Below are 57087 nucleotides of genomic sequence, written 5' to 3'. Positions count from 1 at the left end.
CGTGTCACCGCGGACCAGCATAGCGCAGAGCCGGGGCCTACTCGCTGATCAGCCTGGAAAAGCGAGCAATGGACACCGAGACCTGTTCAGCGCCGGCATCTTCAGAGAGAGCAAGGCCTGTCTCGAATACGGCGTTCGCCCGGCACGCTGTTAGACGCAAACTGCCTTACCCGGCCGCTTGGAGTGCCGTGTCCATGCACCGGCGCACCAGCGGCGTCAGGGCCAGCATGGCCATTGCCCCGAAGACCGAGACGCCGGCCATTAGGTAGAACGGCATGTCCGGATCCACATCGTAAAGCGCCCCGCAAACGCTGAGGCCCACCGCCATCTGAATGCCGATGGAGGTTCCCAGCAGCCCCTGCCCGGTTCCGGCCCATTTGCTTGGGATAACCCTGGCAAGAATGGCGACCGCCCCCAGATGCGCCGCACCGAAAGTGAAGGCATGCAGCAATTGCAGCGCGGCCATGGCGGCCAGCGTATCCGCGAACGGGAACAGCGACCAGCGGAAGACGGCTGCAATGCCCGCCACCAGCAGGAAGACCGGCGGATCGAACCGGTGCGCCAGTTTTCCGGCAATGGTGAACAGCGCGATTTCGGCAACCACGCCGACCGCCCACAGGGAGCCGATGGCGAAGTCCGGCACGCCTTTCGCCTGCCAGTACAGCGTGCCGAAGCCGTAAAAGGCGGCATGGCTGGCCTGAAACAGGCCGAGAACGGCCAGCACGGGCCAGAACCAGACGCTCTTGAACGGCGCCGTCGGGGTTTCCCCGCCTTGCTCGTCCCCGGGCTCTTCACGCCGCTGCGGCGGCATCGACATGGCAACAAACCCCGTTGCCAGGGAGGCCAGCGCGATGAGGGCTAGAATGATCCAGGAGGTCGCCTGGGCCGCCAGCGCGCCTCCGGCCAGGTTGGCGGCCACGAATCCGGCCGATCCCCACAGCCGCATGCGGGCATAATCGGTGCCGGTGTTGCGTGCGACGTCCAGCGCATAGGCATCGCTGAGCGGCAGGACGGGCGCCTTGAACACCATGTAGCTGATGACCGCAGCGCCGGCCACCAACAGGCCGCCGGGAAGGGCAAACAGCGCGACGGAGGCCGCACCGATCAGGGAATAGATCAGGATCGACAACCGCCTCTGCCCGGTTCTGTCGGACAGGTTCGCAAGGAGAGGGCTGGCGGCGATCCGCAAAATCGTCCCCACTCCGAGGACAAAGCCGATTTCGGCGGGACTTATGCCCTGAAATTCCAAGACCACGGGAATGAACGGCAGGAACAGGCCGAATCCGAAGAAGTGGCACGCAAACAGACCGGCCACTCTCTGGCTGAGACTTGGGGAAGGTCTTGGCATGAAAAATCCAACCGGACGCTGTTCTGGAGCGGGACGAACACCGGGTCCGCCACGAAATGGACAAACCCGAGACTCGCTCTAAAGGGATGTTAACGAATTTCGCCTTACCTTGGCAGGGAAGTTGTCCGTGTTACGGCAACAAACGTCACCTAGGCAAGTTGAGATTCGCGTCCATATGAAAGCGGAAACAATACAGGAAGAACCGGAGCTGATCGGCGAAGCCGAATACCAGACTCTTGAACAGACCCTGATGGAATCCGATCGCGGACGTCGGTTTCTGACTGAGTTTCTCAGGCGCAGAAAGACGCCGGAAACGACCGAGATCCTGACCGCGATTCAGCGGCTCGAGAAGGTCGTCACCCGCCAGCGGAAAGTGCCGGATCTCGACAAGATCCGCCTCGACATCGCCGACATGCACGAAGCGATCGAGCGCACCAAGGCGGAAATCGCCAATATGAAGGCGGAAGAGGAAGCGAACAACCGCTTCGCCGACGCCTCTCTGGAACTCGATGCCATCGTCACGCAAACCGAAGGGGCAACCCAGACGATTCTGGAAGCGGCCGAGCAGATTCAGGAACAGGCCTGGATCCTGCGCGAAAACGGTGCCGATTCGGCGTGCTGCGACGACATCGATGCGAAGGCGACCGAGATCTTCATGGCCTGTTCGTTCCAGGATCTGACCGGACAGCGCACCAACAAGGTCGTCCAGGTTCTGCGTTATCTGGAGAGCCGCATCAACCTGATGATCAACATCTGGGGCATCGAGGAAGTGGATGTCGACGCGACCGCCGGACCGGTCGACACGCGTCCGGATGCCCATTTGCTGAACGGCCCTCAGCTTGCGGGCGGCGTTTGCCAGAACAGCGTCGACGAACTGATGGCTGCCAGTCACGACGTCTTTAACGCTGCCTTGAAGGAAACCAATGGCGATGCGGCAATCGAGCCGCCTGCGCTGACCAAGTCAGGTTCTCACGCCAGCGAAGCGGATGTGGACGCCATCATGGCCGGCGGCGGCGAGACGATGGATGCCGCCTCGATCGACGACATGTTTGCCTCCGCTCCTGCCGCGGAAGCAGGCGAAGCGGCCCTGGCCGACGACGACGCGTTCTCCGACCCCGAAGCCATGCTTGATGAAGCGGCGATCGAAAAGCTGTTCGACAGCGCAGTCGGCGCGGCAGAGGATGAAGCCGAGGCCGACGCCGAATGGGAAATGGCCGAGGAAACCGCGGGAGACGACGATCCGCTCAAGCAGCTCTCCGAGGCCGAACGCCAGGCTCTCTTCAACTGATTTCCGGCCCGGTTTCTGCAGTCCAACCCGCCCGAAACCCGGGCGGGTTTTTCATTTGTCCCGGGCAGGATCCCCGTCAGATCGCCATGACGATCCGCCCATCGATCGCGCCGGCTTTCATGCGGTCGAAGATGCTGTTCACGTCGTCCAGCGTCTCTTCCGTGTAATGCGCCTTCACCTTGCCCTCGGCGGCAAAGGCCAAGCCTGAGGAGCGAGATTGCTCGCGTCTCGAAGGATACCCGGCACGGATGAGGTCTTGTACCTCGCTTGTCGGCTGGAAAGGCTTCGAACGGATGCCGGCAGGCCCCGCCAATCAGCGCGAAAGGGCGCGGATCAGCATCTGCGGGTCGATATTGCCGCCGGTCAGAACGATGCCCACGGTCTTGCCTTTCAACGGCAGTTTGCCCGCGAGCAGAGCGGCAAGGGCAACGGCCCCGCCCGGCTCGACCACGAGCTTCAGTTCCGTGAAGGCGAAGGCGACGGCGTCCAGGGCTTCCTCGTCCGAGACGGTCACGGCTTCGCCGGCCAGCTCGCGCAGGATGGAAAAGCCGATCTCTCCCGGAGATTCTGACAGAAGCGCATCGCAGACCGACCCGGACCTGGCGGCATTGGACTGGGGAGTGCCTGCCTGGAGGGATCTCTTGTAATCGTCAAAGAGCTCCGGCTCGACCGTGTGAAAACGGGCCGCCGGTGATTGGTGTGCCAGCGCCAGGGCGATGCCGCTGGAAAGCCCGCCGCCACCGGTCGGGGCCAGCACGTCATCGAGCTGAACGCCGAGCGCCGCAGCCTGGTCGGCCAATTCCAGTCCGACGGTGCCCTGCCCTGCGATCACCGCAGGATCGTTGAAGGGATGGACGAGGCGCGCGCCTGTTTGCGCGCAGAGCCGGGTCGCAATCGCGTCCCGGTCTTCCTTGTCCCTGTCATAGGTCACGACAGTCGCCCCATAGCCGCGCGTGCGCTCCAGCTTGATCGCCGGCGCGTCGGCAGGCATCACGATGGTTGCCGGCATGCCGAGCAGCCGGGCGCTGGCGGCAACGCCCTGCGCATGGTTCCCGGAGGAGCAGGCAACCACGCCGCGCGCGCGTTCCGATACCGGGATCTGACTGAGGCAGTTGAACGCGCCGCGAAACTTGAAAGACCCGCTACGCTGCAGGTTTTCCGGCTTGATGAAGACCCTGGCCCCGGTCCGCTCGTCCAGCAGGGGGTGACGCAGGAGCGGTGTCAGCAGCGCTTCGCCGCGAAGGCGCCCGGCTGCCGCCTCGATATCCTCAAACGATACGGCTTTGCCGGAAAGCGCCGGGCCAGCAGATGTTACGGGCTGAGACTGTGTGTCCGTCATCGGGGTTCACTTTGCAGAAAATGTTTGTCACGGGGGCATCCGGGACAGAATGCGGCCGGTGAAGCCGCACTTCATTGCGGATGCTCTCTTGCCCTGAAGTGATTTCACAGGAAGACGGGCGGTTCCAGCCGGAAATTGTCCGGGTGGCAATTTAGGGAATGCGTTATTCCGCCGCCCTGGCCTCTGCGATCATGCTGTTATGCAGATCCCGGGCCGCGATGCAATTGTCCAGGAACTGGCGGGCACTGGCGGCCCAGGTGTAGTTCATGGCGATCTTCCGGCAGTGCTCGCGCGGAATGTCCAGCGCGGCTTCGGCCGCCTCCCGCAGGTCCTGCGACAGGACCCCGGCGCCGGTATCCCCGATGACATCCAGCGGCCCCATCACCGGATAGGCCGCGACGGGAACGCCGCAGGCCAGCGCTTCCAGAATGACATTGCCGAATGTGTCGGTCAGCGAGGGAAATACGAAGACGTCGGCGTCGGAATAGTACCGGGCAAGCTCTTCCCCCACCTTCGGCCCGGTGAAATGGACATCCCGGTACTCGCGGCGCAGCGCCTCCAGCTGGGGACCGCCGCCGACGACCACCTTGGACCCGCCGAGCTTGAGATCCAGAAACGCCTCAATGTTCTTTTCAACCGCCACGCGGCCGACATACATGAACACCGGACGCGGCAGGTCCTCGGGCAGAACCGATCCCTCATAGGGCCGGAACAGCTCCTCGTCGACACCCCGCGACCAGCGCATCAGGTTCAGGAAGCCCCGCTCGCGCAGGTCCTGTTCCAGCGACCGCGTGGCCACCATGCAGCCGCTGCCGGAATTGTGAAACTTGCGCAGCCAACTGTAGGACCAGGAGAGCGGAACCGGCAGCCGGGCCGAGACATATTCGGGAAAGCGCGTGTGATAGCTCGTGGTAAACGGCCGGCCGTCCTTGCGCGCGGCGCTGGCCGCCAGCAGTCCCAGAGGGCCTTCCGTGGCAATGTGCAGGTGCTCGCAGTCGAAGGCCTCGATTTTCCGGCGCACGATGCCGCGATGGGTCAGCGAAAGACGGATTTCCGGATAGGTCGGGCACGGAAGGGTCTTGAAGGCCTGCGGGGTCAGAAATTCAACGCGTATTCCGATGGCTTCGAGCTCTTCCGCCGTGCGCTCAATTGAGCGGACGACGCCGTTTATCTGAGGATGCCAGGCATCCGTCACGATCAGAATGGAACTCATGCGGCGACCGCGGTTTCCCTGGACTTCGCCGGCACGGCTCCAGTCTGGGTTTGCTCCACCCATCGGATTACCTCAAACGTACCATCATGATGCTCGGCAACCGCCGTGCAGCTTTCCACCCAATCCCCGGTATTTATGTAGTGAATGCCGTTTATATCATGGTCGGCGGCGTGGTGTATGTGGCCGCAGATCACCCCGTCGACACCGCGGCGGCGCGCCTCGTCGGACAGGGCCTCCTCGAACCGGCCGATGAAGCTGACGGCGTTCTTGACCTTGAGCTTCGCCCAGGCCGACAAGGACCAGTAGGTCAGGCCGAGACGCCGGCGCAGCACGTTCAGCCACGTGTTGACATGGAGCGCGGTCACATAGGCCTTGTCCCCGAAGAAGGCCAGCCACTTGGCATGGCGGATGACGACATCGAACTGGTCGCCATGGATAACCAGGTAGCGTTTCCCGCTGGCGGCTTCGTGGACGATGCTGTCGGTCACTTCCACGCCGCCGAAATGCGTGCCGAGGAAATCGCGCAGAAACTCGTCGTGATTGCCGGGAATATAGATGATCCGGGCACCCTTGCGGCCCTTGCGCAGGATCTTCTGCACCACGTCGTTGTGAAGCTGTGGCCAGTGCCAGGAACGCTTCAGGCGCCATCCGTCGGCGATGTCGCCGACGAGATAGATCGTTTCCGCATCATTGTCCTTCAGGAAGTCGAGCAGCATGTCCGCCTGGCAGCCGCGCGTGCCAAGATGGACATCGGAAATGAACAATGCCCGGTAATGCCGCGATGTCTGTGCTTTAGACATAGCACTTCTCCAGTTTCCCGTTGGGGTGCTTTAGACGCGATTCAGGTATCATTATTATGACAGGGCCCGCGCCCTCCCGAATCGCGGCCGCAGACCGGAGCAGGGATCAGGCTCCGGGGCACGGTCATCGCTCCTGCCGTTTGACACTTCCCTGCTCCCCGGCCACAAAGTGCCCGGACCGGTTCGCAATTCAAAGGAGACCACCGATGCATCTGGGCATTGAAGGCAAGAAGGCGATCGTCTGCGCATCCAGCCGCGGCCTCGGACGAGGCTGTGCGGAAGCGCTTGCGGAGGCAGGCTGCGAGATCGTCCTGAACGGACGCGATGAAGCCGTGCTGGCGGAAACGAAATCCGCCATCGAGACGGCGTACGGCGTCAGGGTTTCAACCGTTGCGGCCGATGTTTCGACCCGCGACGGCCAGGAGGCTCTGCTGGAGGCCTGCCCTGCTCCCGATATCCTGATCAACAACAACGGCGGCCCGCCCCGCCGGGATTACAGCGAACTGGACCGGGAGGCGATGCTCCAGGGTGTCATCCAGAATTTCGTGACGCCGATCGAACTGATCCAGGCCGTCACCCCGGGCATGAAGGAGCGCGGTTTCGGCCGGATCGTCAACATCACCTCGCTCTCGGTCAAAATGCCGATCGAGGGGCTTGACCTGTCCAGCGGCGCAAGGGCGGGCCTGACGGCGTTTCTCGCCGGCGTCAGCCGCCAGCTCGCCCCGCACGGCATAACCGTCAACAATCTCCTGCCCGGCAAGATGGACACGGACCGGCTGAAGGGCGGTTTCGAACGCACCGCAAAGCTGGCCGGAAAGTCCGTCGACGCGATCCGCGCCGAACAGGCCGCCGAAATCCCGGTCCGCCGCTTCGGCAATGCTGCCGAATTCGGCCAGACCTGCGCCTTCCTGTGCTCGACGCACGCCGGTTACATCACCGGCCAGAACATCCTCATGGACGGCGGCCTCTATCCGGCGGCCTTTTGAGAACGGGCAAGCGAGGCTCCTGTCGCGGCCTGGCTTGCTGACAGGTTTTCCAAACACATGCCGGACCGCTCCGCCGCGGACGAACGGTTGGCTCATCAGCATGGGCGGGAGCATGTCTCCCGGCCGTTAGATCGCCGACAGTACCTCGAACGTCATCCCGGCCAAGCGCAGCGCGAGCCGGGATCGGAGAGGCTCAGGCCGTCGCCTTCTGTCCGATAGACCTCGGCTCGCCGATCCCGGATCTTCGCTTCGCTGCGTCCGGGAGGACGAAAGAGAGGAAGTGCTTTTTCATGAACTTAGGGCCGGAGCGTGTGTCCCGGCCGTTAGGTCGCCGACGGAACCTCGTTCGTCATCCCGGCCAAGCGCAGCGCGAGCCGGGATCGGGGAGCCCCAGGCCGTCGCCTTCTGTCCGATAGACCTCGGCTCGCCGCCGGGTCTCCGCATCGCTGCGTCCAGGAGGACGAAGGAGAGGAAGTGCTTTTTCAATAAAACTTAGGGCCGGAAAGATCTCCCAGCCCTTTGATGTCTAACCTCTGAGTGGGGATTAGAACTTGTAACGCAGCGAGGCGGCAATGATGTTCACGTGGCTGTCGACCTCTCCCGAGTAAGTCCCGAAAGTCGCGTTGAAGTCCTGATGGTTGGAATCGATGTTGATATCCGTCGATTCCGGGATGATGTGCGTATAGCCCAAATCGAATGCCAGGTGCTCATTGAGGTTGTAGCTTGCACCGGCGGACAGCCACCAGCGGTTGTTATCCGGCAGGCGGGTGGAACGGATTTCCTCGTCGATCGGAGAAATCTCATATCCCAAACCGGCGCGAAGGGTCAGCTTCTCGTTGAAATCATACTCGCCACCAAGCGAGAAGAACCAACCGTCATCGTAGTTGAACTCCAGCGTCGTCAGGGTTGCGCCGGTGGCATCCGAAATCGCCCGCGGGGCCTTCAACCGGCTCCAGTTGGTCCATTCAACAGTTCCGAGCAGACGGAACTTATCGGTGACCTGCTGGCTGGCCGAGAAATTGACCATGTCCGGCGTAATGACACCCAGGCTGACCGCGCTCCGCGTCCCGCTCAAAAAGAGATCGCCTTCAAGAGTATGAGAAACGCCTGAACGATAACCGAGACCGAATTCGGTCCCTTCAAACGGCCTGACGGTCACGCCGGCTGTCACGCCAAAGCCGACATCGTCGCCCGATACTTCGTTCGACCTAGCAAATCCTGCGGACGTCGCGTCGGCAGATTTCAGGCTCACATCGAGATATTGCACCTGAACGCCCGCTGCGACCGAGATCATATCGTTGAACTGGTAGACGATATTCGGATTGACGTTGAGCGAGAAGACCTTGGACGAGCGCGAATAGAACTGTGCCGCCCAGTTCTGTTCCGGCTTGGTGGTCAGACCGAAGGGTGCATTGACGCCAACACCGAAGACCCACTGGTCGTTCAGCCGGTACGCTGCGTAGCTCGCCGGGACCCAGGCGTCGGCTGCGATGTCACCGCTGCCAACCGAAGACGTACCCAATCCGCCGCCCGACAGGGTTCCATTGATTTCAGAATAGGGAATGATAAACGAATTGTGCGCTTCAACTGTCAGTCCCTGCTGAGCGCCGATGATGGAAGCCGGGTTCCAGAACATCGAGGATATCGAGTCTCCTGACGTACCATATCCCGCAAAGGACATGCCCTGATAATAGGCGCTCTGCTCACGCAGTGCGAAACCGCCTGCAAATGCAACATTTGCAACCAGAGATAGTGCTATCGTTGTAGAGGTAAGTAGTACCGACTTGTTGACTGCCCACGACATATAGTTTCCTCCCATCCCGAGCCACCGGATGTTTCAAGTGATCTGGGAACAGGTTTTTCAGAAAACCGGCCCATTTCAAGGCCATAATGGGCTGTGGACGTTGGCGTGAAACCATGCTGCATTGCAATATATCGAGTATTCCGAGAGTCCGGTCCTAGGCCGGCTCAGCAAAACAGAGAAAAAGCGCCCCTGCGGCGCCTGTTTGTCACGGCACTGACACATGCTGGCTCTTTTGCCTAAAAAACAGGCAAAATTGCCCACACCTTCCGATAACGTAAATATGCTCCCGAACGTTGCGGCGATGCCACACGTCTCGTTGGGGAACATGCATGGACTGCGGGATGGATTCGCGGCGCCGGGCCGCTGACGCGAGACGCTCAGGCGGCCCTCCATGGGGTTCAACCACCCTGCGGAGCCCGACTGCAGTACATGTGCCGCAGCCGTGAAGAGTGCCGATTGCAAGGGGCCCGGGTTGTAGAGATCAGCCCCTGCCGTCCCGAGCCTCCATGAAGCGGCGCATGGCGATCTCGCTCCAGGGAGCCAGCCGCTCTCGTGCCGCAGTGTTGCTCTCGTAGATGCGCATGCTGATCGAATTCTTCTCCGCAAGTTCCCCCAGCACGATCGCCGCGTTTTCCCGCAAGGCGTTCAGAACGTCGTCCGGATAGTTCTTGATGGTGACGCCGTCCTCTTCCCGGAGCAGCTTCAGGCTGCCGGCGTTCTCCCAGTTGCTTTCCGCCAGCGACCGGGCGTTTTCGGCCCGGCAGGCCTCCAGAACGATGATACGCAGCTCTTCCGGCAGGCCGTCCAGGGCGACTCGGTTGAAGATCGCCTCGCCGGTGCCGTTCGGTTCGTGGAACCCCGGCGTGTAGTAGGACTTGGCGACCTTGTGAAAGCCCATGGCGCGGTCGGACCACGGACCGAGGAATTCGGTCGCATCGAGGACGCCCGATTGCAGCGCCTGGAACAACTCGCCCGGCGGAAGGCCGACCGGCGTCGCGCCGAGCCGGCGCATCACCTCGCCGCCAAGCCCCGGCATGCGGATTTTCAAGCCCTTCAGGTCCGCCAGGCTGTTGACCTCTTTCCGGAACCAGCCGCCCATCTGAACGCCCGTATTGCCGGCCATGACGGGTTTCAGGCCGAACGGGGCATAGAGCTCGTCCCAGAGCGACTGTCCGCCGCCCTGCTCGATCCAGGCGATGTGCTCATGGGGCAGAAGCCCGAACGGGATTGCAGTGAAAAAGACCGAAGCAGGTATCTTGCCCTGCCAGAAGAACGAGGCCGTATGGGCCATCTGGGCGGTGTTGCCGGAGACGGCTTCGAAAACGCCGAGCGCCGGCACCAGCTCGCCCGCGGCAAAAAGGCGGATGCGGAACAGCCCGCCGGACATCATCTCGACCTGGTTGGCAATCCGCTGCGCGGTCACGCCGGGCCCCGGCAGGTTCTTTGGCCAGGACGTCACCATCTTCCACTCGATGGTCGCCTTGTCCTCCTGCGCGACGGCCGGTGCGGCCAGAGCCGCGCCACCGGCCGCGACCGACGCACCGAGGAGCTTTCTCCGGCTCATCAGCCTGGTCTTTTGTGAAGTCCCGTCAGGCATGTCACTTACTCCAGAAGCGATGGAAATGGTGAACCGGCCCGTGACCGGCGCCGATATCAAGCTGATCGGCGGCGACAATCGCGGCATGAATATAGGCCTTCGCCTCCCCGATCGCACCCTGCAGATCCAGTCCCTTGGCGAGGCCGGCGGCAATTGCGGACGACAGGGTGCAGCCGGTGCCATGGGTATTGCGGGTGTCGATGCGTTTTTCGCGCAGCCATACGGCATTGCCGCCGCCATCCAGGAACAGGTCCGCGCACTCCGCACCCGAGCCGTGCCCCCCTTCAGCAGGACCGACCTTGCACCCAGACGTAAAAGCCGCTCCGCCTGCGCCTGCATTTCCGTCTCGCTGGCGGCAACCTCGCACTCCAGGATCCTTGCAGCTTCGTGCAGGTTCGGCGTAATGACATCGGCAAGCGGTATCAGGATGGCAATCAGTCCCTCCACGGCGCTGTCGGCAAGCAGGGGGTCTCCAGAGGCGGCAACCATCACGGGGTCCAGCACCACTGGCCCGGTCGCATGGGCCTCCAGGCCCTCGGCGACCGTTTCGATGATGTCGATGCGCGACAGCATGCCGATCTTGGTCGCATTCACCTTCAGATCGGAGAAGACCGCATCCATCTGCGCCCGGACGAAGTCCGGCGGCAGGTCATGAATGGCGGTGACCCCGAGCGTGTTCTGTGCGGTCAGGGCGGTCAGAACGCTGGCGCCGTAGACGCCGTTTGCTGAAAAGGTCTTGAGGTCGGCCTGTATCCCGGCACCGCCGCCGGAATCCGACCCTGCAATGGTCACCGCGATCGCGGTCATGGGTATCTCCTTTTATGAAAACCGAACAGCCTCACGCCCTGAGCCGGGCTTTTATGTCGTCCAGGCTCATCACGTAGAGAGCGTCGAGCAGTTCCGGCACCAGGGTTCCGGGCCCCCTGGCGCGCCCGGCCGCGATCTCGCCGGCAATGTTGAACACCGACAGGCCGCAGGCGGCGGCCAGCGCCGTATCGGTCTCGACACTTGCAAAGGCCGAAAGAACCGCGCCGCCGGCACATCCTGTCGCGGTCACTCGTGCCATCAGCGGGTGCCCGTTCATCAGCCTGAAATCCTCTGCCCTGCCCTCGATCCTGTCTTCCGGCCCCGTCACGGCAAGAACCGTTCCGGCGGCAATCAGCTCTTCAGCGTTGGCTCTTTCGGGAAACAGCGCTTCCAATTCCTGTTCGTTCAGCCGCACCAGATCCGGCCCGCGGGCAATGAGGTCACGGGCATAGGTGCAGCGGACAGGCGACCGGTTGACGAAAACCGGATCGATGCTCACCGGGCGGCCCGCCGTCCTTGCAGCATCGAAGGCAAGCGGAATGGCCTCGCGCCGCGCCTCGTCCAGAGTGCCGAGATTGATCAGCAAGGCATCCGCGCCCGCCACGAAGGCCGCGACTTCTTCCCGGGCAAACGTCATGGACGGAACAGCGCCCAGCGCCAGCAGGACGTTGGCGGTAAAGCTCTGCGCAACGGCATTTGTGATCGCGTGAACGCGGGGTGTCTTGTGGCGGACGCGCTCCAGCAGATCGAAAACCGTCTCTGCCGTAAGGGTGCGGGTGGACGCGGCAACGCTGATGGTCATCCGGCACCTCCTGAACGGGCCGGAGCGCGGGAGGTCCGCCGAGACGATCGCGAGGCACCGGGCGTCTTTTTGAACGTCATCTCAAATCCCTCCGCCGGTACAAGCCGGATCAGGTTCAAGGAGTTGGCCACCCGCCTCTCAGCCCGGTCGACGATCGCCGGGCACCCCCATGAGACGGCTGCACTGCTAGCAAGGCTGGCTGCTGAATGCAAGTCCCGCGGATCGACGCGGAGCCTCGGCAATTGACTGCGGCAATCAGATGGGCGATGTCGTTGAAACCAGATTTGCAACGTCCAACCGTCCGGAGCGCCGCATGACACCGTTTTTCGTGATGATCAAATGCCAGCTGGGCAAGACCTACCAGGTCGCCAATGCGATCGCCGACGCGGAGATTGCGTCCGAAGTCTATTCCACCAGCGGCGACTATGATCTCCTGGTGAAATTTTACGTCGAGGAAGGCGCCGATATCGGCCATTTCGTCAATGAGAAGGTGCACCCGATCGACGGCATCCAGGACACCAAGACCATCATTACCTTCAAGGCATTCTAACCCGCGTTTTTTCATTTATCCGGAGGCATTCCATGCGCTTTCTGAAGTCCGCCGTTTTCTCCCTCGCCCTCATGCTCCTGCCGGCGAGCGGGCCTGCATCCGCGCAAGGCATGCCGCCCGAACAGATCAAGCAGATCCTGGACCTCACAAAGGCCAACTGGGTAGCGTTCCGCGACTGGGAGGGTCAGGAACTGGTCTATTTCACCCATCTGGAATCCTGGAAATGCGGCATCGACTACGTCTTCTACGGCGTCAACGGCGGCCCGCTCGACCAGGAATGGGAACTGGACGAGTGCGATCCGGCCAACCCCAACGCGGTTCTGAAGGACAAGCCCTATATCGAGCGCCCGGCCGGCTCCACCCAGTCCGTCAGCGTACAGCTGGTCTTCCCCGACGGCTCGAAAAGCGCCCTCGAGACATTTGAGTACAAGCCGCAGTGAGGTCCACCGCCGGCGGGACCGTGGCCTGAAAAGCCAAATCGGCTTTTTCGTTCAGGACCTCGATGGCGATGAGGCGCGGCGCGCCTTGGTGCGGTCGAGGCCGAGCTTGTGTTCACGGTAGATGACGAAGACACCGGCCGCGATCACGATGGCGGCCCCGACGACCACTTCCGGAACGGGCGTTTCGGAAAAGATCAACCAGCCGACGATGATCGCCCACAGCATGTTGACGTAGTCGAACGGTGCGATGGTCGAGGCATCGGCGAAGCGATAGCTTTGCGTCAGCAGGATCTGGCCGACGCCGCCGGCAAGACCGATCAGGATCAGCAGGCCCGCCATCTCCAAATCCGGGATGATCCATGCCTGCCCCGGCAGCACAAACCCCAAAGGCACGGTCAACAGGGACATCACTGTCGATGCTCCGGCAAACCAGGTGACGATCGTCGAGGTCCGCTCCGTCTCGCACAATTTGCGCACGGCTATCATGGCCAGCGCCCCGAAGACGGCAGCGGCAAGACCCAGCAGCGCTCCCAGCGTCGCCGTGCTGTCCAGGTCTCCTTCGCCCAGATGCGGCGACAGGACCACCAGAATGCCCACGAACCCCACGACAACGGCGCTCCAGCGATAGATGCGCACCGGTTCGCCCAGGAGAAAGAAGGCCAGCACGACCACCACCAGCGGCGTCGCAAAGCCGATGGTCGTGGCATCCGGCAGGGGCAGCAGATAGAGCGCGGTGAAAGAGCAGACCATGGCCGAGAGCCCGATGGCCGACCGCGTCAGGTGCCCTTTCGGGTTCTTCGTCCGGAAGGCCAGTCCAAGTTCCCCGCGCAGGCCGACCATGAGCAGCACCGGAAACAGTCCGAAGAAATTGCGGGCGAACACCAGTTGTCCGATCGGCACGGTTTCGGCGGCAATCTTCAGCGAGGCTGCCATGACGAAAAAGATCAGCGTCGAGGCAAGTTTCAGTGAAATGCCGAGCAACGGGGCATGCCGGGTCATCCCGGCCGGTGCGGGCTGGGCGTTTGCTTCGGATCTGATGCCGGTCGTCATGATGCACTCGTCTGCTGGACCGGCATTTGAACCTTGTCCCGTGACCGCCGGACCGGAAAATCACGGGGAGCCGCAAAGTGCGCTCACGGCCGACATGGGCAGCCGTTTCGTGCGCGTGAAAATACAGATGAGAAGGAGATTTTTACACCAGAAGATTGAGTGAAGGCACGCCTACACCAATAACTAACCACTGCCTACTCGATGTTGTTGCCGTCCTCGTCCGTATATCTGCACGGGTTTCGAGATTAACCCGTCAAAATCTCTTCACAACTGTCTCAAAACCTGGCCGGGCCTCTCCCATTGAACCTGCGTCTACCTATAATCCCGGGAACTCCGATTCGAGAGGCAGTGCGCCATGTTCCGTTCGTTTTTCAAATCCCGCAAGTGGTTCCTGTGGGCCTGGGCGGGATCCGTCCTGATCCTGTGGGTGACCTGGTACAAGGTTCAATTGGACGTCGATATCAACGAATGGTTCGGTTCGTTTTACGACCTCATCCAGAGAGCCCTGGCGGAACCGGGAAGCATCACCTTCGACGAGTACATGGCGGAGCTGATGACGTTCTTCTGGATCGCCGCGCTCTATGTTGCCATTGCCGTGGTGCTGGATTTCTTCATCAAGCATTTCATCTTCCGCTGGCGAACCGCCATGAACGACTACTACATGGCTCACTGGCACGTCGTGCGCCATATCGAAGGGGCCTCTCAGCGCGTTCAGGAAGATACGATGCGGTTCGCCCGTATCATGGAGAGCCTTGGCGTATCGTTCATGCGATCGATCATGACTCTCATCGCGTTCCTCCCGCTTCTGTGGGACCTTTCGAGACATGTCACCGTACTGCCCTGGATCGGCCCGATAGACCATTCCCTGGTCTACGTCGCCCTGCTTTCCGCCGCCTCCGGAACGGTCCTGCTCGCGGCCGTCGGGGTCAAGCTGCCGGGCCTTGAATTCAACAACCAGAAGGTGGAGGCCGCCTACCGCAAGGAGCTGGTCTATGGCGAAGACAACGAAGAGCGCGCGTCGCCCCCGTCCGTGGTCGAACTCTACAGCCATGTGCGCCGCAACTATTTCCGTCTGTTCTTTCACTACCTCTACTTCGATGTAGCCAAATGGTCCTACCTGCAGGCGACCGTTCTGGTTCCCTATGTCGCCCTGGCCCCGACCATCGTTTCCGGCGCCATTACCCTCGGCGTGATGCAACAGATCGTCCGGGCTTTCGGGCGTGTGGAAAGTTCCTTCCAATATCTCGTCAACGCCTGGACGACGATCGTCGAACTGATTTCCGTCTACAAACGCCTGCGCGCCTTTGAGGAAAACATCTGGGACTACGAGCGCAGCGGCGGCGAGCCGGCGCCCCTGCCGGCGGAATGATATCCGTATTGAAATCGGCAAGGCCGGCGAAGTCGCCGGCCTCGGTTGTTGACCAAGTACATCGCCTCCGTCGTCATCCCGGCCAAGCGCAGCGCGAGCCGGGATCGGAGAGCCAGAAGCCACCTTCCTTCAATCCGACAGATCTCGGCTCACCGATCCCGGATCTGCGCTTCGCTCCGTCCGGGACGACGTCCGAAGGGTTGTCATCACTCTCAGGCCGGCCATATCGCCGTCTTCAGCGCGCCGCCTGGATGGCTTCCCAGACCCTCAGCGGCGTTGCCGGCATGTCGATGATTTCAGTGACGCCGGCGCCGTCTTTCAGGGCCCGTTGCACCGCGTTCATCACAGCGGCGCAGCCGCCGATGGTACCGGCTTCCCCCGCCCCCTTGATGCCCATTGCATTGGTCGTGGACGGGATGTTGCGGGTCTCGAAATGGATGTCCGGCAGATCCGACGCGCGTATCAGCCGGTAGTCCAGTAGGGAGGCGGTCAAAAGCTGCCCGTCGTCGTCATAGACCGTGTGTTCGCACAAGGCCTGGCTGATTGCAGTCGCCGCGCCGCCCTGAACCTGCCCGGCCAGCAGCAACGGGTTCACCGTGACCCCGAAATCGTCGACGATGACATAGTTTACCAAGGCAACGTCGCCGGTATCCGGATCGACCTCCACCTCGCAGATATGAGTGCCGTTCGGATAGGTCGCCTCGTTCTGCTTGACCTCTTCCGTGGCCGCCAGAGTTTCGCCGGCCGCCGCCGAGATTTCGGCCAGCGTGATCTGCCGGTCGGTTCCCACCACGCGGACGACGCCGCTTTCAAGCTCCAGATCCTCGACCCCGGCTTCCAGCCGGTCTGCGGCCAGTTCCTTGACCTTCTTCACCAGCGCCATGCTGGCATCGCGCACCGAGGGCAGGCCGAGCGGGATCGAGCGTGACCCGCCGGTGCCGCCGCCCTGGCGCACCCTGTCGGTATCGCCCTGGATGACCTGGATGTCGTCGATCGTCACGCCGAACAGTTCCGCTACCACCTGGCTATAGGCGGTCGCGTGGCCCTGTCCATTGGTTTGCGTGCCGATCAGAAGCGTGAGATTGCCTTCGTCGCCGAGTTCAAGCGTGGCTTCTTCGCTGCCCGGAAAGGCGCAGGCCTCGATATAGGAACAGATGCCGATGCCGCGGAGCTTGCCCTGCCTGTCGCTTTCCTCCTGGCGCTCCTTGAAACCCTCCCAGTCGGCCACTTCCAAAGCCTTGTCCAGGTGCCCGGCAAAGTCGCCGGTATCGTAAAGACGGCCTGTCTGCGTGGTGTAGGGCAGTTGCTGCTGCTTGATGAAATTGCGCTTGCGGATTTCGATCGATCCGATCCCGGTTTCCTCACCGGCCTTTTCGATCAGCCTTTCGATGAGATAGGCAGCCTCGGGCCGCCCCGCGCCGCGGAAGGCGTCGGTGGGAACCGTGTGCATGTAGACGCCCTCGACCTTCGCGAACAGGGCGGGAATGTCATAAAGGCCGGAGGACATGGACGTGCCCACGAAGGGAATGAACGGGCCGAACTGGTGCAGATAGGCCCCCATGGCCGCTTTCACATGCACTCTCAGGCCCAGGATCTTGCCCTGCGCGTCCAGTGCCAGTTCCGCATGGGTGAGGTTGTCCCGGCCATGTGCATCGGTGACGAAATGCTCCATCCGCTCTCCGTCCCACCGCACCGGCCTGCCGAGTTCCCTGGCGGCCATCATCGTGAGCGGGTATTCGCGATAGCAGAACATCTTCGTGCCGAACCCGCCGCCGACTTCCGGCGTGATCACCTGCAGCTTGCTGTGGTCGAGGTCCAGGATGCTGCAGATCGTATCGCGCATGCCGTGGCCGCCCTGGGTTCCAAGCGTCAGCCTGAAGCGGTCGCCATCGAACTCGGCCACGGCGCCGCGCAGCTCCATGTAATTGGCGACGACGCGGTTGTTGACGAGGTCGATGGAAACGACCCTGTCCGCCTCCGCAAAGGCGTCTTCCGTCTTGCTCTCATCCCCCTGGCCATAGGTAAAGGCGACGTTGGTTCCGAATTCCGGCCACACCTTCACTGCATCCGGCGCCGAAGCGTTTTCGATGCCGACCACCACGTCCAGCGGATCGTAGTCGACCTCCAGCATTTCGCCGGCGTTCCTGGCGGTGTCGAAGTCATCGGCCACGATGAAGGCGATCGCATCGCCCACATACCGAACCTCGTCGGAACACAGGACCGGCTGATCCGGCGCCTTGAAATTCGTGCCGTCGATCTGCTTCGGGCGGCCCTGGCACGGCATGTTTTTCCCTGCCAGCTCCGCCCCGGTCAGGACCATACGGACCCCGTTCATGGCCCGGATCTCATCGACATTGCCGAGGCTGATTTTCGCATGCGCCATGGCGGAGCGCACGACATAGCTGTGCAGGCATCCCTCCGGCTTGTAGTCGGCCGTATAGATGCCGTGCCCGGTAATGAGCGGCTCGTCTTCTTTCCGGCGCAACGGGGCGCCAACACCGAATTTCGGAGTGACCATCTGGTTCATGAAACTGGACCTGCAATTTTTGGGAAGACCTTCCCAGGGAAATCCGAACGCCGAACATGGCGGCTAGACTTTGAACATAGTGCCCGAAATGGGCCGAGACCAGAGGGTCGACGACCGCCTGATCCCCGGGGCTTAAGCCGCAAGCATGGCCGCCCGTGCGGTACGGGCCATGTTCCGGCGAATGGTTCCCCACCATTAAACAGCTTCCTCCCGAGATGCGCAATGCGCCATCGTGAAGACTGCGAGCGTCTGCCGTCTCGAACGGATCGGCTGTGAAGCGGTTCCAATTCCAGACCTTTTGAGTTCGACGCGAATGGGCGGAGCGCCGGGTCATCCCCACCGGGTCCTCACACTTAAATAATCTCATCCTCGTCAAACAGAGGATCGGCTTCCAACTGCGAGGCGAGGCTGTCCAGGGTCTGTTCCGCGTCGTATTTCCTGCTGATATCGGCAATATGGAACAGGCCGTCACCCTCATTGACGATCGGCAGGTTGGTGCGCCCGACGATCAGGCCGCCAGGCTCGGCGACCACATTGCGTTCCTTCTCGCCAAAAGGGTCTGAGACGATCCCGAGCAGGGTTTCCGGTTCCACCATGTCACCGATCGACCTGAACGGCCGCAGCAGGCCGCCAGCGGGGGAGCGGACCCAGTAGCTGGAACTGGTCAGGATCGAGCGGACCTTCGGCCTGGTAATGCCCTTCGCACCAAGCATGTTCAGCGCCCGCATCACCCGCAGGACACCGGACACGCCGGCGCGGATCGACATTTCATCGAAGCGCAGCCCCTCGCCCGCCTCGAAGACCAGCACGTCCGTTCCCTTGGCCTGCGCCGCCTCCCGAAGCGAGCCGCCGCGGACCTTGGATGTCAGGATCACCGGTGCGCCGAACGCCTTTGCCAGGGACAGCGTGTCCGGCCGCGAGGGAGAGACGCGAATCTGCGGCAGGTTCGTCCGGTGAATCGCCGCCGAGTGCAGGTCGATGCCGTAGTCCGCCCGGTCGACGATCTCGGTCATGAACAGATGCGCCAGCCGCCCGGCCAGAGACCCTTTCAGGCTTCCGGGGAACGACCGATTGAGGTCGCGCCGGTCCGGCAGGTAGCGGGAGTGATTGTGAAAGCCGAAGGCGTTCACGATCGGAATGACCAGCAAGGTTCCCTTGAACTTGTCCAGCTCGGGCGCTTCCAGTTGCGGCGCCTTCAGGATCCGCCGGGCGATCTCGACCCCGATCACCTCATCGCCATGCACCGCCGCACTGACGAAAAGCACCGGCCCCGGCCGCCGGCCGTGCAGAACGTGAACCGACATGGTCACGGGCGTATGATCGGATAGAACGCTTACCGGCAGGTCGATGGTGCGGCGGGTTCCGGGCGCAACCGCATGCTCACCGATGCGGAAGAGATGTGCTGTGCTCGTCAACCGCGTCCCTTCGTCTTGGTCTTGCCGGCCACCGCGTGCTTGGCAAGGAAGTCGATGATCTTGCCGGCAACGTCGATCCCGCTTGCCTTCTCGATGCCCTCCAGGCCGGGCGACGAATTCACCTCCATCACCACCGCACCATGGTTCGAGCGAAGCATGTCCACACCGCACACGTTGAGACCCATGGCTTTCGCTGCCCGGATGGCCGTGGAGCGCTCCTCGGGCGTAATCTTCACCGCCGCGGAACTGCCGCCGCGGTGCAGGTTCGAGCGGAACTCGCCCTCCGCACCTGTGCGTTTCATCGACGCGATCACCTTGCCGCCGACCACCAGCGCGCGGATATCCGTGCCGCCGGCTTCCTTGATGAATTCCTGGACCAGAATGTTCACGTTGGCGCCCCGGAAGGCTTCGATGACGGAAATCGCGGACCGTTCCGTATCCGCCAGAACCACACCAATCCCCTGTGTTCCTTCCAGAAGCTTGATCACCACCGGCGCGCCGCCCGCCGTATGCAGGACTTCTGCCGTCATCTTCGGATCATGGGCGAAGGTCGTCACGGGCAGGCCAATGCCGTCACGCGCCAGAAGCTGCATGGAGCGGAGCTTGTCGCGCGAACGGCCGATCGCCACGGATTCGTTCAGCGGATAGACGCCCATCATTTCGAACTGGCGAAGCACCGCCAAGCCGTAGAACGTGACCGACGCCCCGATCCTCGGGATCACCGCATCGAAACCGGTCAGCTTGTTGCCGTTGTAATAGATCTCGGGGCGCCGCGAGGCGATGTTCATGTAGCATCGCAGTGTGTTGATGATCTCCAGCTGATGCCCGCGCTCTTCGGCAGCCGCTTTCAGGCGCTGGTGCGAATAGAGATTGGCATTGCGTGCCAGCATTGCAATTTTCATCGGATTTACGCCTTGCGCCGTGATGTTTATGAGCCCGCACCCTCGGTGCTTCCTAGTGCTTCATGGTCGGAGCGGGGTTGCCTGCCAGGAACGACCTGCCGGGATCCACCAGGACATTGTGCCGCCGGATGGCCGTACGCCCGAGTATCATATCGAAGCCCATATTCGCGCGGTTGGCCAGCGAAACGTCCACATGCCAGTTGTGGCGGCCCAGATGCAGTACGGTCCGGATGACGATGCGGCGTTCGGGAACCCCGCTTGTGTTCTTGATGTCCCGCTCATCCAGAACCGGTACCTCAACCCTGAAGTCACGATGATGACGGGACGCCGGCACCCGGAAGCGGACCCACCTGACGCCGCTCCGGTCAAAAATCTCGTGCTCTTCCGCGTGCAGCGCAGAGGTGCGCGCGCCCGTGTCGATCTTGGCGCGCATATCGAATACGCCCAGTTCCGGCAGACTGACGATCTCGCGCCAGCCGATGATATCCGCAGCAACGGCGGCGCGCGTCTTCTTGACACTTTTCATTCACCGGAACCCTGACGCTTTCACCATTGTTTACCGCACCTTGCGCCAATTTCCCCGACCATTGCATGGGCCGGAACCCAGCGCAATACGATGCAAGACCCCGCCGATCATGGTGCAGGCCCGGCCATGGCAAACCGGCCGGGTTATGCAGAGCTTTTTGCGTGGCCCCGCACCTTACGGGTTCAGCGATGCCCCGCGGGCTCACTCATCCTTCGGACGATAGGGATTTTTCGCATCCCGGTCTTCGGAGAGGCTGCGGCGCGTTTCGCGCGTCAGGATCTCGATCGCGTCCGCCAGATGCACTTCCCGAATGTTGTAGTCGCCGCGCCCGACCCGCAGCTTGTGGGCCTCCAGCATCACCTCGCCCATGGACACGCCTTCGGGCGGCACGAAACGGTAGCTGGCAAGTTCGATCAGGAAGCCGAGCGGATCGCGGAAATAGATTGAATCCATGAAACCGCGGTCAACCGGACCGCTGTGCCGGATCCCGCGCGCGTCCAGCCGCTCGGACACCTGCCGGAACGTCGCCTGGGAAACGTTGAGCGCCAGATGATGCACGCAGCCGATCGCCTGAGGCGCCGGCTCCGCATCGGGCTTGCGGTCCTCGCTGGTGAAGATCGTGATCAGCCTGCCGTCGCCGGGGTCGAAATAGAGGTGGCTCTGGTCCGGATCGTCCAGGTTCGGCTGCTCGAACACGAACGGCATGCCCAGGACGCCCTCCCAGAAATCGATGGAGGTCTGCCGGTCGGCACCGACCAGCGTGATGTGGTGAATACCCTGGGTCTGTAACTTTCGCATCCCCGCCCTCCCTGTTCGGCAACCAGAATAGGACCTATCTGCCGGTGAAATCAAACTTCATCCGTCCCCTTCCCTTCGATTGGAAAACCGCTAAGCTGTCCGCGACTGCAACCAGCTGCCGGACACGGACGTTCTCGCTCCAGCCCCTCCGACCGACTCCACGTCAAGGGGAGGTCCGGTTCAGGATTTCATCATGGATATGCGCCAGAAAGACCCGGAGCCGGCAGAGGCATCCGGAGCGTCCAGTCCCGCCGCCGGCAACCGCCTGCAGCGGAAGATCACCGCAATGACCGCTCATCTGCCCTCCAACACCATCGGCGCGCTCTGGATACTGCTCGCGGCCGTCCTGTTTTCGATGATGGTCACCCTGATCAAGCTTCTCGGGCAGGACCTCAGCGTCTTCCAGATTCTCTTCGTGCGTCAGGGACTGATGCTGCTCATCGTTGCTCCGAAGATCCTGAGCGGGCTGCCGACGTCGCTGGCAACCAAACGGCCGGGCCTGCAGCTCATCCGCATCGTGATCGCAACCACGGCCATGCTCATGGGCTTTACCGCAGTGATCGAACTGCCGCTTGCCGATGCGACGGCGATCAGCTTTTCCAAGACCTTCTTCGTCACGATCTTCGCCATCTGGCTGCTGGGCGAAACCGTGGGCGTGCATCGCTGGGGCGCTACCATCATCGGCTTCCTGGGCGTGCTGCTGATGCTTCGCCCGGATGGCGAAGGCCTCGTCGATCCATACGCCATGCTGGCGCTTGCGGGCGCTGCGTGCGCCGGAATGGTCATGATCGTGGTGCGCATGCTGACCCGGACGGACGCGCCGGTAACCATCCTGACCTACCAGGCCTTCGGCGTCGGCCTGATCATGGCCGTACCGGCCTTCCTGACCTGGCAGGCGCCCACCCTCGAACAGTGGGGTCTCCTCCTGCTGGTCGGCGTCATCTCCTGGGCCGCACAGATGTGCAACATCCAGGCGTTCAAGGCCGGCGAAGCCACGGCCATCGCCTCGCTCGACTATACGAGACTGCTTTATGCGACCTTCTTCGGGGCTCTGGTCTTCAACCAGTGGCCGCGGCTGGAAACGCTGATCGGCGCCGCCGTCATCATCGCCGCCTCGATCTACACCGTCCGCCGCGAAGCCAAACGCGGCCGAGAACTTGCCCGCGCCGCCGACGCGCGCGGCTATTCGAATTGAGGTCATTGCACTCTGTCGGGAACGACAAGACACGAAAGGGTGCCAAACACGCCGGGTCACCCCGACCCAGCGAAGCGCAGAGCCGGGGCCCACTTGCCGGTCCGCATGGCAAGTCCCAAGAGAGGCCCTGGCGCGGCCGGCGTCGAACAAGACCCGCTCTGCAAACGAGTAGGCCCAGGGGTCTCGCGTAGCTCGCCCGGGGGTGTCTCGGTGGTGGCACTGAGATGCTCCGCCTGCGCCAATTCAGGCAGTCTCGGCCTGTGCCGCAGCCCGTTTCTGCGCCTCTTCCTCGACCAGTTCCTTCTTGGACAGCTTTCCGACCATGGTCTTGGGCAACTGGTCCCGGAACTCGATTTCCCTTGGCATCTCGATCGCCGACAGGTGATCCTTCAGAAAGGACATCATGTCATCGGCGGTAAGGGAACGGCCTTCCTTCAGCTTGATAAAGGCCTTGGGCGACTGGCCGCGATAGTCGTCAGGGATGGCGATGACGATGGTCTCGTCCACCGCCTCGTGCTGGTAGATCGCTTCTTCGATCACACGCGGATAGACATTGTAGCCGGAGCACAGGATCAGGTCCTTGATGCGGTCGACGAGATAAATGAAACCGTCCTCGTCCTGATAACCGACGTCGCCGGTGTGCAGATAGCGGTCGCCGGTGATGACCTCGGCGGTGGCATCGTCCCGCTTCCAATAGCCTTTCATCACCTGGGGGCCGTGGATCAGCAATTCGCCCTTCTCGCCTTTGGGAACCTCGGTTTTGCGGTCTTCAATACTGACGAACCGCACGCTGGTGCCGGGGGCGGGCCGGCCGATGGACCCTGCGCGGCTGCCCTTGTCGAGCGGATTGACCGCGGCCACCGGTGAGGTTTCCGTCAGGCCGTAGCCCTCCACCAGAATGCAGCCGGTGAGCTTTTCGAAACTCTCCTTCACCTCCACCGGAAGCGGTGCGCCCCCGGACAGGCACAGGTTGATGCTGGACAGGTCGTAATTCGCCGTCAGCGGCGAATTGTTGATCGCGGTGTAGATGGTCGGAACGCCTGGAAACAGCGTCACCTTCTTGCGCTTGATCGCATCGAGCAGCGCCTTCAGTTCGAACCGCGGCTGCAGCACCATTTCCGCACCCAGGATGATCGACAGATTCTGCGCCACCGTCATGGCAAAGACATGGAAGAACGGCAGCACGCAGAGCATCCTTTCCTCGCCCCGCCGTGCCCTTTCGAACACGCAGCGCATCTGCTCGAGATTGGCCGACAGGTTCGTATGGGTCAGCATCGCCCCCTTGGGAACGCCGGTGGTGCCGCCGGTATATTGCAGAACCGCGATCGCCTCGTCGGGATCAATCCCCACCGGCTTGGGATGCGCTCCCGCCTTGTGCAGGTCATCGAAACGGATATGCGCGTCATCGTCGGGAATACCGGCGATTTCCTTGCGCTTGAAGAGGCTGAACAGCACCTTCTTGACCGTGGGCAGGCAGAAGGTCATCGGGCAGACGATGATCTTGTCGAGGATCTTGTCCTTGCGGACCTCTTCGACCTTGTCATAGATCACCTTCAGATCCATCGTCACCATGATACGCACGTCCGCATCGCGCGCCTGGAAGGCTAGCTCGCGCTCGACATAGAGCGGATTGAAGTTGGTGACCGTGCCGCCGATCTTCAAAATGGCGAAATAGAAAATCGTATAGAAAGGGGTGTTCGGCAGGCAGAGGCCGACATGAACGCCGGGCCCGACGCCCATGGCCTGAAGTCCGGCCGCCGTGCCGTCGACAAGCGCGCCGATTTCCGCATAGGTCCAGACCTTGCCCATGAAATCGGCGGCCGGCCGCGATCCGAACTCGGCGACGCTGGCTTCAAGATACTCGTGTATGGGACGGGGCTTGAACGCCGCGTTCCACTCCTCCGCTGTCGTCATCAGAATCTCCAAACGCGCGTTTTCCGCTTCGCTGCACCGACGGACCATACCCCGGATATCCCTCAAGCCGTCAGGCCTTTTCGGATTATCCCTATTCCGCCAGGCGCCGGCGAAGCGTCCCCCTCCCAGGGCCTCTTCTGACATGACGCAACCTTCCGTTCACGTCAACTCGCTACGTTAGGACACCTGCTCAGTTTTTTGGACACGGCAGGGTGCGGAAATCAGATAGGCCTGCGCCTCCGTGTGGCAATAGAGCTGGTGAATCAAAATCTTATTACCGGAAAACGCTCCACCGGCCTTTACCGCTTCGGCCAGGCCCAGCGTGGAGGGTCGATTCCGTCCACAACCGTTTCGCCCAGTTCCTTGCGCAAATCGTAGCGGACGCAGCCGTGTTCGGCCGCCAGGACGGACACCAGTTCACTCGCATGAGACACGACGATCACCTGGGTCTTCTCCGCCGCCTTGCCGATCAGCCGGGCGAGCGGTTCCAGAAGCGCTGGGTGCAGGCTCGTCTCCGGTTCGTTGAGGACGATCAGCGGTGCGGGCCGGGGCGACAGGAGCGCCGCCGTGAGCAGAAGGTAGCGCAGTGTCCCGTCCGACAGTTCTCCGGCCCGCAACGGCCGCAACAGGCCCTTCTGCTGCATCAGCAGTTCGAAATAGCCGTCATTGACGGCGATCTGAATGGTTGCGCCCGGAAAGGCGTCGTCAACCGCATCCGCCAGCGCCCGTTCGTCGCCGATCTCCACAATGGTCTGCAGCGCAGCGGCAAGATCACCGCCATCGGCCCCGAGCACCGGGGTTCTCGTGCCGATCTTCGGGAATCTGGCAGGTGCATCCCGGTCCGTGCGAAGGTGGTCGTAAAACCGCCAGGCCCGCATGCGTTCGCGCATCACCAGAAGCTCGAGACCATCCTTCGGGTCGGCGGCATGGGTCATCATGCTGTCGAAGCGGGCAAGGTTCTGGACGACCGGGATCCGTTGCCCCTGGCTATCGAGCAACCTGACGGTGGGCCCGTTGCGCCCGGCAATCTCGTTCGAGCGGGAGAGCGCCTCGCCGGCCCACAGGGCCTCCGCCTTGATCTCCGGATCCATGGAAAAGGCCGATCGGCCCGCATCCGCCGGAAGGCCGAGATCGATGGCATAGCCATAGTCCTCGTCGGCGAACCCCAGCTTGAGGCTGACGACGGACTTGCGCACCGTGCCCTGAACCGGCACCTCCCCCCGCTTCATGGCCCGCGAGACGGTTTCCGGCCCGGCCCAGAGCGTCGACTGCAGGCCGCCTTCCGCGGCCAGCGAGGCGATGGCCTGGCCCTGCGCGACCTCCGCAAGCAGCCGGATCGACCGGTAAAGGCTCGACTTGCCGCTGCCGTTCGCGCCGGTCACCAGCGTGATCCGCTCAAGCGGCAGGACGATATCGCGAAGAGAACGGTAGCCGGAGACGGCCAGGGTAAGGATCATTCAGCTGACTTTCGCGTTCCTCACGACCTCATCCCGAGGAGGACTTGTTTCTGGACAACACCTTGAGAGCTTACATTTCATTCCGCCGCACTAACTCCCCTGATCCACCAGCTCGAACCTGTCCACGTCAAAGACACCGAAATCGGTGATCTTCAGATGCGGAATGACGGGAAGCGGCAGGAACGCGACCTGCAGGAACGGCTCGGCCAGGGTGCAGCCGAGGGCTTTGGCGGCCGCGCGCAGGTCCTCCAGCGAGGTCTTTACCGTCTCGAACGTCTCCAGGCTCATCAGGCCGGCAAGCGGCAGGGCAAGCTCGGCCTTGACGCCGGCGCTGTCGGCCACCGCAAATCCGCCCTTCATGGCGATCACCCGGTTGACCGCATGCGCCATGGCGTCCTCATCCGCCCCGACGACGCAGATATTGTGGCTGTCGTGACCGACGGAGGACGCGATCGCACCGTGCTTCATGCCGAAGCCGTTGACGAAGCCGAGGCCGATATTGCCGGTTCCCTTGTGCCGCTCGACGACCGCCACCTTCAGAACGTCCTGGGCCGGATCGATCAAGGTCTTGCCGCTGGCGACCGGCAGGGTCTTTTTCAAGTGCTCGGTGATGATCCGTCCCGGAACCACCCCGATCACGTCGGCCTCGCTGTTGCGCGCCGGAATGTCGAAATGGGCGGCCGAAACCGGCGAAACCCTGACGCTGTCCAGTCCGACGGGCGCAACGATCCGGCGTTTTGAAAACACATCGTCGCCAACCCGGACACCGCCGCTGATCACCTGCGCGACCCGGCAGTCCTCGAAATCGCTCAACAGAACGATGTCGGCCCGCTTGCCGGGCGCGAGCGTGCCGCGATCCTTCAGCCCGAAGGCATTTGCCGCCGACCAGCTGGCCGCCCGGTAGGCGTCGAGCGGCCGTATGCCTTTTTCGATCAGCCGGCGGATCATGCTGTCGAGATGGCCTTCCTCGGCAATGTCCAGCGGGTTGCGGTCGTCGGTGCACAGCGCCACGAAGGCCGACACGTCCGGCTTCAGGATCGGCGCCAGCGCATCGAGATCCTTGGAGACCGACCCCTCGCGAATGAGGATCGTCATACCCTTGGCGAGCTTCTCCAGAGCCTCCTCCGCCGAGGTGGCCTCATGATCGGTCCGGATGCCGGCGGCAAGATAACCGTTGAGCTTCTCGCCCAGCAGCAGGGGGGCGTGACCGTCGATGTGGCCGTCCTGAAACGCGGCGAGCTTGGCAAGCACCTTGGGATCGCGCGCCAGCACACCGGGGAAATTCATGAATTCCGCCAGGCCGATCACCTGGGGATGGTCCCGGAACGGCAGGAGATCCTCGATCTCAAGGCACGCCCCGGCCGTTTCAAAGGCAGTCGCCGGAACGCAGGAGGACAGGTTCACCCTGAGGTCCATGACCGTTTCAAGCGAGCTGTCGAGGAAATAGCGGATCCCTTCCGCACCGAGCACATTGGCAATCTCGTGCGGGTCGCAGATGGCGGTGGTCACGCCGTGGGGCAGCACGCAGCGGTCGAATTCGAAAGGCGTGACGAGCGAGGATTCAACATGAAGGTGGGTGTCGATGAACCCCGGAACCGCCGTCAGGCCCTTGCCGTCGATGGTCACTTCCCCGGAATACTGCCCGTGAGTTCCGACGATCCGGTCGCCCACGACAGCAATGTCCGTTTCGACCATGCTACCGTCCATGACGCTGAAAAGCCGCACGTTCTCGACCACCAGGTCGGCAGGAATTTCTCCTGAACCGGCGGCGATCGCCCTGGCAAGGAACGTTTCATCATGTTTGACCGGCATTGGCCTTCCTCCGATTCTGGTTCTGTCTCCGACAATACGGAACTTGCCGCATCCATCAACGGCCTGCATCCCACACGAGCTCTTCAAACCGCCGGAATACCGGGAGCACCTGCCTTTACGGAACCTCGGCCGGCGCAAAAGCTCAAATCAATAGCAGATAACTTACAGCGCCTTACCGCAGCGCAGCAATGAATCACTGCGGCGCAGGATCAGATTCGAATTGACATATGCGCTCCACGAGCGAATAATTTCATCAAGATAAATTATTCTGTAACCGCCGCCAGAGCGGGCAGACCAGGGAGGAACGAGGAAGGTGGAGGAACCCCGCAAAAACGGCCGCGGTTCGAATTCCGCGCAGCTGCGGCGTTATAACGAACGCATCGTGCTGCAGATCCTGCGGCGCGCCGGGGAAGCCTCCAAAGCCGAGCTCGCCCGTGCGGTGCAGCTGACCAACGCGGCAATCGGCGCCATCATCCAGAACCTCATCGAAGAAGGCCTGATCGTTGCGGCCGGCAAGCGCCATGACGGCAGCAGGGGCCAGCCGGCCACGATCCTGCGGCTTGCGCCAGGCGGCGCCTATTCTTTCGGTGTCCGGCTGGACCGGACGAACCTGGAAACGGTCCTGATGGACTTTTCCGGCCACATCATCGACCGGTGCCTCCACGACATGATCCTGCCGGCACCCGCCAGGGCGCTTGAAATCCTGCTGCAAGACGTGGCGCACCTGCGCGGACAGCTCAGCCAGAAGGAACAGGCCCGCATCACCGGCATCGGCCTTGCCCAGCCCTTCAACCTCGGCGCCTGGCTGCACGAACTTGGCCTGCCGGAAGCCGACTTCGGGAAATGGGAAGATTACGACCTTGCCCGGGCGCTTGAAGAGGCGACGGGACTGCCCGTCTTCAGCGAGAACGACGGCACGGCTGCAGCCGTCGCGGAGCTTTTCTACGGCCTTGGCCGGCAGAACGACAATTTCCTCTATCTGTTCCTGGGGCCGGCAATCGGTGGCGGCCTGATCCTCAAGGGTGACGTGGTACGGGGCGTATCGGGCAATGCGGGCGACGTTGCCATGATACCGGTGCCGCCGAGCAGCCTGTCGACCGCGCCGCCTGCACGGCACGCCTGGGATCTCCTGCTCACCCGCGCCTCCCTCGTTTCCCTTGCCCGCCACATGGCCCCGGACGACTTTGCAAGTCTGCATCGCAAGGATCTGCAGGACGCTCTTGAGCGCGACGACGCCCGTTTCCTCGAATGGATGGAAGACTGCGCGGCCGCTGTCGGCCTCGCCCTGCGCTCCGCCTATGCGCTGCTCGACATGCCGCTGGTCGTGATCGACGGCGATCTGGGCCGCCGCTTCGGCGACAGATTCCGGAAAGTGCTGAAGACTATCGTCGATGAAGCCGCTCCGGAAAAACGGCTCTCGCCGGAAATCGAACTTGGCAGCTTTGGCCACGACGCCGGTGCGATCGGCGCGGCCAGCCTGCCGCAATTTTTCAATTTCTCGCCGCGGGCAGCGATCCTGACCGGCGGGAAAGACACCGGACCTGCTGGAGCCGGCCGCACGGAAGACCGTCGCAGCTTTCCAGCACGGGCAGCACGGTTGGGGTCACATCTGGCCGAACCCAGCCGTACCGATTGACCAGGCCAGGGAGGAAAACGCAAATGATCCGCAAACTACTTGCCACCGGTTCCGTACTTGCAGCAATGGCGGCCACCCCCGCAGTTGCGGCAGACATGTCCGCATGCCTTATCACCAAAACGGACACCAACCCGTTCTTCGTGAAGATGAAGGAAGGTGCGACTGCCAAGGCTGAAGAGCTGGGCATCGAACTGAAGTCCTTCGCGGGCAAGGTCGACGGTGACCATGAAACCCAGGTTGCCGCTATCGAAACCTGCATCGCCGATGGCGCAAAGGGCATCCTTCTCACCGCCTCCGACACGTCTTCGATCGTCCCGGCCGTCAAGCAGGCCCGTGACAAGGGGATTCTGGTGATCGCGCTCGACACTCCGCTGAGCCCGGTAGACGCTGCCGACGCCACCTTCGCCACCGACAACTTCAAGGCCGGTGAGTTGATCGGCCAGTGGGCGGCCGCCACCCTTGGCGACCAGGCTGCCGACGCCAAGATCGCCATGCTCGACCTTGCCATCAGCCAGCCGACCGTCGGCGTGCTGCGCGACCAGGGCTTCCTGCAGGGCTTCGGCATCGAACTCGGCGATCCGAACAAGTGGGGTGACGAAACCGATCCGCGCGTCGTCGGTCACGACGTGACCCAGGGCAATGAGGAAGGTGGCCGCCGTGCCATGGAAAACCTTCTGGCCCAGGACCCGATGATCAACGTCGTCTACACCATCAACGAGCCGGCAGCCGCTGGTGCCTATGAGGCGCTGAAGGGCATCGGCCGTGAGAATGACGTGCTGATCGTTTCCGTCGACGGCGGCTGCCCGGGCGTGCAGAATGTCAAGGACGGCGTTATCGGCGCAACCTCCCAGCAGTATCCGCTGCTGATGGCCTCCAAGGGCATCGAAGCCATCAAGGCCTGGGCCGACACCGGCGAAAAGCCTGAACCGACCCCGGGCAAGGACTTCTTCGACACCGGCGTAGCGCTCGTCACCGACAAGCCGGTCGACGGCGTGGAGTCCATCGACACCGCAGAAGGCACGGACCTCTGCTGGGGCTAAGCGGCACGAACAACAAAAGGGGCATGGGCGGACCTTGCCCCTTTTTTTGAACAATCATTCAGAGGGTTTCGGGCATGACCTCAGATACGAAAACGGCAAATGGACCGGCGGACTACGAATCCGCATTAACGTCCGGGCCACAGGCCGTCGCCGCATTCGATGACCACCGTCACGGATGGGGCCAAAAAATCCAGCACACGCTGCACCAGACGCCATCCCTGGTACCGCTGATTGTTCTGGTTCTATCCGTCATTGTATTCGGCTTGCTGCTCGGGACGAAATTCTTCTCGCCCTTCGCACTGACGCTCATTCTTCAACAGGTGCAGATCGTCGGCATCGTCGCCGCCGCCCAGAGCGTCGTCATTCTGACCGCCGGCATCGACCTGTCGGTCGGCGCCATCATGGTGCTGTCCTCGGTCGTCATGGGCCAGTTCACGTTCCGCTACGGATTGCCTGCCGAGCTTGCCATCGGCGCCGGCCTTATCTGCGGTACGCTGTGCGGCTATCTCAATGGCTTCCTGGTCGCTTTCGTGAAGCTCCCGCCCTTCATCGTCACGCTCGGCATGTGGCAGATCGTGCTGGCGACCAACTTCCTCTACTCGGCCAACGAGACCATCCGCTCGCAGGACATCGCCGAACACGCGCCCCTGCTGCAGTTCTTCGGCAGCAAGGTAAACGTCGGCGGTGCGATCTTCACCTATGGCGTCATCTTCATGGTGGTCCTGGTGCTGGTCCTTGCCTACGCCCTGCGCCAGACCGCCTGGGGACGTCATGTCTATGCCGTGGGCGACGATCCGGAAGCCGCGAAACTCTCCGGCGTGCAGGTCAAGAAGGTGCTGATCTCCGTCTACATGCTGTCCGGCCTCATCTGCGCCTTTGCCGGCTGGGCAATGATCGGCCGCATCGGCTCCGTATCGCCGACGACAGGCCAGCTCGCCAACATCGAATCCATCACCGCCGTGGTGATCGGCGGCATCTCGCTCTTCGGCGGCCGGGGCTCCGTGCTGGGAACCTTGTTCGGAGCGCTGATCGTCGGTGTATTCACGCTCGGCCTGCGCCTTCTGGGGGCCGACGCCCAGTGGACCTACCTGCTCATCGGATTGCTGATCATCGCAGCAGTCGCAGTCGATCAATGGATCAGAAAGGTGTCAGTCTGATGGAACCTGTTCTGCGCGCGCGCAAACTGGTCAAGCGCTACGGCCGCGTCGTGGCCATGGACCGTGCCGATCTCGAGCTGTTTCCGGGTGAAATCCTGGCGGTGATCGGCGACAACGGGGCGGGCAAATCCACCCTCATCAAGGCCCTCAGCGGAGCGGTTATTCCCGATGAGGGGGAGATCCTGCTGGACGGAAAACCGGTGCAGTTCACCTCACCGATCGATGCCCGTGGGGCGGGGATCGAGACGGTGTACCAGACCCTCGCCATGTCCCCGGCCCTGTCGATCACGGACAACATGTTCATGGGCCGCGAGTTGCGCAAACCCGGCTTCCGCGGCAAGTGGCTGCGGCAGCTCGACCGCAAGAAGATGGAGGAAGTCGCCCGCGACAAGCTCAACGAGCTCGGGCTTCTTACCATCCAGAACATCAACCAGGCGGTGGAGACCCTGTCAGGCGGCCAGCGCCAGGGGGTTGCCGTTGCCAGGGCGGCCGCATTCGGCTCCAAGGTGGTGATCATGGACGAGCCGACCGCGGCCCTTGGCGTCAAGGAAAGCCGGCGGGTGCTGGAGCTGATCAAGGAAGTCAGGTCCCGCGGCATGCCGATCGTCCTGATCAGCCACAACATGCCGCATGTGTTCGAGGTTGCCGACCGCATCCACATTCACAGGCTGGGCCAGCGCGCCTGTGTGATCAAGCCCTCGGACTTCTCGATGTCCGATGCGGTCGCGATCATGACGGGCGCGATGGACCCGCCGGAAGGCATTGCAGCCTAGTTGCGACGCTGCGACAGGGTGTCCGGTGGAAGCAGCCAGAGCTGCGAAATTGTGCACCCTTCGCCCCCTTCCGAGGAGCCGCGCAAGCGGCGTCTCGAAGGATGGGCCGCTTGCTCGAAGGATGCCGCACATCCTTCGAGACGGACCTGACGGTCCTCCTCTGGATGAGGATGTGCCAGTGGACGGCCAGATAGCAGCTTGCGCTTGGAGCAACCCGCCTGCTGACAGGCGAAAGGATGCCCTTCCAGGTCAACTTCCCTGAATTCAGGTGTATCGATCTGAATGCAGGTTGATCCGGGCGCTGCCTGGATGCAGCCTCGATTTTGGGGCAGAAGACCCTATTTTCTGGTCCGGCCCTGCCGGGCCGGTTCTTGTGAGAAACCGACCAACTGTTTGGACAATCGATGTTTCTGATTTGCGGTGAAGCGCTGTTTGATCTCTTCGGGGACGCCTCGTCCGGTGACAATCTTTCCTTCGACGCCCGTATCGGCGGCTCGCCCTACAATGTCGCCATGGGCCTTGCGCGCCTCGGCGAAGAGGCAGCCTTTTTCGGCGGCATTTCAAACGATGCTTTTGGCGAAAAGCTGGTGCAGAAGTTCCGAGCCGAAGGCGTTTCGCAGGATTTCGTCCTGAGGACGGATTACCTGACGACGCTGAGCGTGGTGCAGAAGGACGAGCACGGCCATCCCGCCTACACCTTCTATGGCACCGAAGCCGCCGACCGGATGATAACCGTCGACGACCTTCCGATCTTCGCCAAGCCGCCGCAGGTTCTGCATGTCGGTTCCTATACCGCACTGGTCGAGCCCGTGGCCACCGCCTTGAAGGGGCTGATCCGGCGCGAAAGAGACCACACGCTGATTTCGTTCGATCCCAACATCCGGCCCACGGTTGAACCGGACATGGGGCTCTGGCGCAGCAACACGGAAGCGCTTGTCCCGCTGACCGATGTCATCAAGGTCAGCGACGAGGACCTGGCCCTGATCATGCCGGGAGAACCGGCCGAGGACATCGCCCGCAGCTGGCTCGCCCGGGGCGCGGGACTTGTCATTGTGACCCGGGGCCGCGACGGCGCGACCGCCTTTACGGCAAAGGCCGAGGTGAGCCGCCCGGGCGTCAAGGTGCAAGTCGAAGACACGGTCGGCGCCGGCGACACGTTCCAGGCAGCGCTTCTGGCCGGCCTCAAGGAACTGGGTGCTACAGGCAAGAGCGGGCTGGGCAACCTTGACGAGGCGCGCCTGAATCGTCTTCTTGAGTTCGCGGTCAAGGCTGCCGCCATCACCTGCTCGCGCCGCGGAGCCGATCTGCCCCGCAGGAGCGAACTGGAAAAAGAATGGCACGCCTTGAAATGAGGGGCTGACAATCAAATTAAATCGATTTAAAACCCCGGTACAAAACCGGTCGTGGTGCCGGTGATCCGTTGAACAGACTGCTGTTTGGAAGGGATGGTTGTTTATGGCGGTACGCGTCATTGAAGTGGAAGAATTCGATCTGATCGTCTTCGGGGCGTCCGGTGACCTTGCGCACCGCAAGCTGCTCCCGGCTCTTTATCACCGGGATGCCGACGGCCAGATGCCGCCAAACGCGCGTATCATCTGCAGCGCCCGCAGCGACTATACCGGCGACGACTATCGCAAATATGCCAAGGCAGCGCTCGAGGAACATGTTACGGATCTGGACGACGAGCACCTTGCGCAGTTTCTGAAACGCATCAGCTACGTCAAGATCGACGTCAAGTCCGGCGAAGGTTTTGAAGGTCTGAAGACGGTCCTGGACGAGCGTCCGGACGTCATCCGCGCCTTCTACCTGGCCGTCGGCCCTGACCTGTTCGGCACGATTAGCGAGAACCTCGGCAAGATCGGCGTCGTCAACGACCATTCGCGCGTCGTGATGGAAAAGCCGATCGGCAAGGACGGCGCATCGGCCAGGGCGCTCAACGACACCGTGGGTGCCGTCTTCAACGAACACCAGATCTTCCGTATCGACCATTATCTGGGCAAGGAAACCGTCCAGAACCTGATGGCGCTGCGCTTTGCCAATGCGCTGTTCGAGCCGCTCTGGAACGCGGCCCATATCGATCACGTTCAGATCACCGTGGCCGAATCCCTCGGCGTGGGCGGCCGCGCCGGCTATTACGATACGGCCGGCGCCCTGCGCGACATGGTCCAGAACCATATCCTGCAGTTGCTCTGCCTTGTGGCCATGGAGCCGCCGGAGTCCATGAACGCCGACAGCGTTCGCGATGAGAAACTGAAGGTGCTCAAGGCACTTGCGCCGATCGACGAGCAGACTGCCGACAAGCTGACCGTCCGCGGTCAGTATCGGGCAGGCGCTTCGTCGGGCGGTGCCGTGCCGGGATACCTGGAAGAACTTGGCAACGAGGACAGCAGGACGGAGACCTTTGTCGCCGTGAAGGCGGAAATCGCCAACTGGCGTTGGGCGGGGGTTCCCTTCTACCTGCGTACCGGCAAGCGCCTGGCGCAGCGTGTTTCGGAAATCGTGGTTCAGTTCCGCCCGATCCCGCATTCCATCTTCGATGCGGAAGCCGGCGTGATCACCGCGAACCGCCTGATCATCCGCCTGCAACCGGACGAAGGCGTGCAGATGCAGGTGATGATCAAGGACCCGGGCCCGGGCGGCATGCGCCTGCGCCAGGTGCCGCTGGACATGAGCTTTGCCGATGCCTTCAAGGTGCGTAATCCGGATGCCTATGAGCGGCTGATCATGGATGTTATCCGCGGCAACCAGACCCTGTTCATGCGCCGCGACGAAGTGGACGCCGCCTGGGCGTGGATCGATCCGATCCAGGCCGCGTGGGTTGCCTCGAAAGAAACACCAAAGGGCTACACCGCCGGAACCTGGGGCCCTTCCGCCTCCATCGCGCTGGTGGAACGGGACGGACGCACCTGGGCGGAGGACGACGGCACCTGATCGCGGGCAGCAGATCACAGCTCACGGGGCGCCGCCCTGTGAGAGCCGTCAGCCAGATCGTTTGAAGAACTGCAAAGAGGCAAAGGTGCGCCCTATTTGCCTGACTGAACACGGCCAGCCGGCCACCGGTTAGCAAAGGACTTGAAGCTATGACCATCCAGGACCGCATTGGCGACGTCACCGAACGGATTGTCAAACGCAGCCATGACAGCCGCTCCGTATATCTGGAAAGGATTGGCAAGGCCGCGGAGCAAGGCCCGCAGCGGTCCCGGCTTTCCTGCGGCAACCTTGCCCACGGGTTCGCAGCCTGCGGGGTCTCAGACAAGCAGGCCCTGGCCGGCGACGTGGTGCCGAACCTCGGCATCATCACCTCGTACAACGACATGCTGTCGGCGCATCAGCCGTACGAGACCTATCCGGCGCTCATTCGCGATGCAGCGCATGAGGTCGGCGCGGTGGCGCAGGTGGCTGGCGGCGTGCCGGCCATGTGCGACGGCGTGACCCAGGGTCAGGACGGGATGGAACTGTCGCTGTTTTCCCGCGATGTGATTGCCATGGCGGCCGCGGTCGGTCTTTCGCACCAGATGTTCGACGCGGCGGTGTTCCTGGGCATTTGCGACAAGATCGTGCCGGGCCTCGCCATCGCCGCCCTGTCCTTCGGCCATCTGCCGGCGGTGTTCATTCCCGCCGGCCCGATGCCCACCGGCATATCCAATGACGAAAAGTCCAAGATCCGCCAGCTCTATGCGGAGGGCAAGGTCGGCCGCGACGCGCTGCTGGAAAGCGAGTCGAAAGCCTACCACTCGCCGGGCACATGCACCTTCTACGGCACGGCCAATTCCAACCAGATGCTGATGGAAATCATGGGCCTGCACATGCCGGGCGCCTCCTTCGTCAATCCGGGCACGCCGCTGCGCGAGGCCCTGACCAAGGAAGCCGCCAAACGCGCCCTCGCCATTTCCGCCCTCGGCAACGAGTTCACGCCGGTGGGCGAGGTCATCGACGAAAAGGCCATCGTCAACGGCGTCGTCGGCCTGCATGCCACGGGCGGCTCCACCAATCATACGATGCACCTTGTCGCGATCGCGGCGACCGCCGGGATCAAGCTGACCTGGGACGACATTTCCGAGCTCTCGGACGTGGTGCCGCTGCTTGCGCGCGTCTACCCGAACGGCAAGGCAGACGTGAACCATTTCCAGGCCGCGGGCGGCCTGGCCTTCCTCATCCGGGAACTGCTCTCCGGCGGCTATCTGCACCAGGACGTCAAGACCGTCTACGGCACCGATCTTTCCGGCTACACGGTCGAGGCCAGGCTCGATGCCGAAGGCAATGTCCACCGCGAGGAAGTCCCGGCCGTGTCCGGAGACGAGACGGTCGTCGCCCCGCTCTCCAAGCCATTCCAGCCGACCGGCGGCCTCAAGATGCTGCGCGGCAATTTCGGCAAGGCGGTCATCAAGATTTCCGCCGTCGCCAGGGAGCGCCACGTCATCGAAGCCCCGGCCCGGGTCTTCCATTCGCAGGAAGAATTCCTGACGGCTTTCAAGAACAAGGAACTGACCGGTGACGTCGCCGCCGTGGTGCGGTTCCAGGGACCGAAGGCCTGCGGCATGCCGGAGCTTCACAAGCTGACGCCGAGCCTCGGCATCCTTCAGGACCGCGGCCACAAGGTTGCCCTGATCACCGACGGGCGCATGTCGGGCGCCTCCGGCAAGGTGCCCGCGGCCATTCACGTCACGCCGGAGGCGGCTGCGGGCGGCCCGATCGCCAGGATCCGCGACGGCGACATGATCCGCATCGATGCGGTCACCGGCGAACTGTCCGTTCTCGTCGACGAAGCGGAGTTCAACGCCCGCCCCGCGGCCGAAGCGGACCTCAGCGGCCACCAGGCCGGCGTCGGCCGCGATCTCTTTGCCGCTTTCCGCGCCAATGTCGGCACGCCGGATACCGGCGCGCATGTTTTTGGAACATAGTGCAGACAGGAATGGAAAACCCCGGCCTAGATGAAGTTTACAACTGCATTAATGAGGCATTGCCCTTCTTCTTCGGCATTGCCTTATTCTGGATTGCGGTTCTTTTCATCGTGATACGGAGAGACTACCGGCTGACCTTTTATGAGACTTTTCTTTCGCTCACCGGTCTGGTTCGTCTCAAGATCACCACTAAGCTACGATTGCTTCAAGGGTTGGCATTGGTCACGCCGTTTATGCCTCTAGGCATTCAATTTTATTTGTGCGGCCAACGTTTTAGTTAGTCTCGAAGAGAGAAAGAAATGTCCCAGGATATCGCAAGAATTGAAAAAGTAATGTGCGCCGCACCGGTGATCCCGGTTCTGGTCGTCGATGATCCGAAAAAGGCCGTGCCGATGGCCGAGGCGCTGGTGCGCGGCGGCCTGCCTGCCATCGAGATCACGTTGCGCACGCCTCATGCCCTTGAGGCGATCAATGCCGTCAACGAGCATGTGGAAGGTGCAATCGTCGGTGCGGGCACGGTGCTGGATGCCAGGCAATATGACGCCGCGGTGTCTGCCGGTGCCAGGTTCATCGTATCTCCCGGCGCAACCGAGGCCCTGCTCGACGCCGCCGACCAGCACTCCGTTCCGCTTCTGCCAGGTGCCGCGACGGCCTCTGAGGTCATGTATCTTCTGGAACGCGGCTACGAGAGGCTCAAGTTCTTTCCCGCCGAACAGGCCGGGGGCGCAGCCTACCTGAAGTCCCTCTCCTCGCCGCTCGCGGCCGCCAAATTCTGCCCGACCGGCGGTGTCAGCCTGGAAAAGGCACCGGACTACTTGAAACTGCCGAACGTTCTGTGCGTCGGCGGCTCCTGGATCGCCGATGCGAAGGCAATTGCCGCCGAGGACTGGACCGGCATCGAGGAGCGCGCGAGGGCGGCAGTGCAACTCAAGGGCTGATTGGGCTGATTGGGTTGAATGCAGCTTCCAACCGGTTTTCTGCAAACACATCCTCATTCTGAGCAGGGCCTTCAGGTCCATCTCGAAAGTGAAGCTGCATGCTCCGGCAAGCGGCCAATCCCTTGAGGTGCCGCTTGCGCGGCTCCACGGGGCGAAGTCATGCGTGCAAATTCAGGCAGCTTATAGAAGCACTGCCTGTCGTCAGGCGCCCTCTGCCCGCTCGGCAGCCTCGAACGCTGCATCGGCCAGAGCCTCGTCATCTTGTTCGCCGAGCGACCGGTCCCACAGGAGCCGCAACCCGGCCGTGGTGTCGGTCCTCCAGGCAAATTCGGCAAGAACCGGCCTGTCGAACGTCTTGATCGTCAGCACCACGTCGTCGGGAAGCGCCGTCAAACCCTTGGCCGAAACCCGGCAGCCCTTGTAGCCGGCATCGATGATTGTGCCGGTGATCTCGGTCAGGCCTTCCGGATCGGCAAGCTTGACCGGGATGCTGACATCCCGTCGTCTTTCATTTCGCTTGTTGAAGACAAGGGTCTTATCGGACTTGGCAAACACGACCGTGGCCTCGTCGCCTTTTTTCGAGGTCACCTGCGCCTTGATCAGCTTGCCCGCATTGCCGGTCCGGATACCGATATTCAGATGAAGTTCTTTGATGTCCGCCGATGTAAGACAGCAGCCCCATTCACTGACGTTCGAGACCGCTGCACCGATAACTGACAGCGTGTCAAAATCAACCACGAGGCATTCTTTCGCCTCGGACCTGTCCCGGAGATGATCCCGTTCGTGCATTTCGGCCTCTTCGCTCATGGAGCGACCTTACGTTGCGGAGAGTTGCAAACAGTTTAATGTTTTCATCGCCGCTCCTGGATATTCAGTCTGTACTAATACTTACAAATTACTTCAGAAATCACTTGACGAAGGCCACTTTCCACATTTCGCCGGCATGGACTTTTTTTCCTATTTTGTCCTCCCCCTGCCAAAATTGCTGTGCTATCTGGTGGCGGCGCCCGGAAAGACGTGGTTCCAGGTGAATTCAATCGATTTAGGGGAATGTCTCATGGCTCTCGACGCAGCATTCGGCGCACTCGACCAGCATGCCGAACAGTTGAAAAACACCACGCTGCGGGACCTGTTCGCCGCCGACCCTGAACGGTTCGAAAAATTCTCGGCCCGTACCGACGATCTTCTACTCGACTATTCCAAGTCGAAGATCGATGTAAAGGCGATGGACTTGCTGGTGCAGCTTGCCAAAGCCGCTGACGTCGAAGGCAGGCGCGCGGCAATGTTTGCCGGCGAGAAGATCAATGTGACGGAACAGCGAGCCGTGCTGCACACCGCCCTTCGCAACCGGTCGGACGACCCGGTTGTCGTGGACGGCAGCGACGTGATGCCGGACATACGCGACGTGCTGGCTGCCACCGCCGATTTCGCCGAGGCCGTGCGTTCCGGAGATCTCAGGTCGTCCTCCGGAGCGCCGTTCACCGATGTCGTCAATATCGGCATCGGCGGCTCCGACCTCGGCCCGGTCATGACCACGCTGGCGCTTGCCCCTTACCATGACGGCCCGGAACTCCATTATGTCTCCAACGTCGATGGCGCCCATGTCGCCGACACGCTGGAGAAGCTGGACCCGGAGACCACGCTGATCATCGTCGCCTCCAAGACCTTCACCACCATCGAGACGATGACCAACGCGCGGACCGCGCGCAAATGGATCGCCGGCACTCTGGGTGAAGACGCCGTGGGCGACCACTTCGCCGCCGTTTCCACTGCCCTCGACAAGGTCGCGGAGTTCGGCATCGACGAAAGCCGCGTCTTCGGCTTCTGGGACTGGGTCGGCGGGCGTTACTCGGTCTGGTCCGCCATCGGTCTGCCGCTGATGATTGCCATCGGCCCGGATGCCTTTGCCGATTTCCTGGAAGGCGCCCACGCGCTGGACAACCATTTCAAGGAAGCGCCGCTGGGACAGAACCTGCCGGTTCTGATGGCCCTGATCGGCGTCTGGAACCGGGACGTCCTCGGGCTTTCGTCCCGCGCCGTGCTGCCCTATGACCAGCGCCTCGCCCGGTTGCCCGCCTATCTGCAGCAGCTCGACATGGAATCCAACGGCAAGCGGGTGAAGCTGGACGGCAGCCCCGTCGGCCGGGAAACCGGCCCCCTTGTCTGGGGCGAGGCGGGCACCAACGGCCAGCACGCCTTCTACCAGCTGCTGCACCAGGGCACGACGGTGATCCCTTGCGAATTCCTGATCGCCGCGAACGGCCACGAAGACGACCTGAAACACCACCACGACCTTCTCATCGCCAACTGTCTGGCGCAATCGGAAGCCCTGATGCTGGGCCGGACACTTAAGGAAGCGACCTCCATGCTGGAAGCGTCCGGCATGGCGGATGAAGACGTGCGGCGTCTTGCGCCCCACAAGGTGTTCCCCGGCGACCGTCCCTCGCTTACGCTTGTCCATGACAAACTCACCCCTTTCGCGCTCGGCCGCCTGATCGCCCTCTATGAACACCGCGTGTTTGTCGAAGGGGTCGTCTGGGGCATCAACTCCTTCGACCAGTGGGGCGTCGAACTCGGCAAGGAACTGGCAACGGCGCTGCTTCCCATGGTCAAGGGCGAAGCCCCGGCAAGCGGCAAGGACGCCTCCACCCAGGGCCTTCTGGCGGCGCTAAAAGGTTGAAAGCAGAATATTATCCGTAAAACAGCGGAAGCCCGGGGCTGACGGACAGCCTCCGCCATATTTTCGCCCTACCTGGACTATCTGCTTCACATTGTTGAAGAACTCTGGTCGAAATTCTTTTCGCCGCTGGTGAACCGCTGCAATCAAATATTGCCCGGACGCGCAAAGCAGCTTAGCTTTCGACAGGAAGATTATTCGATATGAATGCGCCGTTTTATACGGCCGGAAGGGAGTTAGTTTTATGAAGAAGTTTCTTCTGCTCGCAGCCGTCGGCCTCGCGCTGGCGGGATGTCAGTCTGACAGCCAGACCGACCGCGCGCTCGTTGGCGGCGGATTGGGTGCCGCGACCGGCGCGGCAGTCGGCGCAGCCGCAACTGGCGATGTCGGCGGTGCTCTTGTAGGGGCCGCCATTGGCGGTGCCGGTGGTGCGATCGTCGGCAGTGCAACCACACCGAAGAACTGCGTGGCCTATGACAGATACGGCAACCCGTACCGCGTCGCCTGCCCGTAACGGAATGTGACACGCATTTTATTTCGGCGCTCTGACCGGTTAGGAAAACAAAAATGAAAAGACTACTCGTGATCGCTGCAACTGCGGCCCTTCTGGCAGGTTGCCAGTCCAGCAGCCAAACGGACCGGGCCCTTGTCGGCGGCGGTCTTGGCGCTGCAACCGGCGCCATCGTCGGCGCTGCCGCAGGTGGCGGCGCGGGCCCTGCCCTTGCCGGCGCTGCGATCGGCGCGGCCGGCGGTGCCATCATCGGCGCCGCGACGACACCGAAAAACTGCGTGGCCTACGACGCCTACGGCAACCCGTACCGGGTCGCCTGCCCCTGATTGAGGCGGATCTGAACACTTCAGGCTTTAAGGGCTGTACAGAATGAAAAACATACTTGTGGTCGCTGTCGCGGCCACCCTGCTGGCTGGGTGCAGCTCAAGCAGACAGACGGACCGGGCACTGATCGGCGGCGGCCTCGGTGCCGCAACGGGTGCTATCGTCGGCGCAGCAGCCGGGGCCGGAGCCGCCCCGGTTCTGGCCGGCGCCGCAATCGGCGCGGTTGGCGGTGCGGCTATCGGCGCGGCGACCACACCGAGGCGCTGACAGCGAGTACAGAACCGCCGCGACCGGCAAACACTTCCTCTTCGGAAGCGTTCACTTGGCCCCTTCAGCATCGGGTTTGGATAAGCCGGCCGCGGTAAGGAACTGTTAACCATAAAACCCCACCCTTGGCGGGACATTTTTCTCGCCAGGGGGCTCCGGATGAGATCCATCGTGACTGCTGCTGTCCTTGCCATGCTCCTGGCAGGCTGCACCAATACGGAAAGCCAGCGCGACAGGATGCTGATCGGCGCCGGCCTCGGAGCGGCGACCGGTGCAACCATCGGCGCCGTTGCCGGCTCGACCGTCAACGCCACCCTTGCCGGGGCAGCCCTCGGGGCTGTCGGCGGCGGCCTGATCGGTGTGGTCACCTCGCCGCGCAGCTGTATCGCGCGCGATCTCGACGGAACGCCCTATAGGGTTCGCTGCCCCTGACGAGCAACATTGCAAGAGAAATGGGCTGGTCCCCCGAACCGGCCCTCAGCTTGTCGAAGAAGCCCATCCCCCTCAATCGTCGTCCCGGACGCAGCGACGCGGAGGTCCGGGACCGGAGAGCCCGAAGCCTGTCGGCTGAGATACAAGCGCTTGGCTCTCCAGCCCCGGTGCACGCAGACTTGGACGGGAACAAGGTTTGTCACAGCAAAAGGGCCGGTTCAGCGAACCGGCCCCATTCGTCGTTTCGGTTGGCTCAGGCCGCCCGGCTGGCCTTGGCCCGCGTCAGGGCCGTTGCCGGATCGACATAATCATAGCCCAGAGCGCCGGCGACGGCCTGGCAGGTCACCTGCCCGTCGATGACATTGAGGCCCGGCAGGAAGTACGGGTCATCCAGAAGGGCCTTGCTGGCGCCCTTGTCGGCCAGAGCGAGGACGAACGGCAGCGTCGCGTTGTTCAGCGCGTAGGTGGAGGTCTTCGGCACCGCCCCCGGCATGTTGGCGACGCAGTAGTGAACCACTTCATCGACAATATAGGTCGGGTCGGAATGCGTGGTCGCCTTGGAGGTCTCGAAACAGCCGCCCTGGTCGATCGCCACATCCACCAGCACCGAGCCCGGCTTCATCCGGCTGACCAGATCCCTTGAGACGAGTTTCGGCGCCGCCGCACCGGCGACCAGCACCGCCCCGATCACAATGTCTGCTTCCAGAACATGCTTCTCCAGAGCCGCCTTGGTGGAATAAATGGTCTTCAGGGCCGGGCCGAATGTCTGGGACAGGTTGCCCAGAACGGCCGTGCTGCGGTCGAGAACGGAAACGTCCGCGCCAAGGCCGAGCGCCATGGTGATGGCATGGGAGCCGACGACACCGCCGCCGATCACGACGACTTTCGCCGGCTCGACACCCGGAACGCCGCCGACAAGCGTGCCCGACCCGCCCTGCGCCTTTTCCAGCGCCTTTGCGCCGGCAATGACGGACAGACGGCCGGCGACCTGGGACATCGGCACCAGCAGCGGCAGGCCGCCGCGTGCATCGGTCACCGTCTCGTAGGCGATGCAGGTCGCGCCGGATTTCACCAGGTCGGCGGTCTGCTCGGCATCCGGGGCAAGGTGCAGGTAGGTGAAGAGAATGTGGTCCGGACGCAGCATGGCGCGTTCAACGGCCTGGGGTTCCTTCACCTTCACGATCATCCGGGCGGCGTCGAAGATGTCCCTGGCGGTCGGCAGTATCTTTGCGCCCGCAGCTTCATAATTCGCGTCGCTTGCACCGATGCCGGCCCCGGCAGTGGTTTCCACAACCACCTCATGGCCGTGGGCAATGATTTCGTGAACGCTGTCCGGCGTCAGGCCGACCCGGTATTCGTGATTCTTGATTTCCTTCGGCACACCGATGCGCATAACCAAAACTCCTCTGGAAGTATTATCGATTACCTTCAAGTGTACGCCTGAACGCGTCGAATGTGCTTGCGTTCCACCCCATGGAAATCGCCTTTGACGCAATTTCCTTGCGTCCAAACCGGAAATATTCAAATTTAGTGCCCGCTACCCTGTTAAATGCAGCAATCTGTGCGGTGCAACAAAATGAAGCTAGACCGTCTCGACCGGAAAATCCTGGACGTCCTGCAAAGCGACGGGCGCATAGCCAATGCGGATCTTGCCGAAAAGGTTGGCCTGTCGCCTTCCGCCTGCCTCCGGCGCATGCGAGCCCTGGAGGAAGCGGGCATCATCGAGAAATATGTCGCGCTTCTCAATCAGAAGAAACTCGGCCGGCACATGGATATCTTCGTGGAAATCTCCCTCACCGGGCAGTCCAAGGAAACGCTGGAGAATTTCGAACGGGCCGTCGCCCGGTCCGGGGAGATCATGGAATGTTTCCTGATGGCGGGCGATGCCGACTACATCCTGCGCCTGACGGCGGCCGACCCGGTCGACTTCGAACGCATCCACCGGGACCACCTTGCGCAACTGCCGGGCGTCCTGCGGATGAAATCCTCGTTTGCCATCCGGCCGATCGTCAAGCGCACGGCGATTCCCCTGGACGGAGAACATTGATCTTCGCGCCGCCGCCCGGTCCGCGCCGCACGCCAGGGAAACGGCCAAGGTTGGATTGCAGTCTCGACGGAGCGTTTTCAGGACGATATAGTCCGCATCCATTCAAATGCCTGGATCTTCAAGGAACCCGCTCCGGTGTCCCACACGATTACCCGTTTTCTCGATACGACTTACCAACTCGCCGAATGCCCGACATGGGACGACAGGAAAAACCGCCTGCTCTGGGCCGATATTCAGGGCCGCACGATCCAGTCCATGGACTGGGACAGCCGGCAAATCACCACATGGCATTTCGACAACGAGGTCGGTTCCTTCGGCCTGACTGAGGATGACCGCTTGGTCGTCGCGGTCTGGGACAAAATCCTGCTGTTCGATCCTGAAAGCGGGGCAAGCGAGGTCATCGCCGAGGTTCAGGCGGACGAACCGCGCACCCGGCTGAACGACGGCAAGGTCGGTCCGGACGGCGCCTTCTGGGTCGGCACCATGGACACAAGTTCCCCGCGAGAGCCGATCGGCGGCCTTTACCGGATCGATGCCCAGGGTGAAGTTGCCGAAATCCGCGATGGCCTGCAGTGCTCCAACGGCCTCGCCTGGACCCCGGACGGCACCTACATGTACCACGCGGACAGTTCGCCCGGCTGGATCGAGTGCTACGCCTTCGACCCGGCAAACGGCGCGCTCGGCTCCAAGATGCTCTACGCCCAGCAGACCAACAAGTCCGGCCGCCCCGACGGCGCGGCGGTGGATACCGACGGCAATTACTGGAGCGCGGGCGTCTCGGCCGGGGTGCTCAACTGCTTTGCCCCGGACGGCAACCTGCTGCATGCGATCAAGCTGCCGGTCGACAAGCCGACCATGCCCTGCTTCTGCGGACCCGACCTCGACCACCTGATCGTCACCAGCATCAAACAGCCCGCGGACCCGACCGCAATCGAACCGGACACGCTGTCGGGCGGCCTGTTTCTGGTGGAAGGACATGGTCAGAGGGGCGTGAAGACTTACCGGTTCAGGACGAAATAGGGGCGGCTGGCTGCGCGCAAACGATCATCCCGGAGAATTGGGGAGGCATACAGGTCGTCGGCTCAGGAAGGGCGAGCAGACCTGCTCCCTCCACGTCATTCTGGACAAGTGCGGCAGAGCCGCGCGCAGATCCGGAATCCAGACATATTTCGCGCCATCAGGCGCGTCCATTCTTCAATACAGTTAGAGAATTCGCTGCGCTCATGCTGATTTCTGGTTTCCGGATCTGCACGCAGCTTGCGCTGCACTTGTCCGGAATGACGGGGCCGAAATCGGCCGTCAGGCCGGCAGAGGGAACGGCCGCTTCCGCTAGGAAGCCAGGTCCTGCTTGTCGCCGGACGTTTCGTCCACTCTCGGGCCTTTGTCATAGTCCGTGTCTTCATTGATGATGTGCCTGGCTGCTTCCGGCACCCACTCGCCCCAGCGCGGCTGCAGCTGGTGGTCGACCGAAACCCGGTCATCGAAGACGAAACACTCGCCCTTCCAGAGGCTTTTGTCCTCCGGCACCTTTTCCAGGTAGTTCAGGATGCCGCCTTCCAGGTGGTAGACTTCATCAAAGCCGTTCTTCAGCATCCAGGCGGTTGCCTTTTCGCAGCGAATGCCGCCGGTGCAGAACATGGCGACCTTCGGCTTCTTCGTCAGCTCGTCCTGGCCTTCCACCCATGCCGGAAACTCGCGGAAGGACTGGGTCTCCGGATTGAGGGCACGTTCGAACGTGCCGAAGGCGTATTCATAGTCGTTGCGCGTGTCGATGACGATCACGTCCGGATCGGAAATCAGCGCGTTCCAGTCTTCCGGCCTGACATATTCGCCGACGATCTCGTTCGGATCGATGCCGTCGACGGCAAGACGGACGATCTCCTGCTTCAACCGCACCTTCATGCGCTTGAACACGTGCCGGTGGCTCCAGGCTTCCTTGTGAGAGAGATCCTTGAGGCGCGGATCGGCGCGCAAATGATCGAGAACCTCGCGCACGCCCGCCTCCGGCCCGCAGATCGTGCCGTTGACGCCTTCCGACGCCAGCAGCAGGCTGCCGCGCACGTCACGGGCTTCGCAATAGGCTTTAAGCGGATCACGCATCGCCTCAAAGTCATCAAGGGCTGCGAACCTGTAGAGGGCGGCAACGAGAAAGTCGTCCATAGGCCTTGTTCTTTTTCTTGAAAAATCGCGATCAGGCCGCTTCCGGCCCGACCGGCGCCCTCTATACAGCTTCCGGCCCCGATCTGCAAAGTCCGCAGTTTCTCGGACGTGGACGGCATCGCCTGTGACGCAGCCAGGTCTGGCAATCGAACAGGATAAGTAGGTGGAGTCTCGAACTTCAGACCCGCTGATCAAGCGTTAGCCGACTGCCGTCTGCTTGATTACGGTTCCAATCTGAGGTAAGTGATTATGATGAGGTACGTACCTCACAAGAGCAAAGAAATTTCAAGGCGCCGGAAAGGCAAGCCGCGAGGAATCAGCATATCCAGACCTTTCGGTTGGCGAAGCTGATGAAAGACAACTGACAAGGTGTGGGATCATGACGGAGTTTAACCTCAATCCGGATTATGCCATCGCAAACGAGCAGACCCTGCGAGGGTTGTTCGACGCGACCCATTCCCTCGCCATACTCAAGTGTCAGAGCACCATTGGCGAGCACGCGCAAGAGTTCATCAGGCGCTCGCCATTCGTGTGTATTGGAACTCAGGGCCTCGAGGGAAAGGCTGACGTCAGCCCTCGCGGCGACCCGGCGGGATTCGTTAAAGTTCTTGACGAGCGCACACTGGCGATACCGGATCGACCGGGCAACAATCGCCTCGATACACTGACCAACATCATTGCCAACCCGAACGTCAGACTGCTGTTCGTCATTCCGGGTTTCGACGATACGTTGCGCGTGAACGGGCGAGCAGCTTTGACGAACGATCCTCACCTCTTGAAGAGCATGAGCATCAATAACCGTGTCCCGAAACTCGCCATTGTCGTGACCGTAAGCGAAGTCTTCATGCATTGCGCCAAGGCATTCAGACGGTCCCGCTTGTGGAGCCCGGATCATTTTCAAGATCGCACCGAGATGCCTTCACTCGTAAACATCATCCTGGATGAAACGACCGGCGCACCGAGCGACAGGGATGAGATGCGAAGGTTGGACGAAGAGTTGGAAGAAGACTATCGGAGAACGCTTTACTAGAGCGTAGCCAAGGGAAAGCCGTCAAATGAAAGAAATTGGTGGGTGAGTGGGGGCTCGAACCCCAGACCCGCTGATTAAGAGTCAGTTCTTTCGCACTCTTTCAAGCATTTGAAATTGTATCGTTTTCGCCTGTGTCCGCAAATAAGCTATTGTTTTTCCTGTATCTTGAATTGACAAATCAGGACATGTGTCGCCATATTAGTGACATCACTTGTCGTTTAAGTGACGGACACAGTACGGACACGGCGGACATGACTATCAAGCTCAAAGATGCGATCATCAAGGCCCTCCCCTCCCCCGAGAAGGGCAACAAGATAACGTATGACAGCGAGGTCAAGGGCTTCGGCTGCCGTGTGACAGCGGCCGGCACCCGTTCCTTTGTTCTGAACTATCGGACTCGCAGCGGGCGCGAGCGACGCATCACGATTGGGTCTTTTCCGGACTGGCAAACATCGGCTGCTCGCGACGAAGCAAAGGAACTCAAGAGGCGGATCGACCGCGGCGAAGATCCAATGACCGAGGTCGAAGCGGATCGGAACGCCAAGACCGTTGCTGATCTCTGCGACCGCTATGCCGAAGAGCACCTTCCCAAGAAACGCGCGTCATCCGCGGAAGATGATCGGGCCATGATCGCCCGCTATATCAAGCAGGACGGCGAGAAGGCGGCAAAGATCGAGCCCAGATTGAAACACCTGAAGGTCAACGAGGTGACCTTCTCCGATATCGACGGGCTGCACCGCGCAATCACAAAACGCGGACATCCTTATGTTGCGAACCGGGTCTTGGCGCTCTTGTCGAAGATGTTCAATCTAGCCATCCGGTGGCAGTGGCGAGCGGACAATCCGTGCCTGGGCGTCGAGCGTAACCAGGAAGAAAAAAGGGACCGCTACCTGTCGCAAGAGGAACTCACGAACCTTGTGAAGGCACTTGCGGAGCACGATGACAAACAAGCCGCTGACATCATTCGCATGCTGCTTTTGACCGGCGCACGCCGTGGCGAAGTCCAAGCCGCAAAATGGAACCAATTTGATTTGACCAATGGCGTTTGGACGAAACCCGGAGCGACCACCAAACAAAAGACGGTCCATCGTGTCCCCTTGTCCGCCCCTGCCCGTCAGATGCTCTCAGAATTGCACTACGCGGCCGAGGCAAGCGACAAACCCATGTCCGAGTATGTCTTTCCAGGGCGCGGAGGCAAAGGCCATCGGCAGGAACTGAAGAAAGACTGGCGCGAGTTGTGTCTGACTGCCGGCCTTGTGGACACAGAGACAATCACCGACGCCAAGGGCAGGGAAAGAGTCGTCGTCACCCCAAACGCGCGGCTGCATGATCTGCGTCACACCTATGCAAGCATGTTGGCTTCGGCTGGCCTATCGTTGCCGATCATTGGAGCGCTGCTCGGACACACTCAACCGCAAACCACCGCCCGGTATAGCCACTTGATGGATGATCCCTTGCGTCAGGCAACCGAACGCGTAGGCGCAGTTTTCACCCAAAATGGTGAAGGCGCCGAAGTGCATCACTTAAAGGGCAAATCCTGATGGGGGAGCATATCAACATAGATGATTTTGTTGACGCGCTTGATCCCGAAATCCTGCGGGAAGTCACGGCCGCGTTGGATATTCCTTCGGAGAACCAAGATCGCGCCATTTTTCGCATTGGCCAGGCTGTCAGAGCATGCCTGCAACTTCGCGAGCGCCTGGAGCGCTACCCTCCGACAACCAAAAAAGATCGCAAAGAGTTAGAACGAATTGTTGCAACCGCTCGCAAATTGTCAACCTTGCTATCGAATAGAAGTAAAGCGGTAAATGGAATTCTTGAGATCGAATGGTTGGGACAAACGATATCACCGAATGATCTTTTCAGCGCGTTGGATGCACTGGAAGACATTAATATTGATCCCGGCAAAGATGGCCGGCCCATGGAATATCAAACGCTCCTGCAGCTTGCCCGATGGCTGGAAGGGATCGCGGCAGAATGCGGCGGCACTGCCAGCATTAAGGACGCAAAGGGCAGGCTTATCGACGCATTGAACATCCTTCGCGATGCTCTGCCTGGAGATATAATACCCGACGAACTACCCTATTCCTCGCTCGAGCGCACAAAAATAGAGCACTCCCGAATACGTCAGCAAGTAGACCGGAGGAAGACCCTCAAAACTGGCGAACTTTAGTCCAGTTGTGCTGGCCGACACCGGCCGCGCATGTCGCTACTTGTCGTGCATCGCCAACACACCGCGCATTGGTGGAAAGGAATGATGCAAATGACGACTGTCCATTCTGACACGGGAATCCTTCACGGCTTCATCGACCGGGCTTCACTTGCCCAGGAACTCAGGTGCTCTGAACGCACAATAATTCGGTATGAGAACCAGCCGAATGGCCTGCCTAGTCTGATGCTGGGTGGCAGGAAGCTGTATCGCGTCGAAGCCGTCCGACAGTGGATCGCTTCACGCGAAACGCGCCCCAACCCGCGCAGGGGGGCTGCTTGATCAGACATGGCCCACAAAACGAAACCGCCGGAACTGGCGATTCCGGCGGCCTCTCTGAATTCTGTTCGATTGGCTGCGAACTGTTCAGATAATAGCCCTGCCGCCCATGAAATGCAAATCGCGCACCTCCGCGGCCGGTGGGCACATTTGACCGGCCCCATGGCGCGCCTCATTGCGGAACATGCTTTCTCATATGGGGGGGCGGCGCAATGAACATCCAATATGCGGCGCAGCTCCTGGGCGGCGAAATCGCAGGACCGAGCACGGTTCTGTGTCCCGGCCCTGGACATAGCGCGAAAGACCGTTCCCTTTCGGTTCGGTTTGAAGGACCGCTGCCGGATGGTTTTGTCACCTATAGCCATGCCGGCGACGATTTCAGGGAATGCCGGGATTATGTTCGGGCACGCCTCGGTCTGCCTGACTGGGAACCGGGCGACGAACAGAACCGAACGATTCCAAAAGGCTACGTCAAGACCTGGGACCGCATTCACACGGACGCGGAAAGCCAAAGGCGTGAGCTTACGGATTACGAGCGCGAGCGGATCGCAAGAGCGCAAGAAATCTGGAATCAGGGTATGGACCCGCGCCGGACCCTAGCGGAAACCTACTTACGGAGCCGCTGTCTTGAAATCAGCGATCGACAGGCCGGACATGTCTTCCGGTTCCATCCACGCTGCCCCTGGCGCGACGAAACCGCAGGGCGGACTATCTTTGTCCCCGCTCTCATCGCGGCTTTCCGGAACGTCTTTAACGATCAGGTCACGGGCATCCATCGGATTGCGCTGCGACCGGATGGCCGCAAGATCGGCCGAAAGATGTTCGGCGTTGTGTGCCGGGCAGCGGTCAAACTGGATCCGGTAGGCCCGCACCTTGCTATCGCCGAGGGCATCGAAACAGGCATGTCCGGGCGCCCGCTCGGCATTCAGTTGCCGGTGTGGGTACTTGGCTCTGTCGGGAATATCGGAAAATTCCCTGTCCTCGATGGCGTGGAGCGGCTGGCGATCTTCTGCGAGGCAGGCAAGGCAAGCGCAGACAATGCCCGCATGTGCGGCAAACGCTGGCGAACAAACCATAAGCGCGTGCATCTCATCCATCCGAAGGCCGGTGCCGACGACCTCAACACTGAATTGCAGCAAGGGAGGCGCGCCAGTGCCTGATTTTATCCAATTCACGGACACCGGACCGGGCGCTCAGGCGATTCAACCTGCCATGGTGACGCTGCCTGTCGTCAATGCCGCCAGCCTGGCACATGAGGCCGTCAAGCCGCGGTCATGGCACGTCGAAGACCTGATTCCGGGCAACACTGTCACGTTGCTCAACGGCGATGGCGGCACCGGTAAGAGCCTGCTTGCGCTTCAGCTTGCCGTTGCGACTTGCTCAGATGGATATTGGGCCGGCCGGAAGCCCGAACAAGGAAGGGTAATTTACCTCGGGGCAGAAGACGACATTGAAGAACTGCACAGGCGCCTTGTCGATATTTGCGCGGACGCGGCGATCGATCTGGAAAGCCTTCATGATCTCGACATCGTACCCCTGGCAGGAAGGGACGCTTTGCTTGCCGTACCGGCTCGAAAAACCAACGTCCTGGAACAAACCCCCCTGTTCTCGAGGCTGGAAGAACGTGTTTCCGACTTCAAGCCTGCCTTCGTGGTTCTGGACACATTGTCCGATCTGTTCGGCGGCGAGGAAAACCAGCGGGCGCAAGCACGGCAATTTATCAGCCTCCTGCGGGGGCTTTGCCTGGATCATGGCGTTACCATTCTGCTCCTGGCGCATCCATCGCTTACCGGCATGTCTTCAGGTTCCGGCCTGAGCGGTTCCACGGCCTGGAATAACTCGGTACGCAGCCGTCTTTATCTGGAGCGGATCAAAGACAGTGACGGCAAGGAAACTGACACCGAAATGCGCGTCCTCACAACGAAGAAGGCAAACTATACGAAGACCGGCACCGAAATCAGGCTCAATTGGCACCAGGGCGTTTTCAAGGCCGCTCAGGGCAAAAGCTCACTGTCCGATATCGCCGCACAGGCAAAGGCGGAAAGGGTCTTCATGTCGCTCCTGGCAGCTTTCACGCGGGAGGGACGCAACGTCTCGGAAAGCACAGGCCACGCATATGCACCAAAGAAGTTTGCCGACGATAGCCGCGCCGAGGGCGTGACGCGGAACGAATTCAAAAAGGCAATGTCAAATCTGTTTGCAAAAGGGGCAATCCAAATGGAAACCGTTGGCCCCGCCTCAAGGCATACCAGACGGATCGTTGCGGTGCAGACACGTGAGTAAATGCTTCACTCGCCTTCAGACGCCTTCACTCGCCCTTCACACGGCTTTAAGACGGGGGTTAAGACGCCCTTCACTCGCCCTTCACTCGCCTTCAGACGCCCTTCACTCACACCCCCCATACCCCCTAGTACGCGTGCGCCCTTTTTGAAATCGGGCGCGCGTGATCTTTCCTGTCCATAAGGGGAAAAAGAGCGTTGGAAGTGGGCTCGAGCCATTCCGCTTTCATGGCCATTTCGCACGTCTTTTTTCACACGGCAAAGACTTCCTCGGCAGCAATGACAGATACTGACAAGCCATGACACTGATAGTTTATCAGCGGACGATTTACGACAAACGTACTGATTTCACTTGCATTTCTGTCACACTATCGGCAGCGTGTCCGCACAGTGTCCCGCAATGGAGTCTCGAAGTTGCCCGTCGATCGAACTGATACCGCCGCACCACCGGCCGCCACTCGCAGCGCTGTCGCCAACGGTTCGCGTCTATTCGTGGAAGGGCTGGACGGCCGCAGTGCTCTTGCACGGCGCTACCGTGACCTTGTGGGCGAATTCACTGCTGATCTGGGCGGTGACCCCTCCGAAGCGCAGAAACAGCTCATCCGGCGCGCTGCGTCGCTCTCCACTTGGTGCGAGGCGCAAGAGGTCAAGCTTGCCAATGGTGACGAAATCGAGATTGGCCCGTTGACCACTGCCGCTAACAGCTTGCGCCGCATCCTTCAGGATATCGGGATCGAACGGAAAATACGCACGATCAATGCCCGCCGGTTGGAACAACTCATGGGGGATGATCGATGACCGAGGATCAACAGAAAGAACTCCTAAGCCTCATTCGTGCCGGCCATGACGTTGAGAGCGCTGCCGCTAAGCTTAGCCTCAGCATGGCGCAAATCCGCGCCGCTGGTTCGGAGTTTGATCAACAGATCAAGGAAACCTTCCGGGGTGCAACTGCGAAACTGCGGTCCCGCGTCTTGGAAATGGCCCTCGACTCGGACGATGCCAAGCTCCTGGCTGCCCTGCTTGAGAAAAGAGAGTCCGCGCAGTCTGAGGCCTTTGGCGACGACGTTGTTGAGCGCTATGCTCGCGAAGATCCGCGCCAGACCGCCCGCGCCTTCCTTCACGGCATCGGTGAGGCCTGCGAGCTTATCGGCATTCACGTCACCCTGTCGCTGCCTGGCGAGACGGTCCTGCGCATCAAAACGCCTGCCGACAGTGAACTCCTGCGGCGCCTCTACCCCGACAGCTTCTCTGACGATCGCCAGAGCTTCCGCGAGCGCTTTGCCGCGATGGTCCCTGATCCTGTGTCCCCTGCTGCCGGTGACGTTCCCGCATCCGAAGAAGGACACCCCGATGATGAAGTCTGATCATCTTGAGCGCCATTACAAGGCAGAGCTTGACCTGATCGAAAGCATTCTGCGCCTGCTCCCGGACGATGTTTTGCATCGGATCACAAAGGTCCCCGCGGTGTGCCGGAGCTTGCAAGAACTTGAAGCAGAAGCGACCGGAGGAAGGCACTGATGCCCGTGAAATTGAGCATGGCACCTAAACCACTTAGCCGGCCTGTCACCTTTCTGGACGATATCCAGCCCCCGGCGCCTATCGTCGCCAAGCCGCCGGCCAATCGCCAGCCGTTGGTCCCTGCACCGGGAAATCCCCCAAGCCTTCGGGAGTACTTGGAGGCGCTGGACCCCGAACGCCGCCGGTTCTGGGAACAGAGGGGCCTGGGGCGGCCTCTGGCGACTGGCGGAAAAACAGGAGGTGGACTTTGACTGATATAGCGCAGCGTTTGACTGCCGCCGCGTCCCACCTTGAAAATCTGAAGGCTCGACAAGCGACGGCGATGCTCGACGGCGATGATTTCAACCCTGCCGAGGTTGTCAACGCGGAAGCCGAGCTAGCGGCCTTGAGGGACGCTCAGAGCGAACAGGTCAGGCGGCAACGTCACACGGCGGCACAGGCTAGGCAACAGCAAAAGACCGAACGGAAGTCCCAATTGCAGGAGCTTGCCAAGAAGCGCACCGAAGCCCTTCAGGGTGCCGAAGAAGGCGCCCGGCAGCTCGCGGCGGAAGTCGGCAGGGCAATTGCCTTGAACAAGGAAATGGTTGCCCTAGCGCATGAAATCAGCGGCGAAGGAACACCGGGGCCGCTGTCGGCACTGGAGTTCCCCAAGCGCCTTTCAAACCGGCTGAGCGCCGTCATGAAGACGGTTCCGGGACATCCGCAACGGCTTGGCAATATCCCCTGGATGACGACCACGCAGAAGCAAGACGAGTCCTGGGCGGCAGAGGAAGCCCGGATTCTGGAACCGCACTTGAAATCGATCTTGGAGAAATAATCGTGACAAAACAAACCGTAGCAGCAAAGCAGGCCGCCGACATTGACGATGACCGCGAAGTTATCGAAGTCGATCCGAGGCAAGTTCAGATGCAGAGTGAGGGTCAGGTCTATCGGGAATGGGTGATCCACTTGCCGGAAGGCGCGGACAAGAGCGATTTGCAAACTCCGAGCATCTGGAAACGGGTGCAGGGCGACCGCAGTAAATCGTTGATCATCAAGGATAAACTCACAATCTTTTCGTCCGATGAATCGTGGTTTTGCGAGGCCCGGGTCTGGAAAGCCGATCGCCTGGGCGCACACCTGCGGTTCAGCAAAATCAGCGAATTCCGTGAGGCCAGTGCGGATCTATGGAGTGACGAATTCCATGAACTCAAGTTCGAGACCGGTCACTATTTCGTCTATGACAAGCGGTCCGGCGCGCGGAAGTTTGCACAAGGTTTTCTGACCGAAGAAAGCGCCCGCACGGCCTGCATCGCGTCGTATCCCAAAGCCGTTGGCATGTGATGGAGGTTCTAAGTGACCGATCGAAATGACGTAATCCATCGCCCTGATTGGGCGCCGGCAGCAAGCGCGGCAGAGACGATCGCCGGCAGTCGCTACGGCTCCGATGCCTTCATGCCGGCCGCCGCGCCGCACCTTGTCGTCGTGAGCGACAATTTGCCGGCCAAAAACCGGGAGGCGTGGGCTCGGGAGGGAGGCGTCCAGGTGCGTGCAGGAGTGGCCCAGGGCACGGCCTTAGCTATTCTCGACGGGATGGCAGAGGATCTTGCGGAAGAGACGCTTTCGAGCTTCGACGCGTTGCCCGAGGCTGCGCAGGCTGCTGTTTTCGATGAACTGAGCGGAGGCGGGTCCGGCTATGTCCGGGCCGCGAGTGACGAAGAGATGGCCGCATTTCGCAAGACCGAAGACGGGGCAAATCTTGCGGCGCAATGGGGCTCGAATGCCCGCCGAAATGTTTCGAAGGTCAATGCGACCTTGAAGCGGATTGTCGGCCAACTCTCAGAAGCCGACCGGAAAGCCTTTGCGGACTGGTGGGTGGGCCTTGATCAGGGGGCGGAAACCGCAATCCTGAAGGCGATGGTGAAATGACGATGCCCAACCTATCGTACACGATAGAATTTTCCGGTTCCTGCATGGGGAACCTGATTGAGGCGGGGGAATGGCTTGAGGCACGGCCTGGGGACGATGTTATTGTTTTTGACCTGGTGAGCGTGCTTCTGACGGGTTTTACCGGCCCTTGGGCTCAGTTCGTGAATGCTCTTTCTGACGAAGGGATGGCGGGTCTCGTCAAGATCGCCCTGGGACAATATGCGGTCGAGGGCGAAACGGTTTTTTTGTTCGGCCAATTGAACCCGCCAACCGTTGTTCCAATCCCCGCCAGCGTTATCACGTCGATCGACAAGATCGATTTTTTTGACAAACCGGAGGGCGCGGAACTTGAGGCCCTGAAACTTCTGATCCCGTTCGCGGGAACCGGTCTGCACGAGAGAAAGGCGGCCTGAAATGGGTGTCATGCTCACGAGCGTAACGGACGCGGCCCGATTTATCGGCGTTCATGGTCTTCGGGCGACAATGCGCGAGGCTCTGCCGGCGCTTATCTCAAACCTCAAGGCGGCGAAGATTTCCCGCGGCGATGCGCGCGACCTGGGCGCGATTACGGAAGTGGTCCTGCAAAGCCGGCTTGCGTCCCTGGCGGATTTGTCTGATCCGTACCGCTACGGCTCATCCTATGAACGGTTCCTGTCCAACGCTTCAAACGTGTTTTCAAAAGCGACCGGTCTTAGCTACTGGAACGATGGCATGAAGACGATCGCGTCGGTAATGACGCAGAACCGCATGGCGCGGAACATCCTCAAAGCAACGCAGGAAATCCAAAGCCCTCAGGGCGGGGGAGTGCTTCAGGTCGATTATTCCAAGCTTCCCGATGCTGAAAAGCGCTATCTCGCCTTTCTCGGCATTGATGAGAACATGGCCGGCAGGATTGCGGACCAGATCAGGACACACGGTGTTGAAGAGCGTGGAATCTGGGGCGCAAACGTCGGTGACTGGACCGATCCCCAGGCTGCCCGAACCTGGGCCGCGGCGCTCAACAAGGACGTGGACCGCACGATCATCACAAAGGGCGTTGCTGACAATCCGGTATGGATGCAG

The 57087-nt window shown here is 61.4% G+C and carries 53 protein-coding genes, 2 pseudogenes and 1 riboswitch (1 of these 56 cut by a window edge); of the genes and pseudogenes, 35 read left to right on the top strand and 20 right to left on the bottom strand.

Annotated elements, in window-relative coordinates; translation table 11 throughout:
* Window positions 1-166: 166 nt before the first annotated feature.
* Window positions 167-1348, bottom strand: a complete 1182-nt coding sequence (locus ON753_RS06310; RefSeq protein ID WP_265961723.1) for an MFS transporter — start codon at window positions 1346-1348, stop codon at window positions 167-169.
* 175 nt (window positions 1349-1523) lie between these two features.
* Between ON753_RS06310 and ON753_RS06305 the strand changes: the two genes are divergently transcribed.
* Window positions 1524-2636 (top strand): protein phosphatase CheZ, encoded by a 1113-nt coding sequence (locus ON753_RS06305; RefSeq protein WP_265961721.1) that lies wholly within the window; start codon window positions 1524-1526, stop codon window positions 2634-2636.
* Window positions 2637-2949: 313 nt separating this feature from the next.
* Here ON753_RS06305 and ON753_RS06295 read toward each other — a convergent pair whose 3' ends face one another.
* The 3 genes from ON753_RS06295 to ON753_RS06285 all read right to left on the bottom strand — a co-directional run bounded on the left by ON753_RS06295 (window position 2950) and on the right by ON753_RS06285 (window position 5988).
* Window positions 2950-3975 carry a threonine ammonia-lyase gene (locus ON753_RS06295; protein ID WP_265961720.1) on the bottom strand — a complete coding sequence of 342 codons (1026 nt, stop codon included), beginning with the start codon at window positions 3973-3975 and terminating at the stop codon, window positions 2950-2952.
* Window positions 3976-4138: 163 nt separating this feature from the next.
* Complete coding sequence (locus tag ON753_RS06290; protein WP_265961719.1) at window positions 4139-5188, bottom strand: glycosyltransferase family 4 protein; 1050 nt, start codon at window positions 5186-5188, stop codon at window positions 4139-4141.
* Complete coding sequence (locus tag ON753_RS06285) at window positions 5185-5988, bottom strand: UDP-2,3-diacylglucosamine diphosphatase (protein ID WP_265961718.1); 804 nt, start codon at window positions 5986-5988, stop codon at window positions 5185-5187. Before ON753_RS06285 ends, ON753_RS06290 begins: the two co-directional genes overlap by 4 nt.
* 206 nt (window positions 5989-6194) lie before the next feature.
* On the opposite strand from ON753_RS06285, the gene ON753_RS06280 reads away from it, so the two are divergent.
* Window positions 6195-6974 carry an SDR family oxidoreductase gene (locus ON753_RS06280; protein ID WP_265961717.1) on the top strand — a complete coding sequence of 260 codons (780 nt, stop codon included), beginning with the start codon at window positions 6195-6197 and terminating at the stop codon, window positions 6972-6974.
* A 544-nt stretch (window positions 6975-7518) separates the two neighbouring features.
* Here ON753_RS06280 and ON753_RS06275 read toward each other — a convergent pair.
* The 4 genes and pseudogenes from ON753_RS06275 to thiM form a co-directional block, all read right to left on the bottom strand.
* Window positions 7519-8778: an OmpP1/FadL family transporter gene (locus ON753_RS06275; protein WP_265961716.1), complete on the bottom strand. Its 1260-nt coding sequence runs from the start codon at window positions 8776-8778 to the stop codon at window positions 7519-7521.
* A gap of 481 nt (window positions 8779-9259) precedes the next feature.
* A pseudogene (locus ON753_RS06270) lies at window positions 9260-10189 on the bottom strand (TRAP transporter substrate-binding protein); the annotation flags it as partial.
* A 187-nt stretch (window positions 10190-10376) separates the two neighbouring features.
* Window positions 10377-11182 (bottom strand): annotated as a pseudogene (thiD, locus tag ON753_RS06265) (bifunctional hydroxymethylpyrimidine kinase/phosphomethylpyrimidine kinase).
* A gap of 31 nt (window positions 11183-11213) precedes the next feature.
* Window positions 11214-11984, bottom strand: coding sequence for a hydroxyethylthiazole kinase (thiM, locus tag ON753_RS06260; RefSeq protein WP_265961715.1), 771 nt, complete (start codon window positions 11982-11984; stop codon window positions 11214-11216).
* Between the two features lie 68 nt (window positions 11985-12052).
* Window positions 12053-12163, bottom strand: a riboswitch (TPP riboswitch).
* Between the two features lie 134 nt (window positions 12164-12297).
* Here thiM and ON753_RS06255 point away from each other — a divergent pair.
* Window positions 12298-12534 carry an Lrp/AsnC ligand binding domain-containing protein gene (locus ON753_RS06255; protein WP_265961714.1) on the top strand — a complete coding sequence of 79 codons (237 nt, stop codon included), beginning with the start codon at window positions 12298-12300 and terminating at the stop codon, window positions 12532-12534.
* 32 nt (window positions 12535-12566) lie between these two features.
* Window positions 12567-12974, top strand: coding sequence for a hypothetical protein (locus ON753_RS06250; protein WP_265961713.1), 408 nt, complete (start codon window positions 12567-12569; stop codon window positions 12972-12974).
* 51 nt (window positions 12975-13025) lie between these two features.
* Here the strand turns inward: ON753_RS06250 and ON753_RS06245 are convergent, their stop codons facing one another.
* Window positions 13026-14024 carry a DMT family transporter gene (locus ON753_RS06245; RefSeq protein ID WP_265961712.1) on the bottom strand — a complete coding sequence of 333 codons (999 nt, stop codon included), beginning with the start codon at window positions 14022-14024 and terminating at the stop codon, window positions 13026-13028.
* Between the two features lie 355 nt (window positions 14025-14379).
* Between ON753_RS06245 and sbmA the strand changes: the two genes are divergently transcribed.
* Window positions 14380-15393, top strand: coding sequence for a peptide antibiotic transporter SbmA (sbmA, locus tag ON753_RS06240; RefSeq protein ID WP_265961711.1), 1014 nt, complete (start codon window positions 14380-14382; stop codon window positions 15391-15393).
* Window positions 15394-15628: 235 nt separating this feature from the next.
* Here sbmA and ON753_RS06235 read toward each other — a convergent pair whose 3' ends face one another.
* From ON753_RS06235 to ON753_RS06215, 5 genes are all read right to left on the bottom strand, one after another.
* Window positions 15629-17920 carry a xanthine dehydrogenase family protein molybdopterin-binding subunit gene (locus tag ON753_RS06235; protein ID WP_265961710.1) on the bottom strand — a complete coding sequence of 764 codons (2292 nt, stop codon included), beginning with the start codon at window positions 17918-17920 and terminating at the stop codon, window positions 15629-15631.
* 353 nt (window positions 17921-18273) lie between these two features.
* A complete protein-coding gene (locus tag ON753_RS06230; protein WP_265961709.1) occupies window positions 18274-19335 on the bottom strand; it encodes a succinylglutamate desuccinylase/aspartoacylase family protein in 1062 nt (353 codons plus the stop codon).
* The gene (gene rimK, locus ON753_RS06225; RefSeq protein WP_265961708.1) at window positions 19332-20237 is read right to left on the bottom strand and encodes a 30S ribosomal protein S6--L-glutamate ligase; all 906 of its coding nucleotides are present in this window, start codon (window positions 20235-20237) and stop codon (window positions 19332-19334) included. Before rimK ends, ON753_RS06230 begins: the two co-directional genes overlap by 4 nt.
* Window positions 20238-20289: 52 nt before the next feature.
* On the bottom strand, window positions 20290-20763 hold the full coding sequence (locus ON753_RS06220) for an ATP-dependent zinc protease family protein (RefSeq protein ID WP_265961707.1): 474 nt from the start codon (window positions 20761-20763) through the stop codon (window positions 20290-20292).
* Window positions 20764-20964: 201 nt separating this feature from the next.
* Window positions 20965-21561 (bottom strand): VOC family protein, encoded by a 597-nt coding sequence (locus ON753_RS06215; RefSeq protein WP_265961706.1) that lies wholly within the window; start codon window positions 21559-21561, stop codon window positions 20965-20967.
* Window positions 21562-21754: 193 nt separating this feature from the next.
* Between ON753_RS06215 and ON753_RS06210 the strand changes: the two genes are divergently transcribed.
* The gene (locus tag ON753_RS06210; protein ID WP_265961705.1) at window positions 21755-22756 is read left to right on the top strand and encodes a DMT family transporter; all 1002 of its coding nucleotides are present in this window, start codon (window positions 21755-21757) and stop codon (window positions 22754-22756) included.
* Window positions 22757-22999: 243 nt separating this feature from the next.
* On the opposite strand, the gene ON753_RS06205 is transcribed toward ON753_RS06210, so the two are convergent.
* The 3 genes from ON753_RS06205 to ade form a co-directional block, all read right to left on the bottom strand.
* The gene (locus tag ON753_RS06205; protein ID WP_265961704.1) at window positions 23000-24670 is read right to left on the bottom strand and encodes a long-chain-fatty-acid--CoA ligase; all 1671 of its coding nucleotides are present in this window, start codon (window positions 24668-24670) and stop codon (window positions 23000-23002) included.
* Window positions 24671-24969: 299 nt separating this feature from the next.
* Window positions 24970-26127 (bottom strand): AAA family ATPase, encoded by a 1158-nt coding sequence (locus ON753_RS06200; protein WP_265961703.1) that lies wholly within the window; start codon window positions 26125-26127, stop codon window positions 24970-24972.
* A 90-nt stretch (window positions 26128-26217) separates the two neighbouring features.
* Window positions 26218-27939 carry an adenine deaminase gene (gene ade / locus ON753_RS06195; RefSeq protein ID WP_265961702.1) on the bottom strand — a complete coding sequence of 574 codons (1722 nt, stop codon included), beginning with the start codon at window positions 27937-27939 and terminating at the stop codon, window positions 26218-26220.
* Between the two features lie 313 nt (window positions 27940-28252).
* On the opposite strand from ade, the gene ON753_RS06190 reads away from it, so the two are divergent.
* From ON753_RS06190 to eda, 9 genes are all read left to right on the top strand, one after another.
* Entirely contained in the window at window positions 28253-29575 is a 1323-nt protein-coding gene (locus ON753_RS06190; RefSeq protein ID WP_265961701.1) for an ROK family transcriptional regulator, read from the top strand.
* A 23-nt stretch (window positions 29576-29598) separates the two neighbouring features.
* Entirely contained in the window at window positions 29599-30615 is a 1017-nt protein-coding gene (locus ON753_RS06185) for a sugar ABC transporter substrate-binding protein (RefSeq protein WP_265961700.1), read from the top strand.
* Window positions 30616-30689: 74 nt separating this feature from the next.
* Window positions 30690-31772 carry an ABC transporter permease gene (locus ON753_RS06180; protein WP_265961699.1) on the top strand — a complete coding sequence of 361 codons (1083 nt, stop codon included), beginning with the start codon at window positions 30690-30692 and terminating at the stop codon, window positions 31770-31772.
* Window positions 31748-32545 (top strand): ATP-binding cassette domain-containing protein, encoded by a 798-nt coding sequence (locus ON753_RS06175; RefSeq protein WP_265961698.1) that lies wholly within the window; start codon window positions 31748-31750, stop codon window positions 32543-32545. The genes ON753_RS06180 and ON753_RS06175 overlap by 25 nt, the downstream gene beginning before the upstream one ends.
* 404 nt (window positions 32546-32949) lie before the next feature.
* Entirely contained in the window at window positions 32950-33897 is a 948-nt protein-coding gene (locus ON753_RS06170; protein ID WP_265961697.1) for a carbohydrate kinase family protein, read from the top strand.
* A gap of 103 nt (window positions 33898-34000) precedes the next feature.
* Window positions 34001-35476: a glucose-6-phosphate dehydrogenase gene (gene zwf / locus ON753_RS06165; RefSeq protein ID WP_265961696.1), complete on the top strand. Its 1476-nt coding sequence runs from the start codon at window positions 34001-34003 to the stop codon at window positions 35474-35476.
* Window positions 35477-35625: 149 nt separating this feature from the next.
* Window positions 35626-37446, top strand: coding sequence for a phosphogluconate dehydratase (edd, locus tag ON753_RS06160; protein ID WP_265961695.1), 1821 nt, complete (start codon window positions 35626-35628; stop codon window positions 37444-37446).
* 11 nt (window positions 37447-37457) lie between these two features.
* Window positions 37458-37727 (top strand): hypothetical protein, encoded by a 270-nt coding sequence (locus ON753_RS06155; RefSeq protein WP_265961694.1) that lies wholly within the window; start codon window positions 37458-37460, stop codon window positions 37725-37727.
* 18 nt (window positions 37728-37745) lie between these two features.
* On the top strand, window positions 37746-38384 hold the full coding sequence (gene eda, locus ON753_RS06150) for a bifunctional 4-hydroxy-2-oxoglutarate aldolase/2-dehydro-3-deoxy-phosphogluconate aldolase (RefSeq protein ID WP_265961693.1): 639 nt from the start codon (window positions 37746-37748) through the stop codon (window positions 38382-38384).
* A gap of 201 nt (window positions 38385-38585) precedes the next feature.
* Here the strand turns inward: eda and ON753_RS06145 are convergent, their stop codons facing one another.
* Window positions 38586-39191: a PilZ domain-containing protein gene (locus tag ON753_RS06145; RefSeq protein ID WP_265961692.1), complete on the bottom strand. Its 606-nt coding sequence runs from the start codon at window positions 39189-39191 to the stop codon at window positions 38586-38588.
* A 250-nt stretch (window positions 39192-39441) separates the two neighbouring features.
* Between ON753_RS06145 and pgi the strand changes: the two genes are divergently transcribed.
* The 5 genes from pgi (at window position 39442) to ON753_RS06120 (ending at window position 42595) form a co-directional block, all read left to right on the top strand.
* On the top strand, window positions 39442-41064 hold the full coding sequence (gene pgi, locus ON753_RS06140) for a glucose-6-phosphate isomerase (RefSeq protein ID WP_265961691.1): 1623 nt from the start codon (window positions 39442-39444) through the stop codon (window positions 41062-41064).
* A gap of 241 nt (window positions 41065-41305) precedes the next feature.
* A complete protein-coding gene (locus ON753_RS06135; protein ID WP_265961690.1) occupies window positions 41306-41575 on the top strand; it encodes a glycine zipper domain-containing protein in 270 nt (89 codons plus the stop codon).
* 53 nt (window positions 41576-41628) lie between these two features.
* The gene (locus ON753_RS06130) at window positions 41629-41898 is read left to right on the top strand and encodes a bacteriocin (RefSeq protein ID WP_265961689.1); all 270 of its coding nucleotides are present in this window, start codon (window positions 41629-41631) and stop codon (window positions 41896-41898) included.
* 43 nt (window positions 41899-41941) lie between these two features.
* Window positions 41942-42163, top strand: a complete 222-nt coding sequence (locus ON753_RS06125; protein WP_265961688.1) for a hypothetical protein — start codon at window positions 41942-41944, stop codon at window positions 42161-42163.
* A gap of 171 nt (window positions 42164-42334) precedes the next feature.
* Window positions 42335-42595 (top strand): hypothetical protein, encoded by a 261-nt coding sequence (locus tag ON753_RS06120; protein WP_377047395.1) that lies wholly within the window; start codon window positions 42335-42337, stop codon window positions 42593-42595.
* A 253-nt stretch (window positions 42596-42848) separates the two neighbouring features.
* Here ON753_RS06120 and ald read toward each other — a convergent pair whose 3' ends face one another.
* Complete coding sequence (gene ald, locus ON753_RS06115) at window positions 42849-43988, bottom strand: alanine dehydrogenase (protein ID WP_265961686.1); 1140 nt, start codon at window positions 43986-43988, stop codon at window positions 42849-42851.
* A gap of 183 nt (window positions 43989-44171) precedes the next feature.
* Here ald and ON753_RS06110 point away from each other — a divergent pair, with 183 nt between their 5' ends.
* Window positions 44172-44642: an Lrp/AsnC family transcriptional regulator gene (locus tag ON753_RS06110; RefSeq protein WP_265961685.1), complete on the top strand. Its 471-nt coding sequence runs from the start codon at window positions 44172-44174 to the stop codon at window positions 44640-44642.
* Between the two features lie 135 nt (window positions 44643-44777).
* Window positions 44778-45662 (top strand): SMP-30/gluconolactonase/LRE family protein, encoded by an 885-nt coding sequence (locus ON753_RS06105; protein ID WP_265961684.1) that lies wholly within the window; start codon window positions 44778-44780, stop codon window positions 45660-45662.
* 309 nt (window positions 45663-45971) lie between these two features.
* Here the strand turns inward: ON753_RS06105 and trhO are convergent, their stop codons facing one another.
* Window positions 45972-46802: an oxygen-dependent tRNA uridine(34) hydroxylase TrhO gene (trhO, locus tag ON753_RS06100; protein ID WP_265961683.1), complete on the bottom strand. Its 831-nt coding sequence runs from the start codon at window positions 46800-46802 to the stop codon at window positions 45972-45974.
* 379 nt (window positions 46803-47181) lie between these two features.
* Here trhO and ON753_RS06095 point away from each other — a divergent pair, with 379 nt between their 5' ends.
* The 13 genes from ON753_RS06095 to ON753_RS06035 all read left to right on the top strand — a co-directional run.
* Entirely contained in the window at window positions 47182-47832 is a 651-nt protein-coding gene (locus ON753_RS06095) for a pyridoxamine 5'-phosphate oxidase family protein (protein WP_265961682.1), read from the top strand.
* Window positions 47833-48083: 251 nt separating this feature from the next.
* A complete protein-coding gene (locus tag ON753_RS06090; protein ID WP_265961681.1) occupies window positions 48084-49373 on the top strand; it encodes a tyrosine-type recombinase/integrase in 1290 nt (429 codons plus the stop codon).
* Complete coding sequence (locus ON753_RS06085; RefSeq protein ID WP_265961680.1) at window positions 49373-50005, top strand: hypothetical protein; 633 nt, start codon at window positions 49373-49375, stop codon at window positions 50003-50005. Before ON753_RS06090 ends, ON753_RS06085 begins: the two co-directional genes overlap by 1 nt.
* A 527-nt stretch (window positions 50006-50532) precedes the next feature.
* Window positions 50533-51480: a DUF7146 domain-containing protein gene (locus ON753_RS26870; protein WP_377047394.1), complete on the top strand. Its 948-nt coding sequence runs from the start codon at window positions 50533-50535 to the stop codon at window positions 51478-51480.
* Between the two features lie 52 nt (window positions 51481-51532).
* Complete coding sequence (locus ON753_RS06075) at window positions 51533-52603, top strand: AAA family ATPase (protein ID WP_265967073.1); 1071 nt, start codon at window positions 51533-51535, stop codon at window positions 52601-52603.
* Between the two features lie 410 nt (window positions 52604-53013).
* Window positions 53014-53397, top strand: coding sequence for a hypothetical protein (locus tag ON753_RS06070; RefSeq protein ID WP_265961677.1), 384 nt, complete (start codon window positions 53014-53016; stop codon window positions 53395-53397).
* Window positions 53394-53963, top strand: a complete 570-nt coding sequence (locus ON753_RS06065) for a hypothetical protein (RefSeq protein ID WP_265961676.1) — start codon at window positions 53394-53396, stop codon at window positions 53961-53963. Before ON753_RS06070 ends, ON753_RS06065 begins: the two co-directional genes overlap by 4 nt.
* Window positions 53950-54117, top strand: a complete 168-nt coding sequence (locus ON753_RS06060; RefSeq protein WP_265961675.1) for a hypothetical protein — start codon at window positions 53950-53952, stop codon at window positions 54115-54117. Before ON753_RS06065 ends, ON753_RS06060 begins: the two co-directional genes overlap by 14 nt.
* Before the next feature lie 247 nt (window positions 54118-54364).
* A complete protein-coding gene (locus ON753_RS06055) occupies window positions 54365-54934 on the top strand; it encodes a hypothetical protein (protein WP_265961674.1) in 570 nt (189 codons plus the stop codon).
* 2 nt (window positions 54935-54936) lie between these two features.
* Window positions 54937-55440 (top strand): hypothetical protein, encoded by a 504-nt coding sequence (locus tag ON753_RS06050; protein ID WP_265961673.1) that lies wholly within the window; start codon window positions 54937-54939, stop codon window positions 55438-55440.
* 12 nt (window positions 55441-55452) lie between these two features.
* On the top strand, window positions 55453-56025 hold the full coding sequence (locus ON753_RS06045; RefSeq protein WP_265961672.1) for a hypothetical protein: 573 nt from the start codon (window positions 55453-55455) through the stop codon (window positions 56023-56025).
* Window positions 56022-56438 carry a hypothetical protein gene (locus ON753_RS06040; protein ID WP_265961671.1) on the top strand — a complete coding sequence of 139 codons (417 nt, stop codon included), beginning with the start codon at window positions 56022-56024 and terminating at the stop codon, window positions 56436-56438. The genes ON753_RS06045 and ON753_RS06040 overlap by 4 nt, the downstream gene beginning before the upstream one ends.
* A gap of 1 nt (window position 56439) precedes the next feature.
* A protein-coding gene (locus ON753_RS06035) for a hypothetical protein (protein ID WP_265961670.1) crosses the window boundary here: on the top strand, window positions 56440-57087 show its 5' portion. Its footprint extends 573 nt past the window's final position; the window shows 648 of its 1221 coding nt (coding positions 1-648); it begins with the start codon at window positions 56440-56442; its stop codon lies off the right edge, out of view.

This window comes from Roseibium salinum (assembly GCF_026240905.1).
Lineage (GTDB): Bacteria > Pseudomonadota > Alphaproteobacteria > Rhizobiales > Stappiaceae > Roseibium > Roseibium salinum.
This window is presented reverse-complemented; position numbering and strand designations above follow the sequence as displayed.

Excerpts from the sequence above, each read along its gene's own strand:
- rimK (WP_265961708.1), bottom strand. The coding sequence starts at position 20,237 with ATGAAAATTGCAATGCTGGCACGCAATGCCAATCTCTATTCGCACCAG.
- edd (WP_265961695.1), top strand. The coding sequence starts at position 35,626 with ATGACCATCCAGGACCGCATTGGCGACGTCACCGAACGGATTGTCAAA.
- ON753_RS06155 (WP_265961694.1), top strand. The coding sequence starts at position 37,458 with ATGGAAAACCCCGGCCTAGATGAAGTTTACAACTGCATTAATGAGGCA.
- trhO (WP_265961683.1), bottom strand. The coding sequence starts at position 46,802 with ATGGACGACTTTCTCGTTGCCGCCCTCTACAGGTTCGCAGCCCTTGAT.
- ON753_RS06130 (WP_265961689.1), top strand. The coding sequence starts at position 41,629 with ATGAAAAGACTACTCGTGATCGCTGCAACTGCGGCCCTTCTGGCAGGT.
- ON753_RS06295 (WP_265961720.1), bottom strand. The coding sequence starts at position 3,975 with ATGACGGACACACAGTCTCAGCCCGTAACATCTGCTGGCCCGGCGCTT.
- thiM (WP_265961715.1), bottom strand. The coding sequence starts at position 11,984 with ATGACCATCAGCGTTGCCGCGTCCACCCGCACCCTTACGGCAGAGACG.
- ON753_RS06040 (WP_265961671.1), top strand. The coding sequence starts at position 56,022 with ATGACGATGCCCAACCTATCGTACACGATAGAATTTTCCGGTTCCTGC.
- ON753_RS06065 (WP_265961676.1), top strand. The coding sequence starts at position 53,394 with ATGACCGAGGATCAACAGAAAGAACTCCTAAGCCTCATTCGTGCCGGC.
- ON753_RS06310 (WP_265961723.1), bottom strand. The coding sequence starts at position 1,348 with ATGCCAAGACCTTCCCCAAGTCTCAGCCAGAGAGTGGCCGGTCTGTTT.
- ON753_RS06095 (WP_265961682.1), top strand. The coding sequence starts at position 47,182 with ATGACGGAGTTTAACCTCAATCCGGATTATGCCATCGCAAACGAGCAG.
- ON753_RS06180 (WP_265961699.1), top strand. The coding sequence starts at position 30,690 with ATGACCTCAGATACGAAAACGGCAAATGGACCGGCGGACTACGAATCC.
- ON753_RS06135 (WP_265961690.1), top strand. The coding sequence starts at position 41,306 with ATGAAGAAGTTTCTTCTGCTCGCAGCCGTCGGCCTCGCGCTGGCGGGA.
- ON753_RS06125 (WP_265961688.1), top strand. The coding sequence starts at position 41,942 with ATGAAAAACATACTTGTGGTCGCTGTCGCGGCCACCCTGCTGGCTGGG.
- ON753_RS26870 (WP_377047394.1), top strand. The coding sequence starts at position 50,533 with ATGAACATCCAATATGCGGCGCAGCTCCTGGGCGGCGAAATCGCAGGA.
- ON753_RS06060 (WP_265961675.1), top strand. The coding sequence starts at position 53,950 with ATGATGAAGTCTGATCATCTTGAGCGCCATTACAAGGCAGAGCTTGAC.
- ON753_RS06290 (WP_265961719.1), bottom strand. The coding sequence starts at position 5,188 with ATGAGTTCCATTCTGATCGTGACGGATGCCTGGCATCCTCAGATAAAC.
- ON753_RS06170 (WP_265961697.1), top strand. The coding sequence starts at position 32,950 with ATGTTTCTGATTTGCGGTGAAGCGCTGTTTGATCTCTTCGGGGACGCC.
- ON753_RS06210 (WP_265961705.1), top strand. The coding sequence starts at position 21,755 with ATGGATATGCGCCAGAAAGACCCGGAGCCGGCAGAGGCATCCGGAGCG.
- ON753_RS06200 (WP_265961703.1), bottom strand. The coding sequence starts at position 26,127 with ATGATCCTTACCCTGGCCGTCTCCGGCTACCGTTCTCTTCGCGATATC.
- zwf (WP_265961696.1), top strand. The coding sequence starts at position 34,001 with ATGGCGGTACGCGTCATTGAAGTGGAAGAATTCGATCTGATCGTCTTC.
- ON753_RS06275 (WP_265961716.1), bottom strand. The coding sequence starts at position 8,778 with ATGTCGTGGGCAGTCAACAAGTCGGTACTACTTACCTCTACAACGATA.
- ON753_RS06305 (WP_265961721.1), top strand. The coding sequence starts at position 1,524 with ATGAAAGCGGAAACAATACAGGAAGAACCGGAGCTGATCGGCGAAGCC.
- ON753_RS06185 (WP_265961700.1), top strand. The coding sequence starts at position 29,599 with ATGATCCGCAAACTACTTGCCACCGGTTCCGTACTTGCAGCAATGGCG.
- ON753_RS06145 (WP_265961692.1), bottom strand. The coding sequence starts at position 39,191 with ATGAGCGAAGAGGCCGAAATGCACGAACGGGATCATCTCCGGGACAGG.
- ON753_RS06215 (WP_265961706.1), bottom strand. The coding sequence starts at position 21,561 with ATGCGAAAGTTACAGACCCAGGGTATTCACCACATCACGCTGGTCGGT.
- sbmA (WP_265961711.1), top strand. The coding sequence starts at position 14,380 with ATGTTCCGTTCGTTTTTCAAATCCCGCAAGTGGTTCCTGTGGGCCTGG.
- ON753_RS06250 (WP_265961713.1), top strand. The coding sequence starts at position 12,567 with ATGCGCTTTCTGAAGTCCGCCGTTTTCTCCCTCGCCCTCATGCTCCTG.
- ON753_RS06090 (WP_265961681.1), top strand. The coding sequence starts at position 48,084 with ATGACTATCAAGCTCAAAGATGCGATCATCAAGGCCCTCCCCTCCCCC.
- ON753_RS06220 (WP_265961707.1), bottom strand. The coding sequence starts at position 20,763 with ATGAAAAGTGTCAAGAAGACGCGCGCCGCCGTTGCTGCGGATATCATC.
- ON753_RS06245 (WP_265961712.1), bottom strand. The coding sequence starts at position 14,024 with ATGACGACCGGCATCAGATCCGAAGCAAACGCCCAGCCCGCACCGGCC.
- ON753_RS06280 (WP_265961717.1), top strand. The coding sequence starts at position 6,195 with ATGCATCTGGGCATTGAAGGCAAGAAGGCGATCGTCTGCGCATCCAGC.
- ald (WP_265961686.1), bottom strand. The coding sequence starts at position 43,988 with ATGCGCATCGGTGTGCCGAAGGAAATCAAGAATCACGAATACCGGGTC.
- ade (WP_265961702.1), bottom strand. The coding sequence starts at position 27,939 with ATGCCGGTCAAACATGATGAAACGTTCCTTGCCAGGGCGATCGCCGCC.
- ON753_RS06205 (WP_265961704.1), bottom strand. The coding sequence starts at position 24,670 with ATGACGACAGCGGAGGAGTGGAACGCGGCGTTCAAGCCCCGTCCCATA.
- ON753_RS06085 (WP_265961680.1), top strand. The coding sequence starts at position 49,373 with ATGGGGGAGCATATCAACATAGATGATTTTGTTGACGCGCTTGATCCC.
- eda (WP_265961693.1), top strand. The coding sequence starts at position 37,746 with ATGTCCCAGGATATCGCAAGAATTGAAAAAGTAATGTGCGCCGCACCG.
- ON753_RS06235 (WP_265961710.1), bottom strand. The coding sequence starts at position 17,920 with ATGAACCAGATGGTCACTCCGAAATTCGGTGTTGGCGCCCCGTTGCGC.
- ON753_RS06285 (WP_265961718.1), bottom strand. The coding sequence starts at position 5,988 with ATGTCTAAAGCACAGACATCGCGGCATTACCGGGCATTGTTCATTTCC.
- pgi (WP_265961691.1), top strand. The coding sequence starts at position 39,442 with ATGGCTCTCGACGCAGCATTCGGCGCACTCGACCAGCATGCCGAACAG.
- ON753_RS06255 (WP_265961714.1), top strand. The coding sequence starts at position 12,298 with ATGACACCGTTTTTCGTGATGATCAAATGCCAGCTGGGCAAGACCTAC.
- ON753_RS06075 (WP_265967073.1), top strand. The coding sequence starts at position 51,533 with ATGGTGACGCTGCCTGTCGTCAATGCCGCCAGCCTGGCACATGAGGCC.
- ON753_RS06175 (WP_265961698.1), top strand. The coding sequence starts at position 31,748 with ATGGATCAGAAAGGTGTCAGTCTGATGGAACCTGTTCTGCGCGCGCGC.
- ON753_RS06110 (WP_265961685.1), top strand. The coding sequence starts at position 44,172 with ATGAAGCTAGACCGTCTCGACCGGAAAATCCTGGACGTCCTGCAAAGC.